Consider the following 55,529-nt stretch of genomic DNA (forward strand, 5'->3'; position numbering starts at 1 on the left):
TGGCCGTCGTCGGTCACGTCGATGCCCTCGACCGAGCGGGCGATGTCGACGGCCCGCTTGCCGAGCATCGTGCGCTGTGTCTCGATGAGGCGTTCGGCGAGGCGTTCGTAGCTACTCATCCTAGGCGGTCGCGTGGCCGCTCATCGTCTCCCACAGCATGTAAAAGCCCGCCAGCAACAGGGCCGTCGCGACGAGATACACCGCGCTCTCGACGCTGCCCGGCGGACGCTCCATCTGCAGTATCTGTGACGCCCCGTCGAGGAGTCGCCAGACGGCGAAGACGACCACGCCACCGCCGGCGACGTAGAGCGCCTTCCCGATCTCGCCGCCGTACGCGCGTGCCGCCTGCACGACGAACCCGACGGCCCCGATCGAGAGCATCACCTGCGCGATGAGACTCGTCGCGTGCCACAGCCCGGGTTCCTCCGCCCCGTTCGCCCCGGTCTGAGCGAGCGCCGGCATGGCAAAGGCGACGCTCCCGACAGAGACGAGACACACCAGTAGTCCGACCCCACGTACCAGTCCGCGAACAGTGCGTGTCATTCTCATGCGACTTTCAGGCGAACCGGTAATAACTGTTTGCCCACAGCGGCCAGTGGTCGAACCTTTCAGCGACGACCACAAATTATTCAAACTATAATTGTTCTAAATTAACGTGTCGTCCCCGTTCGGCCGTCGTTCTCGGTGGGGAGAACGACAGCGCCGAGACCCCTGCACGACCACACATGACGACCGACGCCCTGGACATCGACCGCCCGTCGAACGGACAGCCAACCACGAGCACCGGCCGACTCACTACCCTCCGAGTACGCCTCGTCGAACGCGAACGCGCCCTGTGGTGCCTCGTCGCCGTCGTCCTCTGTGCCGACGTGCTGTCGACCTACGTCGGACTCGCAGTCGGCGGAACCGAAGGGAACCCGATCGTCCGAACGGCCCTCGCCGACGGCGGGTTCGCAGCCTTTACGGCGTTGAAACTCGCCGCCGTCAGTTTCGGCGTCTCGGCCTGGGTCGTGCTGCCGCGACCGAACCGGCTCGTCGTCCCACTGGGGCTGGCGCTGCCCTGGACCGCGACGACGCTGGTCAACCTCGGCGTACTGCTCGGGTAGTCGGATTCGCCTTTGCTCACGGCTCACTTCGTTCACCGCTCGCTTCGAGGCGCTCTCTCCGGTCGCGCCTCGCCCTTCCTCACGGGTCGTGCCTCGCCGTTTGCCTTTCCGAGGCGCTCTCTCCGGTCGCGCCTCGCTCTTCCTCACGGGTCGTGCCTCCCCGTTCGGTTCGAGGCCTCCCTCCGGTCGGCCTCGCTCCCCAAAAACCTCGTCGCCGTCCGAGCGAAGACGTCCCGGCAGACCGACTCGGACAGGTCGCGTGCGAGCAGGCCCGCCCGCTCCTGTTCGTACTCGTAGGGGATGTTCGGGAAATCGGAGCCGTACATGACCGACTCGGAGAGTTCGGCGAGCGTCTCGTCCGCGATAGCAGCAGGGTCGAAATCGACGACCTCCGGCGAGCGCGGGGCCATCGCCATCGTGGTGTCGAGGAACACCTGTTCGTGGTCGCGGGCCATGTCGAGGAACCGGTCGACCTCGTAGGTTCCCATGTGGGCGGCACAGGCCCGCACGTCGGGATACGAGGCGACGAACTCCGCGAACCGGTCGGCCCCGACGTAGGGGCTGTCCTCGAACATCGGTGCCGTCCCGGCGTGGAACAGGATCGGCCGGTCGTACTCGGCGGCCAACTCGAAGGCCGGATCGAGCCGCGGGTCGGTCGGGCCACACTCCTGGACCGGGCACTGGAACTTCAACCCGCGCGCGCCGGCCTCGAAGGCATCGCGGACGACCGACTCGACGGGGTCGTCGCCGTGGACTGTGGCGAAGGGCACGGCCATCTCGGAGTCGGCCGCCCGGTCGAGCACCCAGTCGTTGAGGTCGGCGGCGATGCCGGGCTCGTGGGCGTAGGGAAGCGCGAAGTACCGGTCGACGCCGGCGTCCCGGAGGTGCGCTTCGATCGCCGCCCGGGACGTGGGGTGGTCGAACGACCACCCGGTTTCGGCCGAGAGGACCTCGCGGATGGCGTCGAGCAGTCGCTCGGGCATGAGGTGGACGTGGGCGTCGGTCGCGGGCGCGAACTGGCCCTCGGACATGTCCCAAGCCACGGCGACCCTGCCAATAAATCCGGAGGGCGATCGACCGGGAAACCTTCTTTGTGCGTGCGGTCGACCCCTCGTCCATGTCCGAGGACTGCATCTTCTGTCAGATCGTCGCCGGAGAGATCCCGAGCCACACCGTCTACGAAGACGAGGACGTGTTCGCCTTCCTCGACGTGAACCCGCTCGCGCCGGGCCACACGCTCGTCATCCCGAAGGGCCACCACGAGCGGCTGAACGACCTGCCCGACGACGTGGCCGACTCGCTGTACGAGACGCTCCACGACCTGATTCCGGCCGTCGAGGACGCCGTCGACGCGCCCGCGAGCAACGTCGGCTTCAACAACGGCGACGCGAGCGGCCAGGAAGTGCCCCACGTCCACGGCCACGTCATCCCGCGGTTCGAGGGCGACGGCGGCAACCCCATCCACGCCGTCGGCGGGTCCGCGCCGGATCTGGACGACGACGAACTCGCAGCCATCGCCGAGGACATCGAGGCCGACCAGTAGCGCCGACCTGTCACTCGAAGAACCGTAGGTTTTTATCGGAAAACGAGGGACCCTGAGCCGTGACCACCAGTAGTTCGCTCGCGCTCGTCGGGGTGACGGGGGGCGCGGGGACGACACGACTGACCGTCGAGTTCGGCGCGACGCTCGCGCGGGCGGGCCGGGACGTGGCGCTCGTCGACGCCGCGTTCGCGACCCAGGGGCTCGCGACGCACGTGCCCGGCCGCATCGACCCGGACGTGACCGCGCTCGTGACCGACGCCACCGATCTGGCGCTCGACGCCGGCCTGGCCGAGTACCCCGTCGACCTCCCGGGTCGACTGGCGGTCTGTCCCGCCAGAGCACCGTTCGAGCGGTTGGCCAGGGCGAAGACGCCCGAGGCCGCCCGACAGTTCGAGGACCGACTCGCGACGGCTGCCCGGCAGTTCGACCACGTGATCGTCGACGTGCCGCCGGTGGCCGACAACCAGGCGCTCGCCGCGGTGTCGGCCGCCGACCGCGTCGGCGCGGTGGTGCCGGCGACCGAACGCGGCTTCGACCGGGTACCGGCGATGCAGGACCGGCTCCACGACGTGAACGCGCCGGCCGACGCGGTCATCGCCAACCGGGTCGACGAGGGCGAGACCCTCGAGGGCGTCGACGCCACCGTCCCGGAAAGCGACGCGACCGCGGTCAGTGACCTGCCGGTCTGTGCGGACCCGGAGACGACCTTTGCCCCCGCCGTCGCCGCGGCGGTCGAGACGGCATTCGAGACGACGCTCGACCTGTCCTTCCCCGAGGAGGGGTTGTTCGATGGGTACCGCTGAGGCGATCAGACGGCGGCCGGGAAACCCCTTTACTCGGGGGACTCCAAGTGCAGCCATGGCAAAGGAGTCGTGCGACGGGTGTGGGCAGGGCGTCACGATCGCCGGGGGGATCAGCGATTTCTGGTCGCTCTCGCGGGACAAGACGGAGGGGCTGGCGCTCGAACTCGCCGACGGGTCGGAGTGGTTCCTCTGTAACGACTGCATCGAACAGCTCCCGGACGACCGCGACGTCACCGCGGCGGACGTGCGGGACCTGCCGGAGTGGACTGACGGGTGAAGCCGATGACTTTAGGCTGTCCGGGTCACTTTCCCGGAACGTGAACCCCGCCCGGATACACGATGGCTTCCCCGCGCCCTCCTACCGGGGTGCCCAGGAGCAGGCCCTGGACGACATCCGCGCCGCCTTCGAGCGGGGCAAGGACGTCGTGCTGGTGCGTGCCCCCACCGGGAGCGGGAAGTCCCTGCTCGCGCGGGCCATCGCCGGGTGTGCGCGCCGTGCCGGCGACGCCGAGGCCCACGAGCCCATCGGGGCGTACTACACCACCCCGCAGGTCTCCCAGCTCGACGACGTGGCCGCCGACGAACTGCTGGAGGACCTGAACGTCATCCGCGGGAAGAACAACTACTCCTGTATCCTCCCCGGGGAGACCGACACCCCCGTCGATCAGGCACCCTGCGCTCGCGAGCGGATGTTCGACTGCCAGGTCAAACACCGGTGTCCCTACTTCTCCGATCGGTCCATCGCCTCGAATCGCAACATCGCGGCGATGACGCTGGCCTACTTCATGCAGACGGCCGGGTCGGACGTGTTCGGCAAACGTGACGTGGTGGTCGTCGACGAGGCGCATGGACTCAGCGAATGGGCCGAAATGTACGCGACCATCGACCTCTCGCCGGGCCGGGTGCCGGTCTGGGACGACATCCAACCACCGAACATCGGTGGCGATCTGGACGCGGCGGCCGACTACGCCGACCGCGTGATGACGGTCTGCTCGCGCCGCCAGGAGGAACTCCGGGGCAACGCGGAGCTAACCCCCGACGAGGTGGCCGAACGCGACCGCCTCACGGAGTTGATCTCGGAGCTCCAGTGGTTCCTGGAGGACTACCGGGACACCGAGAGCGGGACGACGTGGGTCGTCGACCAGCCCGACGGCGAGGGCAGCGCCGTCACGGTCAAGCCCATGGCCCCCGAGCGCTATCTCAAACACACCGTCTGGGACCGGGGCAACAAGTTCGCGCTGCTGTCGGCCACGATTCTGAACAAGGACGCTTTCTGTGCCGGAGCCGGGCTCTCGCCCGACCGCGTGGCCCTGGTCGAGGTGCCCCACACGTTCCCCGTCGAGAACCGGCCGCTGTACGACGTGACCCAGGGGAAGATGACCTACGAGGACCGCGACGAGACCCTCCCCGCCATCGCCCGCACGCTCGTCCGGCTGATGCAAACCCACCCCGACGAGAAGGGGATCGTTCACTGTCACTCCTATGGAATACAGGAGCGGCTGGCCGACCAGCTCGCGGACCTCGGCGTCGAGAGTCGCGTCCGGTCCCACGACAGGGAGAACCGCGACGCCGTGCTTTCGACCTGGAAGCGAAGCGACGGCAACGAGGTGTTCCTCTCGGTCAAGATGGAGGAGGCGCTGGACCTGGAGGGTGACCTGGCGCGCTGGCAGCTCCTGTGTAAAGCGCCCTATCCCAACACCCGCGACTCGCGGGTGGCGCGTCGACTGGAAGAGGGCCAGTGGGGCTGGTACTACCGGGCGGCGCTGCGGACGGTCATCCAGGCCTGCGGGCGGGTGATCCGGGCCCCCGACGACTACGGGGCGACGTATCTGGGGGACTCCTCGCTCCTCGATCTCTTCGAGCGCGCGCGGACGGACATGCCCGACTGGTTCGCCGCGCAGGTCGACCGGATGACCGAACCGGACCTGCCGACGTTCGACCCGGCGGCCGCAGTCGGCGACGACGCTGGCGGGAGCAGTCGCTCCCGGTCCCGGTCGCGTCGGCGGTCGTCGGCCGGCGACGATTCCCACCCCCTGTCGGACGTCTGGGAGAGCTAGAAGGCCGAGACAGCCGCGTACGCGATGGGCGAGAGGACCATCAGCAACACGAAGACGAGCGCGATGATCTGTTGGCGGTCCATACTCGAACTCCTTCGTCCACTCAATTATGCCTTTCGAGCGGACAGCCCCATCGAGCGGCTGCTCACTCGATCCTGGCGTCGACGACGACGTGAGCGACGCCCTCGCTGTACCCCTTGACCCGGTGCCGGCCGACGACCTCGACCGTTCGGCCGGCGTCGGCGGCGGCCGCTTCCAGGCGCTCGATGGGACGGTCGAACACCAGTCCCTCGGGCGTCGCCTCGTGCATGTGGAGGATGCCGCCGGGTTCGAGCGCGTCGAACGCGCTGTCGAGGTACTCGTGGGCCTCGTAATACCCCATCACGACGCGGTCGGCCTCGACCTCGCCGGCCACGTCCCGGCAGTCCGCCCGGTAGATGTCCACCCGGTCGTGGACGTCGTTGAGTTTCGCGTTCTCCAGTAAGTACCGGAACGCCGTCGGGTTGTGTTCGGTGGCGGTCACGCGGGCACCGGCTCGGGCCATCGGGAGCGTGAAGTAGCCCACCCCGGCGAACATGTCGAAGACGCGCTCGCCGTTCTCGATGGTTTCGCCCATCCGTGCGCGTTCAGCCTTGTTCCCCGGCGAGAACATGACTTCCGCGAGGTCGAGTGCGTACTTCGTCCCGTGTTCGGTGTGGACGGTTTCGGTATCGCCGCTGCCCGCCAGGACCTCGACGTCGGGTTCGCGGTGCTGGCCGTCGATGCCGCCTCTGGCGAGGACGGTGTCGGCGTTGGCGTGGAGTTCGAGCAACGCTTCTCCGACCTCGCCCGGTCGCGGGGCGTCGCCCACGTCCACGAGGACGACGGTGCCGATGACGGCCCACGACCCGGGCGCGCGATCCAGCTCGTCGTCGGTCCAGCCCCGCTCACGGAGGTGGTCCTCGAGCGTGCGCAGACGCGGCTGTGGTTCCTGCCGGACGACCTCCCGAACCTGGGTACGCTGTGGGGGCTCGGTCACGGGCAGGGCCACCGCGTCGGCTCCGAACGACCGGACGCTCCGGTCGTCGTCGTAGACGCCCTCGGCCTGCAACTCGGCGATCGCGGACTCGGACTCGGGCTTCGGGACGACGGCCGCGAGCGGTTGCTCGGCGGTATCCAGCGGATCGGAGCGAGGGTCGTCGTCAGGCATCCTCAGTCCCGGCCGGCTCGTCGGTCTCGGGCAGGACGTGCAGTCCCGCGCGGCTCTTGAGGACGGGCACGGTGTCGGCGTCGGGGTCCATGTAGTCGGGTCGAGCGATCGTCTTGGCCTCGTAGGTCTCGGGGTCGAGGACCTGGACCGCCCGCTCGTCCTCGACGGTGACGAGCGTCGTCTCCTCGCCGTCCTCGCGGGTGCCCAGGCGGCGGGCCTCGGGGGCGTTCCCCACCTCGTGGGCGGCCTCGTAGTCCTCGCCGGTGGTGAGTCTGGTTCCCTTGAGGTTGCCCCGAACGCTCCGGACGAGGACCGGCCCCTCGTCGTCGTCCTCGGGGTCGATGATCTCGCCCTGCCGGTAGCGCGGGAGTCGGACGGCGAAGGTGACGCGGTAGACTTCGTTGCCGTCCTCGTCCTCGGTGACGAGCGTCTCGGCGCTGGAGAACGATCCCCCGTAGGCCTGGACGATCCGCTGGGCGACCTTCTTGCCGATCTTGTTGGTCGAGACCTTCATGTTCAGCCCCTCGTCGGTCTCGCTGGTCTCCGTGACGAAGGCGTTGCGGTCACCCGTCGCCTCCATCTCCTCGACGACCTCGGTGGCGATCTCCTCGGCCCCTTCGATCTCCGCGTCGGTGGGCGTCCGCTCGTCGGCGCGGACCTGGACGATGCTGGCGTAGTAGTCCCCGGCGATGCGGCCACAGCGGTTACAGGTCTGTTTGGCGATCTTGACGGGGACGACGACCTCCTCGGTGACGCCGGCACCGCGGACGACGCCGGTGAACTGGCAGTGCATCCGGATGGTCGTCTCGTCGACCTGTTCGGGCATCACCTGCCAGTCGACATCCTCGGCGTCCATGTGGATCCCCAGGGCCTCGCTGACCTCCTCGACGGCGATGTCGGTGTAGTCCCGTGCCCCCACGTCGACCCAGCGGTTGCCGCGATGGACGGCCCCGCAGCGCGAACAGGTGCGCACCTCGATGCGCTCGGGAGCGTCCACGAGGTCGAACTCCTCGAAGTAACAGTCGTTACAGAGCACGCGGTCGGGGTCCCGGGGCTCTCCGGGCCCCGGTTCCGGCCGCGCGGCCACGGCGTCCCCACACCGCGGACAGAACTCGCGTGATTCGGTCATTGGGCCACGATAGACCGCTGTCGCGGTTAAATGGCGCGTTCCGCGACAGGTGGCGTCCCACCGCCGACACTCCGCGCTAAAAGATAGCATGCACCAAGAACTATTGTGCCGGACGGCGTGGTACGACCGCTATGCGCGCCGCACGACTCCACGAGTTCACCGACGACATGAGTGAGGCGCTGTCCATCGACGAGATCGACCGGCCGGAGGTCACGCGGTCGGACGAGATCGTCGTCGAGATCGAGGGAGCGGGGTGGTGTCAGACGGACAACCACATCGTCGAGGGCATGTGGCAGGAGTACGCGCCGATCGACCTCCCGCAGACGCTCGGGCACGAGAACGCCGGGACCGTCGCGGACGTCGGCTCGGAAGTCACGGTCGTCGAGGAAGGCGACCAGGTGCTCTGTCACCCGGTGATGACCTGCGGGACGTGCCGGTCCTGTCGGCTTGGCGAAGACATGTACTGCGACGAACTGTCGTTCCCGGGGCTGACGACCGAGGGCGGGTTCGCGGAGTACCTCCTGACCAACGAGCGGGCGGTCGTCCCGCTGGAGGGCGTCGATCCGGTCGACATCGCACCGCACGCCGACGCCGGCATCACGGCCTACCACGCGGCCAAGAAGGCCGTCGAGGAACTCGTCCCGGGCGACTACGCGGTCCTGGTCGGCATCGGCGGCCTCGGACACATCGGCCTGCAGGCCGTCGACTCGATGAGCGCGGCACGGACTATCGCCGTCGACGTCAAGGACGAGGCGCTCTCGCTGGCCGAAGACCTGGGTGCCGACTACACGATCAACCCGACCGAGGAGGACGTGCCCGAGGTCGTCGACGATATCACCGACGGCGTGGGTGCCACCCAGACGCTGGACTTCGTCGGGAGCGACGAGACGACCGGGATGGGGCCGGACCTGCTGGCGGCGGGCGGCGACCACCACGTCGTCGGCTACGGCGGGCACGTCCACGAGCCCTCCCAGACGCTGGTCGACGGCGAGATGAGTTTCCGCGGGACGCTCGTCGGCGAGTACACCGAACTGCAGGAACTCGTTTCGCTGGTCGAGCAGGGCGAGATGCACCTCGAAACCAGCGAGTACGACCTCTCGGAGATCAACACGGTCGCAGAGCGGCTGGAACACCGGGAGATCGAGGGGCGAGCGGTCATCGTACCCTGACCGGCGAGCGCCGGCAGTCGGCAGTGTTCGCCGGCGAACTGGCCGACCGCGCCCTTAATTGACACCGTCACGTAGTGTCGAGCATGCAGTGGCAAGCGGACTGGGGCCTGCGGGCGCGTATGGGGATTACCATGTTCCTGCTCGCCGCCCTTTATCTCCTCTTCATCGGCGTGCTGGCGCTGTACTTCGATAGCCTCCTGCTCATCGTCGTCGTGATGGGGCTGTTCTCGCTGGGCCAGTTCTTCTTCAGCGACAAACTCGCACTCAGGAGCATGGGCGCGAGGGAGGTCAGCGAGCAGGAGTACCCCGACCTCCACCGGACGGTCGGCCGACTGGCCCAGCAGGCCGACCTCCCCAAGCCGACGATCGCCGTCGCGGACACGAGCGTGCCCAACGCCTTCGCTGCCGGCCGCTCCCAGGAGAACGCGACCGTCGCCGTGACCGAGGGGATCCTGGACACCCTCGACCGGGAGGAACTGGAAGGCGTGCTCGCCCACGAACTCGCCCACGTCAAGAACCGGGACGTGATGGTGATGACCATCGCCTCCTTCCTCTCGACGATCGCCTTCCTCATCGTCCGGTGGGGGTGGCTGTTCGGGGGCGGCCGCAACCGACGCGGCGGCGGTGGCGTCGTCGTCGCCATCGTCGTCTCGCTCGTGGTGTGGGTGCTCTCCTTTCTCCTCATCCGGGCGCTCAGCCGGTACCGCGAGTTCGCGGCCGACCGCGGCGGCGCGCTCATCACCGGCCGCCCCTCGGCGCTGGCCTCGGCGCTCATGAAGATCGACGGGCGGATGGACAAGGTACCGACAGAAGACCTCCGCCAGCAGGCCGAGATGAACGCGTTCTTCATCATCCCGATCAAGAGCGGGTTCATCGGGAAGATCGCCCGAACGCACCCTTCGACGGAGAAACGGATCGAACGACTGCGGGAGATGGAACGCGAACTGGAGCAGTTCTGAGGGGACGGCCCCGTCGCAGACGGCGGTCGATGCACTTGCCAGCAGAAGGGACAGTTGGATCGGTACCGATCCCCACAGTATGGGCGACGACACTGACGACTCCGGTCTCACCGACATCGGCGAGCGGATCAGCGGCGACGTCGACAGCGCCACGTCGCTGCTGGGCCACTACTACCGCGGCGAGCTGGATCGGATGAACACCGAACAGACCAGGATGGACAAGACGACCAACTGGGCGATCACGATCATGGCCGCGATACTCGCGTACGTGTTTTCGAGCGGCACCCGACCGCACTACATCCTCCTCGTCGGTATCCTGACGCTGGAGATGCTTCACGTCGCGGAAACCCGGCGGTACAGGTCGTACGACACCTGGCGGTCCCGGGTCCGCCTCGTCGAGGAGGACCTGTTCGCGCCGCTCCTGGACCCGGAACCCGGGGTCACCCACGAGAACTGGCGGCAGGAACTCGGCAACGACCTGCGGAACCCGGCGCTGAAGATGCCGTTCGTCGAAGCGTACTCGCGTCGGCTCCGGCGCATCTACCTCCCGCTGTACCTCATCCTGCTCGCCGCCTGGACCGCCCAGATCCTCGTGATTTCGCCCGGTGGCGGGCCGCTCGATGCCGCCGCGATCCTCGACATCCCCGGCTGGATCGTCATCGGAGCGGTCACGACGTTTACGGCCGTCGTCCTCGCGGTCGCGTTCTGGCCGCGAAAGCGACAGGCAAAGGGGGAACTCAACGAGAAACAGAAAGAGGGCGACTGGAAGGGCGACGAGGTCGATCAGTAGCGCCCGCTTCACAGGTTGTTTCTACGCGCGTCACGTCCGTCGGGACATGGGACTGCTCGACGGCATCAAGTCCGTCCTCGGACTCAGGGCCGAAGCCGACGCGACGCGGGACGCCGACCCCGAGGACCTCTTCGGGATGAGCACGGCATACGTGACGATGGAGGCGGACCTGGGCTACGCGCCGGCCGGCGAGGCCGCCCTCTGTTTCTCCGCGGTCGACAGCACCGACTTCGAGGACGCCGTCGCCGACGTCGAGGCCATTCTCGAAGCCGGCGAGGTCGAAACCGGCACGCAGGCCCGATTCCGGCGGGACGACCACGGCTACGACTGGGTGGTCCTGGAAGACGACGACGTCGAGGACCTCGTGACGAGCGTTCACTTCGCCGCCGACACGCTCGTCGAAACCGGCTTTGGCTCGCGGTTGCTCGCGGCGCTCTTTGCCTTCGAGAAGCGCGATGGCCCGGAGGGACATCGAAACCGAGGCGACGACGCCGCCAAGGACAGTCACCCGGTGTACTGGGTGTACTCGTTCCGCCGCGGGGCGTACTACCCGTTCGCGCCCGCGGGCGACCACGAGCGCGACAGCAGCACGGAGTTCAAACTCCAGAGCGTCCTCGACGGCGAACTCGACGTGGAAGCCGACACGGAGTACTGGTACCCGCTCTGGCCGGACAGCCCCGGACGCCATCCCTGGGAATAGTACCTAAAGCTTCGGATACGTCTCGAATCAGCCACCGCTGTGTCCCACAGTTTCACTTTCACTACGCTGTTAACGAGGCTTTATGTGATAGGGGGGAGAAGCCGGAAGTATGGCAGCAAGCGAAAACCTAGAGGACCTGCCGGGCGTCGGTCCGGCGACAGCGGAGAAGTTAGAGGAAAACGGGTTCGACTCCTATCAGGGCATCGCGGTCGCGAGCCCCGGGGAGCTCTCGAACACGGCGGACATCGGCGAGTCGAGCGCCTCCGACATCATCCAGGCCGCCCGCGAGGCCGCCGACATCGGCGGGTTCGAGTCGGGTGCACAGGTCCTGGAACGGCGCGAGCAGATCGGCAAGCTCACCTGGGGCGTCGACGAGGTCGACGAACTGCTCGGCGGCGGCGTCGAGACCCAGTCCATCACCGAGGTGTACGGCGAGTTCGGGGCCGGGAAGTCCCAGGTCACCCACCAGCTGGCCGTCAACGTCCAGCTCCCGAAGGAACACGGCGGCCTCGAGGGCAGCGCCATCTTCGTCGACAGCGAGGACACGTTCCGCCCCGAGCGGATCGACCAGATGGTCCGGGGCCACGACGACGAGGTCCTGGCCGCCGCGATGGAGCTCCACGGACTCGTCGGCGAGGACGAGGAGGCCGACCCCACCGACGAGGGCCTGCTGGAGGACCTCGTCGAGGTCATGCTCGACAACATCCACGTCGCGAAGGCCTTCAACTCCAACCACCAGATCCTGCTGGCCGAGAAGGCCAAGGAACTCGCCAGCGAGAGCCAGGACGACGAGTTCCCCGTTCGCCTGCTCGCGGTCGACTCCCTCACTGCGCACTTCCGCGCCGAGTACGTCGGCCGTGGCGAACTCGCCGAGCGCCAGCAGAAACTCAACAAACACCTCCACGACCTGATGCGCGTCGGCGACCTCAACAACACGGCCGTCGTCGTCACCAACCAGGTCGCCTCGAACCCCGATTCCTTCTTCGGGGACCCTACCCAGCCCATCGGCGGGAACATCCTGGGCCACACCTCCACGTTCCGCATCTACCTCCGCAAATCCAAGGGGAACAAGCGCATCGTCAAGCTCGTCGACGCGCCGAACCTCCCCGACGGCGAGGGCGTCATGCGCGTCGAGGAAGGCGGCCTCATGAACGAATAGTACCTTTTTTCGCTTCGGGTGCGCGAAGCGCACCTCTCAGCGAAAAAATCTACGCTAAAAAAGCCGGACGCGCCTGCGGCGCGTCCGGTGTCTTCGCGAGTAGCGTGGCGGCGAAGCCGCCACGAGCGATCGGCTCGGAAGACGCTAAGCGTCTTCCGGTGTCTGCATGAGTGCACCGCACGAACGCAGGGCCCTCAGAGCTTTACTCTGACAGTGAACCACGGCGCTTCGAGCCGCGGATGCTAACACAGCCGAATTAACCCGTTTTCTGCAACCGATGTAGCCCGCAGGCACTCGCTACGAACCCGAGACGAGGCCGCAACCGACCAATAGCGTCGGCGCTGAACGGTTTTGGGGCTCGCTCCCGTAGCGTGACGAATGGGCGGAGATGCCTGGCCTGACGAACCCGAGGAACCGTTCGCGGAGTACCGGGATCCGTTTCCGGAGTACCGGAACCCGTTCCCACAGTACACCGAGCCAATCCGACCGCGGCGACGAGCGGAGGGCAGCAAGACCGACGAGTCGGTCCCGCCGGCGCTCCAGAGCGGCCTGCTCGCGCTGCTGGGCGTGGTCCGCATCGGCCTGTTCGCGCTCGCACTCGGCCCAATGCTCGTGTTTCTGGGCGGCGACCGGTACTACGGCACGATCATCACCGCCATCGGCGTCGTGACCTGTACGTACGCCGCCCACCGGTATCTCGTCTATCGGGACCTCCGTCAGAAGCTGTGAGTCAGCCGTTCGTTCCATTTCCCCAGGAGTGAAATCTAAGTCCGTGGAGAGCCAACGGAAGGGCATGGCATTCGAGAAGAACGTCGGCGGCATCGATCGCATCGGTCGCGCAGCACTGGCAGTCGTTCTGACCGTCGTCGCGGTTGGCGCACTACGGTCGGGAAAGCGGTCGACCGGCCTCCTCGCGGGCGTCGCCGCGCTCGGGCTCGGCTTCAACGCGACGACGTGCTTCTGTGGCGCAAACGAGGTGCTGGGCATCGACACGACCAGCGACGAATAGAACGAGAAAAACGCGGCCCGCAGTTTACAGCCGGCGGCCTGCGAGCAGTGCGAGTCCGAGCAGTGCTGTAAGCGCAGCAATCACGCCGAAGCCAGGGCCGTCCCCGGAGGAATCATCGGCGTCAGTGCCGTCCGTCGAGTCCGCCGTCTCGGTCCCGTCCGTCGAGCTCTCGGAGTCGTCGCTTTCAGTCGTCTCTGCCCCATCGTCCGTGGTTTCATCCTCGGACTGCAGCGAGACTGCACGTGTCGAGAAGTGATTGATGCCGACGACGACGTCCGCTGTCGCTTCGGCACTGGTCGATTGCTGGACGAGGAACGCAGAGGAGTTCCCGTTCTCGGTAGCGCTCTGGACCTCGCTGTAGGAGTCGGCCTGCACGGCCGCCTCACCATCGACGAACACCTCGGCGTTCTCGGCGTTCTCGAAGGCCTCGTCAGCAACCGTTATGATGACGGCGCGACCCTCACTCTGGGAGCGGTCGACTGTCGCGTTGACCCTGTTCGCGGTCTGCTGGGTCACGTCGACTGTGGTGTCCGCACCGTACTGGACGACGTTCGCACTCCGCTCCGTACCGTCCTCGGCCGAGTCGGCGGCCTGCTGGAGGTACACTTCGGCGGTCGCAGTCCCGTTGGTGATCATCTGTTCCTGAGATTTGTCGCCATCTGACCGCTCACCCTCGTACTGGCGGTAGACGACCTCACCGTTCGAGCCAGTTCGGGCGCTCACGTTCCCGTCCTCGGACACGTTGACCGCCCCGTCACCGGTCGCGAGGACTGTCGCCTGGGACCCGTTGTCATTCGTGACGACGACCCGCTTGTCACCCTCGCTCTGGGCGCTCGAAGATTTCGAGATGCCCATCTGGACGGCCTGACTGTCGCCGCCAGACCGAACCACCATCACACCACGCTGGTTGTCGTGGGCCTCGATGGTCGCACCACTGTCAGTTGTGATCTCGGCGTTCCCACCGGCCTGCAGCGACGAGGCGAGGCTCAGTGCAGACGCCGAAAAGCCGACGTCAACACCGACGTCGAGACCACCGTCGTTCGAGTTCTCACTCGCGGACTGGACCGTGAGGTTCTCGACCACTGTCTGGCCGTTCACGCTGTAGTTGACGACGGCGTTACTCTTGGTTTCAAAATCGACGTGTGCGCCTGCCTCTGCACTCGCGTTGTTCTCTTGTGTTGTAGCCGCAGTTGCAGGTGTGACCGCAGCCCCCATCGAAACGACAAGCAATACTGCCATCACTGATACTTTCAGTTTCATTATATACAGACTGACAAATCCCATACATATATCGTTTCTGGCCATTCGCGCCCGAGAGAAACACTCATGCATCCAGCTATCGTCAGCTATGAGTCGCCATTACAGTCAAATTATTGTTAATAATACAGAATGGATTCAATACCGATATATTCGAATCCCACTATCGCAAAGAGAACACGAGCATCCGCCGCCGGAGGCGGCGGTTCACTCGACGCTCACCCACAGGGTTCGCGTCGAGCAGTTTTTAGCCCAGGTTTTTGCGATGGGGGATACCCGCAGGCAGCTTCGCTGCCGAGGACATCCCCCGACGTAAAAAAGTGGGTTAGAACGGCCCGGGGCCGCCGGGACCGCCGCCCATGCCGCCCATACCGCCGCCGCCCTGGCCGCCGCCCATCTGTTTCATCATCCGTTCCATGTCGGCGTCGCCCATGCCCTGGAACTGGTTGAGCGTCTTGGACATCATCTTGTGCTGTTCGAGCAGTTCCTGGACCCGTTCTTCGGAGGTCCCCGACCCGCGGGCGATCCGCCGGACCTGGCTCGACCCGATGGAGCGTGGCTGTTCGAGTTCCGTCTCGGTCATCGAGTCCATGATGATGTCGAACTCGCGCATGCGGTCCTTGGTGACGTCCATGGCGTCGTCGGGCAACTGGTCCATCATCCCGCCACCCATGCCGGGGATCATGTCCATCACCTGGTCTAGGGGCCCCATCTTGTCCATCGCGGACATCTGGTGGCGCATGTCCTTGAGGGTGAACTCCCCCTCCAGCATGTCCTCGGGGTCCCACTCGCCCTCTTCGGCCTGGGTCTCCTCCATCGCGCGCTCGACGCGCTCGGTCAACTGCTTGAGGTCGCCCATCCCGAGCAGTCGGGAGATGAACCCGGAGGGCTCGAAGCGCTCGATGTCCTGGACCGTCTCGCCGGTCCCGAGGAAGGCGATCGACGAGTCGGTCTCGTTGACTGCCGCGAGGGCACCGCCACCTTTCGCCGTCCCGTCGAGTTTGGTGATGGCGACGCCGTCGATGCCGATCGACTCCTCGAACTCCTGGGCCTGGTCTTTCGCCGACTGGCCCATCGCCGCGTCGATCACGAGCAGGTTCCGGTCGGGGTTGACCGCCCCGTCGATCCGCTCGATCTGGTCGATGAGTTCCTGGTTCAGCCCGTCCCGACCCGCCGTGTCGACGATGCGAACGTCGGCATCGCTCGTCGCTTCCAGGCCGTCCTCGGCGATCTCGACGGGATCGTCCGCGTCGGGGTCGCCGTAGAAGTCCACCTCGGCGTTCTCGGCCATCTGCTTGGACTGGTCGTAGGCACCGGGGCGGTCGGTGTCAGTCTGGATGATCGCGGGGCGCAGCCCCTTCTTCGAGAACCACCACGCCATCTTGGCGGCGGTCGTCGTCTTCCCCGACCCGTAGAGGCCGGCGAGCATGATCGTCTGGGGTTCCAGCGGGAGTTCGGTCGACTCGCCGATGAGTCCGACCATCTCCTCGTAGACCACGCGGAGTACCCAGTCGCGCGCGGACGTGCTGCTGGGCGGTTCCTCTTCCAGAGCGCGGGTCTTGATCGAGTCCGAGAGGTCCATCACCAGACTCGTGTCCACGTCGGCCTGGAGCAGGGATCGCTGGATCTCCTTGACGACGTCGTCGATGTCGTCCTCGCTGATGCGGGATTTCCCACGGAGGTCGTCGAGCGTCCCCCGAAGCGAACTCCCTAGATTATCGAGTACCATAGTTAGTTACACGGAAGAAGCCCCTCAGGAGATAAAGACCTTTTCCAGTCCATCTTTTTCTTCGTCGGGTTCGCCTCCGGCGAACCACTCCTCGAAAAACATGGGTGAAAAAGGCGCGACTTCGCTTCGCTCGTCGCGTGAACCGCGCTCGCAGCGCTCGCGCGGATGCTGGTGGTCAGTACAAGGCGCGTATGCAGCACGTCGCACACCGAGAATCGGAGCCATCTGATTCGGTCAGTACAGTGTCTCAGCCACACGATGGTGACATCCGTTCAGCAACTGTGTACCGTGAGTCGCATAATCAGGACGTTCTCTCATGAAGATAGAGCAGAGAGACGAAAAGTGAGAGACCGCCTGTGATTCCCGTAATTCCCATTGTCGTGAAATGATTCGGAATAACTACGTTCAGCACAAAGAGGTCGAAAAAGAAATGGATCGATACCCAAATAAGAGCCACTGCTGCTGCATCGCGGAGTGGATGCTGTAATAGGGAACTAGCCATTTGATTGACTTGAATTCGCCACTTGCAAATGCTTTCTCACTGTGGCACATCCGACGCTGCTGGTCGTCTCGGGATAATCGACTTGGAGCGAGAATGATATCATTCGGCGTTCTGGGTCGTCATCACTTCTTGCTAAGTTCGCACACACAGTGAGTGCACAAGCATCCGGCGCGCTTGCGCGCCGGTTCACCGGACGCGAGTGCAACGAGCGTCCGGCGGTTTTAGTCCAGGTTTTGCGACGGAGTGGTTCCGCAACGAGCGCCGACGGCGCGAGTGAGGAAACCCGAGGGAGTAAAAAGTGGGGGTGCTACTCCTCGTCGAAGCCCAGCAGTCGGTCGACGATTACTTCCGGGTCGAACGGTTCGAGGTCGTCGTAGTCCTGGCCGGTCCCGAGAAAGAGAATCGGCTTGCCGGTTACCTGGGCGATGGAGATGGCCGCACCGCCCTGGGGATCGGCGTCCGCTTTCGTCAACACTGCGCCGTCGATCTCGGCGGCATCGTTGAACTCCCTGGCGCGATTGACGGCGTCCTGGCCGGCGACCGCCTCGTCGACGAACAGCGTCATGTCCGGGTCGATGACGCGGTCGATCTTCTCCAGTTGGTCCATCAGGTCGTTGCTGGTGTGGAGGCGTCCCGCCGTGTCCCCGAGGACCACGTCCACGTCGTTGGCCCGGGCGTACTCGACGCCGTCGTAGATGACCGCTGCCGGGTCCGACCCCTGCTCGTGGGAGATGATCTTCCGGTCCAGGTTCTCGGCGTGTTGCTGGAGCTGTTCGTTCGCGCCGGCGCGGTAGGTGTCGCCGTTTGCCAGCACCGTCGAGAACCCGCGCTCTTCGAAGTACTGCGAGAGTTTCGCGATGGTGGTCGTCTTCCCGACGCCGTTGACGCCGGTGAAGATGATCGTGACGGGTTTGTCCGCCGCCGCAATGTGCTCGTCGAAGTCGAACTGGCCGACGCTGATGACGTCGACCAGCGCGTCGTGAAGCGCCTCCTCGACGACGTGGCCCGTCGTCTTGACCTGCGCTCGGGTCTCCCCGACGAGGTTCTCGCGAATGCCCTCCAGGATGTCCTGGGCGACGTTCATCTCCACGTCCGAGGACAGCAAAGCGAGTTCGAGGTCCTCGAGCGGCCCCTCCAGATCTTCGGGTTCGATGACTTTCTTCCCGGTCGCGGCCAGTTTCGCCCGCTGCATCAGGCCGCGGTCGCTCGATCCGTCGTCATCGGACTCGCCGTCCGGAGTCTCCTCGTCGCTATCGGACGGTTCCGCGCCCTCGGCGTCGACGGCCGCGTCGGCCTCGGACTCAGCCGGGGCGTCCGGGTCAGCTTCGCTCGCCGTCGGCTCGGCGTCCTCGTCGAGGTCTTCCTCCTCGACCTCGGCTTCCTCCTCGACGTCTTTCTTGAAGCTGCTGAGCTTGTCTTTCAGTCCGTCGAACATGTCGCCTTATTCGTCGCCGCCTTCTTCCTGTCCCTGCATCTGGGCCATCTGCTGTTGCATCTGCTGTTGTTGCATCTGCTGGGCCTGCTGTTCGAGTTCCTCGCTCTCGGACTCGATCTCGGCGATCTCGGAGCGGATGTCCTCGATGCGGTCGTCCAGCGTGTCCTTCTTGTTCTCCAGCGTGGTGGCTGCGTCGTCCTGGCCGCGTTCGGCCGCGTAGCCGCCACCGAGGCTGACGATGACCTCGTCGATGTCCTGGATCTCCGCGCGGAGATACGCGCCGCCGCCGAGCGGGACCTGCACCGTCTCGCCCGTGTCCAGCGTCTCGATGGCCTCGATGGCCTCGTCGACCGCCAGTTTCTCGTCCTGCAGGTCGTCGATTTCGCCTTCGAGCGTCTCGATCTCCTCTTCGAGCGCCTGGATCTCTTCTGCGAGCTGCTGAAGCTGGCCGCCGCCACCGCCGCCACCGAGGCTCATTGGGCGACCTCCTCGATTTCTACCTGCGTGCGCTTGAGGCCGTGTTTCGACCCGAACTCCGTGTAGGTGTGCTCGGTGGCTACGTCCTCGTTTTCGGCCTCGATGTCCTTCTCGAACGTCTCCCAGCCGTCGCGGGCTTGCCAGCGACCACTGACAGTAAACTCGGTCATACCCATGGATGCGGCATCGACGGGGAAGAACCTTGTCGTTCTCGGCTCCCACCCCACCGACGCCGAGCACTCGACCGGGGACCGGACGTGAACCGAGCGGCTCGCTGGCTCGCACCGCAGCGAGCGGAATCGCCAGCGATTTGATCACCCGGTGGAACCCACGAACGTGTCACGAACGCTCGACGCGTCGCTTTTCGTCCTCCTGGCGGTACTGTGGGGACTGTCCTTCCCCGCGATCACGGTCGGACTGGAGTACCTCCCGCCGCTTTTGTTCGCGGCCTTCCGCTACGACGTGGCAGCGGTCCTGTTGCTCGCCTACGCCGTCGTTCGGACCGACGGGTGGTGGCCCACCGGCCACGAGAACCTGGCGGCCATCGCGGGCGGCGGCCTCTTCCTGGTGGCCGGCAACGGGCTCCTGTTCATCGGCCAGCAGACCGTCCCGAGCGGCGTCGCCGCCATCCTCCAGGCGCTCGTCCCCATCATCACCGCGCTGTGGGCGCTCCTGTTGCTCGGCGAACGACTTTCGACCGTCGGTTCGCTCGGCGTCCTCGTCGGATTCCTCGGCATCGGCTTCGTGGTCCAGCCCGACCCATCGAACCTGCTGGCCGGCAACACCGTCGGCCGACTGATCATCGTCGGGCAGGTGGCCAGCGTCGCGCTCGGCGGCGTCCTGGTCCAGCGAGCGGGACCGACCATCGACCGACTCCCGCTGACGGGGTGGTCGATGTTCGTCGGTGCCGTCGTCCTGCACCTCGTCAGCCTGGGTACCGGGGAAGTCCCCGGCGCCGAGGTCACCGCCCCGACCGTGATCGGGGTCGTACTCTACCTCGGGGTCTTCTCGACCGCCATCGCCTTCCTGATCTACTTCACGATCCTCGAAGAACACGGCGCCTTCGAGGTGGCGCTGGTCGCGTATCTGGTCCCCGTCGTCGCGACCGTCGTCAGCGTGTTCGTCCTCAACGAGACCATCGGCGCGCTGACGCTCGTCGGCTTCGGCCTGGTGGCCGTCGGCTTCGTCATGGTGAAACGCCGGGCGATCCGCAACGCGGTCACCACCACCGGCGTCGGCAGTCCGTAGTCACGTCCTCGCGGCAAAAGCGCAACCGCGCCACATCTCGCGGGTCACTCCGTTCCCCGCTCGCATCTCCGTGGTTCTCGCTACCGCTCGAACCGCGCCACGTCTCGCGGGTCGTGCCTCCCCGCTCGCATCTCCGTGGTTCTCGCTATCGCTCGAACCGCGCCACATCTCGCGAGTCGTGCCTCCCCGCTCGCATCTCCGTGGTTCTCGCTATCGCTCGAACCGCGCCACATCTCGCGAGTCGTGCCTCCCCGCTCGCATCTCCGTGGTTCTCGCTACCGCTCGAACCACGCTATCCTTCGAACCCGTCCTCGCGGTTCCCGTCGGTCACCGCTCGGTATCCGAGGTCTTCGCTCCGCTCAGACCTCGCCTTCCTCCACGGTTCGCTTCGCTCACCGCTCCAGTACGAGGGCTCGTTTCACTCGCCCTCGCCGTCCTCGAACCGGAACACACCGTCGCGCTGGACGACCTCGCCGTCCACTTCGATGCGCGAATCCTCGCTCATGTCGACGATCATGTCGACGTGCTGGGCACTCTGGTTCTGCTCGTTGTCCTCGCCGACGTTGGCCTCGTAGGCCCGGCCGACGGCCATGTGGACGGTGTCGCCCATCTTCTCGTCGAACAGCATGTTGTAGGTGAACCGGTCGATGTCGCGGTTCATCCCGATACCGAGTTCGCCCAGGCGACGCGCGCCGGGGTCAGTCTCCAGAATGGACGTGAGGGTGTCCTCGTTCTTCGAGGCGCTGTGCTCGACCACTTCGCCGTCCTCGAAGACGAGCCGGGCGTCGATGACCTCCTTGCCGTTCTGGTACACCGGCTTGTCGAAGAGGACTTCGCCCTCGACGGACTCGGGAACGGGCGCGGTGAACACCTCGCCGCCGGGGATGTTGTGGGTGTTCGTGTCGTTGAGCGCGACGTTGCCCGCGATGGACATGGTCACGTCCGTCGTCTCCCCGGAGACGATGCGGACCTGCTGGCCGTCGTTTAAGATGTCGACCATGTGTTCCTGAAAGGCCTCCTGTTCGTCCCAGTCTTTGAGGACCGCGTCGTAGACGAAGTTCTCGTAGGCCTCGGTGCTCATCTCGGCCAGTTGGGCGTTCGATGGCGTCGGGTGCTGGGTGAGCGTCCAGCGATCGGAGAGGCGCTCGTCCAAGATGGGGCTGTGGGCCTTGTCGTACTCGGAGGTGACCTCGCTGTCGACGTCCGAGGTCTCGGTGACGTTCTCGTTGGCGCGGATGACGACGTGACAGTCGGCGGCTTCGACCAGCGCCTGCTCGTGGGCGGGCGTCTCGAACTCGACGCCGGCCCCGTCGGCGGCCCGGAGGTACCCCCGGATGGCGCGGCCGCTCCGGTTCGTCCGGATCGCCAGCGGGTTGGCTCCGCGGTCGCCCGCGAGTTCGTACAGCGCGACCACGAGGTCGTCCGCGGCGGGTTCGGACTTGATGACGAGGTCGTCGCCGGCATCCAAGTCGATGGCGTCGGCGAGCACCTGCGCGTGCTCGCGGATACGTGGATCCATACCGAAGCCCTGGGGCGGTGTGTGAAAACCGTTTACGGATGTGACACCGCGGCCGCTCGCGGGGTCGCCGGCTCTCACCGCCTGCCGTCGCGACTCTGCTCGACGCCCTCTTTGAACCCGGTCGCGATCCGCCGGAGAAACAGATAGACGGCGAAGACGAACGCGAGCATCAGACCGACCATCCCCACCAGGATCGGGTCAACCATACCGGCCGGTTCCCGTCCTGAGGGCAAAGACGTTTCGACGTCCGGTAGGGTCGTCCCCCGAGACGATGGTTCCCACGAGGGCGAAGAAAGGAACAAAGTTGATGCCCTTTGACAGCAAACGGGCCGACGATGTCGCTCCTGCCCTCCGAGCCGGACACGTCGGCGGTCGAGGAGACCGAACCCCGTGTCATCGACGTCAACTCCGACGACGCCGACGACGTCCTCTCCGCGCTCACCTCCGATACCGCCCGGGAAGTGCTCTCGGCGCTCCACGAGGACCCCGCACCGCCCGCCGAACTGGCCGACCGCGTCGACACCTCCCTCCAGAACGCCCAGTATCACCTGAACAAACTCGAAGACGCCGGCGCAATCGAGGTGATCGACCAGATCTACTCCGAGAAGGGCCGCGAGATGAACGTCTACGCCCCCGCCGACCAGCCCCTGGTCATCTTCGCCGGCGACGAGAACCAGTCCTCGGGCCTGCGCGCCGCCCTCTCGCGCTTTCTCGGCAGCCTCGGGATCATCGCGCTCGCCAGCGTCGCCATCCAGGAAGTGTTCGGCGACGGCATCGTGAACCTCTTCGGCGGTGGCGGAGGCGGCGGTCCCGGCGACCGAAGCGGCGCTCCCGGCCCCGCACCCGGCGGAAACGGTACCGAGACGCCGACGAGCGAACCCGAGTCCACCGGGGCCAACGGCACCGAGGACGGCGGTATCGGGATCGCCAGCGAGCCGACCTCGACCGACTCCCCCCCGGACACGAGAGAGGCTGCCGAAGAGACCGCACGCACGGCGACCGAGGCGGCCAACGAGACCGTCCAGAACGTCACCGACACCGCCGGGTCGAGCGGGCCGGACGCCGCGGCCGCCGCCATGGCGCTCGAACCGGGCGTGCTCTTCTTCCTCGGCGGCGTCACCGCCCTGGCCGTCGTCGCCGGTGTCTGGTACGTCGCGAACTGACGGCCCGGCCCGCGGACGATTTCCTCTCGGCACACTGTCCTTAAACAGTCTAGTGGGAACCAATCGCATCCGAAGAATAGATAGAGAAAGTTTATGAACGATCCTGAACGATCCTGTAGCATGCGACTCCTGAGTGCCCTGGACGAGACGGTGGGAGCCCACAGCTATCCGGCGACGACCGAGGAAGTCATCGACGAGTACGGTGACCTGGAACTCGAACTGCCCAACGGCAACGAGACGCTCGAAACCGTGCTGAGCCGACTCGACTCCGAGACGTTCGAGCGGTACGAGGAGCTCCAGATGGCCACGATGAACGCCATGAGCAACAACGCCATCGGCCGGAAAGGGTACAGCGACCGGGACCCGTCCTGTATCGGCGAGGACGGCCACGAGCAGATCTCCTTCTGAGCGCCCGTTTCCGCTAGAACGGCTGGTTCCACCGTCCGTACGGGACTCGATAGCGTCCGACTCAGCGATCTGATCGTCGGCGAGCCCAGCTGAAACGGGACCAGCGTCGTCTCACTCGACGTCGTGATTTATAGCCACGCACCAGTCTGGTTGTCGTTGCCACGACCCCCTCACGTCGGCACGCTCCCGACCGCTCTCCGGGATTCAGGGATCCGAATACAGACCACCGTTACATTCATAGGTGGCTGCCGATTAGTATGAGTGTGAGTACCAATGTCGATGGGAGCCTACGACGACGAAGAACACGAACGGCGTGAGCGGAAAAACAGCGAGGTCGACGCGGACTTCGACGACGAGCGGACGAACTATCACGGATCCATCGAGTACGACAGCGGCGAGTCGACCGAGGAGTTGCTCGACCAGTTCGAGCAGATCAAATCCGAGTAGCGGTTCCGGGAGTTGTTCTGTCCGTTACCGTCGGAGGAGGAGAATCGACACGCCAGTCACCAGCGTGACGGCCACCACGTGACCGACCACCGCAGTCGCCAGCACCGGAAAGTCCGCGAGGAACGGGACTAACACGAGTTGTAACAGTCCGAACCCCATTGTCTCGGCGTCCGCTCGCTGGAGCGCCGCGGCGGTCTCGCGGTCGAACTCGAAGCGGACCGACCGCCACAGCGCCGCGACGCTCGCCCACCAGCCAGTCCCGATGCGATAGCAGACGTCCCACAGGACAAGGAGCGTGAGATAGACCACGAGCACCGGCGGCTCCGACCCCAGGAGCCCCTCCAGCAGCGACGCCTCGGCGTACCGCGGCGCGAACACGAACAGGTGCGTGACCAGGGCGACGTAGGCCAGGACTGAGAGCACCATCTCGATGCTCGACCCGAACAGCAGTCGTCGATAGGGCTCGGGAACGGCCTCCCCGCGCACGAGGCGGCCGATGCGAACCATCTCGACGCTGCCGGCCGTCGCCACGACCACGGCGGCCGTGGCCGCAGGGACGGCCATCCAGACGTCGTAGACCGCCGCCAGCACCAACACTGCGCCCTCGAAGAGGACGAACTGGATGGCCACGGCGAGCCGGGTCGAGAGGGAGAGTCCCGGAAGCGCGCCGATGATGCTCTCGTAGGCCCAGGTGTCGCCGTACTCCGGCTCGGTCACTCCCCGTCACCCGCCGTGGCCGCCGGCTCGTCCGTCGACGCTGGATCGATCGCCGGGTCTGCGACCGCCTTCGCGACCGCGGTCTCGAACGGTGTCAGCTCCACGGGCAGGTACTCGCGAATGCTATCGTCGTGTACCACCACGGCGTTTTTCAGCCCGAGGATGAGCGGATAGGCGACGGACTTGGGCACGTCAGTCACGAGGTTCACCCAGTACGCCGAGAGCTTCGGCGTCAGCACCGGCACCGGCAGGATGACCGGTTTCCGCCCCGTGACGACCCTGGCCGTCCGCGCCATTACTTCCTGATAGGTCAACACCTCGGGCCCACCGATCTCGAAGGTCCGCCCCGCGGTTTCGGGTTCGTCCAGCGCGCCGACGAGATACGCGATCACGTCGTCGATAGCGATGGGCTGGCAGCGCGTGGCGACCCAGCGCGGCGTCACCATCACCGGCAGCCGCACCGCGAGCTGGCGCACCATCTCGAAACTGGCGCTCCCCTGACCGATGATGATCGCCGCCCGGAGGCTCGTCAGTTCGAACTCGCCTTCCTGCAGGACGCTCTCGACCTCCCGTCGGGACTGGAGGTGCTGGGAGAGGTGGTCCCGTTCCTCCCCGAGACCACCCAGGTAAAAGGCCCGCTCTATCCCCGCGTCGTCGGCGGCCTCGACGAAGTTCCGGGCGGCCACGCGGTCGCGTTCGGCGTAGTCCGCCCCCGTCCGCATCGAGTGGACGAGGTAGTAGGCCGCCTCGACGTCCCGAAGCGCGGCGTCGAAGCTCCCCGGCTCCAGCAGGTCGCCCTCGAATACCTCGACGTCCTCGGGACCGTCGTATCCGGTTCGGTCCCGGGCCAGAATACAGACCTCGTGCCCTGCAGCCAGCAGTTCGGGAACGAGTCGACCACCGACGAAGCCCGTCGCACCCGTCACCAACACGCGCATACCAGCTAGCAGGACCGACGCGACTTAACTGTGGGTCCACACGCAACGTCGGCCACTCGGCTACGACTCGCGCAGGTCACTGACGCTACTCACTCGTGGTGTTTCCCACAGAGCGCTCGTCTACGACTCGCGCAGGTCGGAAACACCACTCATCGTCTCCGCCAGTGGATCGTCCCCCTCACCGAGTCCCGACGACAACTCCGCGGCCACGGCCTCCCGAGCGTCGGGAATCGGGTCGTGCGTCTCGACGTACGCGGCGAGCGCGAACTCGCGTTCGGTCGCGCCGGTCAGTTCCAGCGCCTCAGTGCGGGCGAGGTCCCCGTGCAACCAGTCGCGAATAACGTCTCTGGCCGTCGGACCGAGCGGCGTGACCTGCTCGCCCAGCAGGTGCAGCGTCTTGGCGGCGGTCGTCGGCGCGATACCCGCTACGCGAGCGGCCGCCCCGATCGCCCGACCCTCGGCGTAGACGTCGACGACCGTCGCCGCCGCCTCGGCGTCGCAGGGCAGCACCGACTCGTACTCGGCCAGCCGCTCGGACAGCGGCGCGTCCGTCTCGTCGACGGTCGCGACACCACAGTCGCGCTGCTCGGCAGTCACTTCGACCCCCGCCGCGATGTCCGACAGCCCCATACTCGGAGCTTTCTCCATCTCCCTGAAAAATGTTCGTGATCTGGACCGATCCAGCACCCGGTCCACGAGGGGCACCGTCAGTCGGTGCCCTCAAGCCGCCGACGTGCGAGCGTCCGAACGTGGCCACACAGGTACCGCACATCGAGCCGACGCACGTCCTCGTCCTCGGGGGGCTGGACGACCCAGAGCGCGACGCGCTCGTGAGTTGTCACACCGCCGTGCTCGCGGCCCTCGATCACGCCACGTCGGTCGACGTGTACCTGGACGCCGACCACATCGCTGGCGTGTCGCTGGGATCGCTCGCTGACATCGGCGAGGCGTTCGACCTCGTGGCCGACGGCCAGTACCGGGGAGAGATCCCCGAGGGTGCCGCCCACCTCGCACAACTGCTCGACGTGCGACAGTTCGAGGAGATCGCTGCCGTCGAAGGCATCGTCCTGCGTCGGGCCGACATCCCGTTCCTGGTGTATCGGCCGGACGACCGACTCGTCGAACTCGACGCGAGCAGAACGGACGATGCAGTCGAGGACATCCAGCGGGAGACCGGGGACTATCCGGTCGGACTCTTCGAGGCGACCCCGATAGTGCAGTGGCGAGCCGACGGCCGCGAGTACGCGCTCGACCCGCCGGCAGTGACAGTCGACGACGCCGCCTTCTCCCTCTCGAACCTCGCGTCCGTGACCCTCGACCGCGAACGCCGTCGGATTCACCTGGCCTGGGACGCGACCGAACGGGGTTTTCTCAGCCGACTGGCCGCGAGGTTCCGACCGTCGCGACCGACGACGCTCGCCTTCGAGGACGATCCTGCCTTCGAACGCATCGCCCAGGAGTTCGAGTCCGTCGGGGAGACGCTCGGCGTGCTGTCCGGCGACGGGATCGACCGTTTCTGACTCCCGAGGAGACTCCGAGACGATTGACCACCCGACGGCACGGCCCATGGTCGGCAGGAAGGTACCGGTTACCGGTACGTTCGGATGCCGAGTTCGACCCGAAATCCGGGGTTTCGTCGTCTCTTTAAATACTACTCGGCGAGAAGTTCCGAATGTACGATGGAAACGATTTCACAGTGCTGTCCGGAATGCGACGGACAGCTCCGTGAGGGGGATAGAGAGACTGTCTGTGTCAGCTGTGGGCTCGTCGTCGACGAGGACAACATCGACCGCGGGCCCGAGTGGCGGTCGTTCGCGGACGACGAGACGAACCGCGAGCGGACGGGCGCACCGCTGACCCGGAGCCGACACGACCGGGGGTTGTCGACCGAGATCGGGCGGGAAACGCGGTTGAAAGGCCGAAAGCGTCGGCAGATCGCCCGGATGCGCCGCCAGCACAACCGCGCTCAGATCTCCTCGAAGCGGGACCGCAACCAGGTGTACGCCTTCGGGGAGATCCGGCGGCTCGTCAGCGAACTTGACCTCACCGAACACGTCCGCGACCAGGCCTGTGTCCTGTTCGAGTCGGCCCAGTCCGAGGACCTGCTTCGGGGGCGTTCGCTCGAAGGATTCGCCGCCGCGGCCGTCTACGCCACCTGCCGGACGGCCTCGATCTCCCGGACGCTCGACGAGATAACCGCCGTCGCCCGCGCGAGCGAGGCCGAACTCACGGCGGCCTACGACGCACTGAACCGGGAACTCGGACTCCCGACGGGTCCCATCGACCCCTCGGAGTACCTGCCGCGGTTCGCCAGCGAACTCGACCTCCCCCAGGCAGTCGAGCGCCGCGCCCGGGAACTCGTCGCCGAGGCCACCGAGCGCAACCTCGTCAGCGGCCGGAATCCCTCGGGGGTCGCCGCAGGCTGTCTGTACACCGCCGCGCTCGACCGCGGGCACGACCTCACGCAGGCTGCCGCCGCCGAGGTCGCCGACGTCACGCCCGTCACGCTCCGGGCGACCTACAAGGACGTAAGCGAGGACTGAACCGACGCCGCGACTGACCGAAGCCGTTCTGCAGCCGTACTCTCCGGTGCCGCCTGCGTCACTGGCATCCCATCAGCCTGTGCGCGCTCCAGCGACGGCGACGGCGGCACGGGCGTCACGGGCGCACCGAGTTCGAGCGCGATGCGGTCTCGACAGCCAGTCCCGTCGGCCCGGTTCAGGACGACGCCGACCAGTCCGGCGTCGAGTTCGCGAGCGAGTGCGCGCGCCCGAACCGCGTCCGAGAGCGCGGCCGCCGTGGGAGTCGTCACGAGCACGCAGGCCTCGGCCACACAGAGTGCGAGTCCCACATCACCGCCCATACCCGCCGGGCAGTCGACGACGACCGCGCCGTACGCCGCTTCGACGGCTTCGACGGCCGAGACGAGTTCTCGGGGGTCGGTCGCTCGTGCCCCAGCCAGCGACCGGCCACAGGGGAGCAGTGCCACCGGCGTCCCCTCCCGGACCGCCTCGACCGGACTGGCACGACCGGCCAGCACGTCGTGGAGGTCCGGCCCGCGCTCCGCGGGGAGGTCCGCCATCCCGAGGTCCGCGTCGACGACTACGGCGTCAAGGGCCGCACCCAGGTTGTACGCGACGGTCGATTTCCCGACGCCACCTTTCCCGCCGATGACGGCGACGATCATTGGAGGCGCTCGATGGGTTCGACCGGAACGGTGGCCGTCTCCGCACGGTCCGCGAGCGCGCTGGCCCGCTCGGCGACGCGACGCAGGTCCTCGGCGTCGGCGTCGAGCCGGTCGGCAGTGTCGCGAACGCCGTCGAGCCCACCGGCCCGGGCGAGTGCGTCCGCGACCGCCGACAGCCGCGTCGTGCCCGACAGCGCGTCTGCCAGATCGAGACGCGCCTCGACGGCCGCGAACCAGTCCTCCACCGCTTCGGGACCGGAGTCGGTCAGCCGCGTCTCGACGTCGTCGCCACGATCCGTCGTCCCTGCCCCCGAATCGGCCGACGGGTCTTCCGACAGTTCCGACGGAGTTCCCCTCGTAGTTCCGGACGGCTCCCCCGCCGTCTCCGGGACGGTGTCCTCGGCAGCCTCAGACGTCCCGTCGGCGTTCGCTTCCGAGTCGGTGGTCGACAGTTCTTCCTCGGCGTCGGGGACCGGAACCGCGTCCCGCGGCGGCCGCGGCGAGCCGAGTTCGCGAACGACACCGTTTGGCGTCTCGTCGACCGACGGCACCGCCGACTTCGGTTCGAAGGTATCGTCGACCGACTCGGGATCGACCGGTTCCGCCTCGACGACGGCAAGCGGCGGGTCCGCCGGCGGGGCTGGACTGGCGTAGCCCAGCGCCCGCGTCTCCCCGGCGGCCAGTACGCACTCGAAACACGCGTCGGACCAGCCCGCGGCCGGGACGCCCCGTCGTCGCGGCGGCCAGACCGGGCCGTCCAGTCGGTTCTCCACGCGGACGCGTCGCGGCCGGTCCGGGTTCTCGATCCGGCCGGTCACGAGCGTGATTCCCTGCTCCTGTGACGCCGTACAGGTGAGCGAAACCATACGCCGTCTGGCCGCGGTTTCGGACTTAAATTACAGCCGGACGACCGGCGCGTCGAGCCACGACGCCGCCGCCCCCTCGCTCTCGAACCGGTCACATTCGAGCACGACCGGGGCAGCCAGGTCCGCCACGCGCCCGATCGCGAGCGCCGCCGTCACCGGGTCGGCCTTGAATGGGTCGGCCGGCGTCGGACCGGGGACCGCCGTAACCGCGTCGGCGTACGCTCCGTCGACCCGTTCGACGAGCTGTGCGCGGGCCGCCCGTTCGAGGTTCGCGCGTCGGTCCTCCAGTCGCATGCGCCGCTCACGGGCGTCCCGTGCCTCGCGAGCGTCCTCGCGTGCGGCCACGAGCGTCTCGCGTGCCGCGGCCGCCGCCGTTTCGACCTCCGAGAGTTCCCGGACGGCCGTCGCGAGTTCGGCTTCCAGTTCCGCCGGCTCCTCGCCCCGCTCGCGCGCGGCCTGGACGCGCCCGCGCAGTTCCGCGACGCGCTCGCGTACCCGTTCGGTCTCGGTCCCCCGGTCACTCGCCGCCTTTCTCGCTGCCCGCGTCGAGACTGACGGACACGATAGCGCCGAGAGTTTCACCTCGACGGCGGCGATCTCGTCGTCCTGCGGGGCCGAGTGCCCCAGGGAGCGTGCCGCGACTGCCAGCGCCGTCCGTGTCGAGAGCCCCATCCCCGGCCGGACGTACCCGACCCGCTCGTGGATCGCCCCCGGTGTCGGCGCGTCGATGGCCACCGGCGACGCCGCCCCGCGGACGGCCGCAACCACGTCTCGGCCCGACACGTCGAGGTCCCGGACATCCAGCGCACGACCACGGAGAACAGTTCCGTCGTGAGTGATTTTCATAGGTCCCGCGCTTTCATCGATTCGGGGTCGGGGTGATCGGTGCCGACCGCGAACTTCGCGTAGGGCGTGCTGGGATGATCGCGGTCGGCGTAGGCGTCGGCCGCCTCGCGGACGGGTTCGGGGACCGCCTCGAACTCGTTTAAGGGTCGCGTCCGCTCGATCTGAACGTCGCTACCGTGTACGGCCCGGAGTCGCAACGCGAGGAAAGCCCCGAACTCCGTGTCGGCCAGCAGCGCCGCGCGGCCGAAACGCCGCACGACCGTCTCCTCGTGGGTCTTGCAGGCGTTCCGAAGTGTCCGGCGGGCGGCGCGCGAGTACGTGACGACCAGCAGCACACGTTAGCCCGCCCCTGGACACGTCAAAAATCTATCCAAACGGTGGAGAACGCGCTCGCCGTGGTTCACTCCAGAGGATAGCGCGACCGTACCGACGGCTCGCCGTCGCGGAGGTCGACGCTGGCGTCGAACAGGGAGAGCACAGTGTCGATCGTCGCCTGGTCGTGTGCCGTCGGGTCGATGTGGAAATGCGAGACCGCCCCGGCGCTGTAGAGTTGCCCCGTCAAGGCGTGCAGGAACTCGTAGGCCGTCTCCAGGTCGACGTACTGGAGCAGCGAGGTCAGCGAGTCGACGCAGACGGCGATCTGTTCGCTGCGGCCGGAGACGAACTCCCCGACCTTGATACCGATCCCGGTGAGGTCGCTCGGGTTCGAGACGTGCTTGATCGCCCGTGAGTCGATATCACCCGCCTCCCCCGACCCGACTGTGTCGCCAACGACGATGGCTCCGAAGCTGGCGGGGTCGGCGTCGTGGTGGGCCCGCCACTGTTCGAGACACTGGCTGGCCGGTTTCGTGAACGACACCCACAGGACACTGACCTCGTCGGGCGACCCCTGGCTCAGCAGGTCGACACAGACCTCGTCAGTCCCCCCACTCATCGACGGTGCACCCAGCAACACGTTCGTCGCATCCCCCAGTTGATCGTGCAGGTCTTGCATCTCGCGTTGCTCCGAATCCGTTGGCTGTATGTTAGCTGTCGTCGCTAAAATCCTTCGGGTGATTTCAGGCTCACCGCTTTTCGCCGGTGCCAGCCGCCGTGATCTCTTCGACGTCGAACTCGACGTCCTCACCAGCCGCGTCGAGTAACGACCGGACGCGCTCGCGTGCCTGTCCCTCGCCCGTCGCCATCACCACCATCCCGTCGACACGGGATTCACCGCTCGCCCGATAGGCCGACAGCTCACCCTCGAACTCCGTCGCGTAGGTCCGCAGAACGCCGCGAACGCGGCGTTCGGCCTCCGAGAGGTCCGCCTCGCCGCTCTCGAAGGCCGCCAGCGCCTCCTCGACGTTCCGCAGGGCAGAGATCCGGTCCATCACGTGGTCCGCAGGTGGTCGTGGCTCGGCTCGTACACCTCACCCTGTTGTTTGAGTTTCTCGATCTCGTGTTCCGCCTTCGACGGTTCTACCCCCGCCTCCTCGGCACGCTCGAGGACCCGTTCGATCGGTGCCCCCTCGTCGTACTCCTCTTCGATCTCGCCGATCAGCGTCTTCAGGTTCTTGATCCGGTCGCGCTGGGATTTGGAGGTCCCCGTCTCGATGACGTCGGCGTCGAGTTCGCCCGTCTCGGGGTCCATCCCGATCGACTCCAGCGTCGTCTGGACGATCTCGATGACCCGCTCGGCGTCCCCGACCTCGACCGTGTCGGACAGTCGGATGCGAGCACTCGCCTCGGCCAGTCGAACCAGCGCCTCCAGCTTTCGGGCTGTTACCGGCACCGGCGCGTCCTCCTCGGTCCCCCGCGAGCGCAGGTCGACGTAGAACTCCCGAATCGTCTCCTTTGCCTCCTGGGTCATCGTGGGGTAGACGTTCCGTTTCGCGTACGCGATGTACTTCCGCAGGAGTTCGGCGTCGATCGTCGGCGCGACCTCGTCGGTGACCCGCGCGACCTCCTCCTCGGTGTAATCGGAGGCGCTCGTCTCCTCGCGGTGCGTGTTGAGTTCGCCCGCGTAGTTGGTCGTCAGGATGTGTTCCGCGAGGTTCCGGTCGTCCTCCTCGTCGGGCTTGTCCGTCACCGTGAAGATGAGGTCGAAGCGCGAGATCAACGCCGGTTCGAGGTCGATCTGCTCGGCAATGGGTTCGTACTGGTCGAAGCGCCCGTACTTTGGGTTGGCCGCTCCGAGGAGTGAGCATCGACTTTTCAGCGTGGCGTTGATACCAGCCTTAGAGACACTAATAGATTGCTGTTCCAATGCTTCGTGCATAGCAGACCTGTCCTCGGAGTTATGGACGACCATGCAATTGGCAACGAAATTATGATTTCCGTCAACAGTCAGGTCGTATACACTCTCAAACTCGTGGTCGTCGGTAGTCTGTACGTCCGCTACCCGAACGAGTTCGACATCCTCGCCGCCGGCCCGCACTGACAACTGCACAGAGCCCCCATCAGTCGAAGTCAGAGTCCCGCCCTTGGGCACGTATACCAAGTCGTCTGCATCGAGAGCCGACGCCGGTTTCTCGACGCGTTCGCCGTCCTCGAATACGAAGAATGGGTGATCGTGTGTCGCAGTCAGTGTCTCACCACTCTGGAGACGGACACGAGTGAGTTCTGCTGGCGAATCGTACTCGTGGATCGCCGTCACTGGCCGACGGACGAGTTGCCCGTCCTCGGTCATCGTCCACGCTTCGTAGTCGAGATCTCGGATCGTCCGACCGTTTGATAGTTCTTCGATAGTCCCGTCCGCTGCCGCCTCGTGGGCAAGGTCACGGATACGTGAAATGCGACCGTTCCCCAGATGAACCAGTGTGTCTCCGGTTACACACCGCATCTTGTCGAGCTCGTCGACCGCAGCGATGCCCTGATCGGCCAGTACAAGCGCTCCAGCCTCCAGTGTCCACTGCTGGCCGTCACCGAAATCGTCGCGAACGGCTGCGGCCGTCAACCCTGCAGAGGAGGAGCCTTTCCCTGACGTATAGACAGAACGTGGCGCAATATTCCGAATGTACTGAAGCATGGCCGAATTGTGCGAGACGACACCGTTCGAGAGGTAGTTGTGCGTCCCGGCCACTTCGAGGTCGTAGACCCAGTCGTAGTCCGGTTCGACGGGTTCTATCGCCTCGATGCGGTCCCATCTGACATCGCTCATTACGAGGTTACGGAGGGCGCGGACATCATCTTCGACGGAGAGGGCAGAGTCAATGCGGTTAAGAACGACGTCCGCCGCATCTTCGACATGTCCTCCATCCGGGACTGCCTCGTTGCGCTCGTAGTAACTGATAGCGCCCTGAGAGATTTCCATCCCTTCGGCGAGAGCCTGTTGCGAGATGGATAGCTCACGACGAATCGTCTCGATCGCGTCCCAGTCTCGCTCGATAACCCGTTCTCTCGCCTCGTGGAGCCACGCGAGACGATCTTCGAAAGCCGAGACGGCGGTCCGAAGGCTGTCACGACTCGGATTTCGGTCGCCGCGTTCGTAGTGCTGGTACGTGGTTCGGGGAAGCCCGCAGTCCGATTGGGAAAGGGCCAATCGTCGACGGATTCGGCGTAGCTCCTCGCCTACGTCCGGCACGATATCTGTATTCGTGTTCCGGGGGACCCCCTCGAACGCTTCACTGGCGGTGCGTTTCCTGTCAGTGACGAATCCAACCGACGTAACGTACTCGGAGAAGTCGTCACCGCTAATCCTGAGTCGGTAGCTATCGTTGTGTCGAGGTTCGATGGTACAGGAGATACCAAGCGAGAGCAGGAGCGAACGGACACCTTCGAGTAATTCTCGACTCATCGAAGCAACGGTAAGTTCACGCTGTTTTGTCGAAACGTGACCTTCCCCCTCGATGAAGGCGCGCAGGAACGCCGTCTTGATTTCAGTACTCGCTCGGAACAACGGCTCGGGGATTCGCTGTTGGGCAGACCCGTCTAGAATCGCGGGTTCGAGATTCGAGAGGAAACTTGCGAACTCGCCAGACCCACAGCGGACGACCTTTGCGCTCTTCTCGGGCCGTGATGCGGTAACCGAGTAGTTCAGTCCGAGGCGGTCGAGGGATTCGGCCGTATCGTCGAGTACCTCCTGGTCCTCGTTCGTAACCCGAACGTCCCCTCGGCCGTCCTCGTACGTGACGTGCCCCTCTGCGATGATGTAGCCGACGAGGCGAGCCAACCAAGGAGTCCACTCGTCGGGTAAGTCAAGTCTGACGGCGTTTGGTGACTCGGAAGCGGTGTACTCAGTTATCAATGTGTCATCAGCGGACGTCTGGATGGATCGAGGAGTCGCAATGAATGTCCCCTCCTCGAGATCTTCTGCCGGAAGTGAAGCAAACTGACCGTCAGACTGGACGAAGAGTGGATGTGACGGCGTCACTTCAAGTTCGCGTCCGCTCGCCGTCTCGACACGATACATCCGCTCCGGGGACTCCCGCTTCCAGACTTTCGTTGCCCGTTTCTGCTCGATTCGTCCGTCGGCAGTCAACGACGGGACTTCGATATCGATCTCATCGTAAACGCCATCATCAATCGGCTTCGAATCGTCGAGATTCTCCTCTACGAGTTCGCGAATCGGTACTCGTTCTCCGTTTGAAAGCGTCACTTTCGCATCGCCTTTCAGACACTTCCCGGTACCAGGGTCCCCGATGAGCAGCATATGCAGGTCGCCCCGAATCCGGGAACCGTCGGGGAGGTGCTTCGTGACGCCGGAGAAGAGCTGGAGGATCATCGCCATCTTGGGCTGTTCGTAGCCGTAGATCGAAGGGGCGATGGACTCGACCATCTGCTCGTAGATGTCTTCTTGCTCCGAGAGGGCGACGATCTCCTTTTTGTCCTCGTCGGTGATGTCCATGTCCTCGAACTGCTCGTCCTCGATCTCGACGGCGTGGCCCTCCATGTACACGTCGAACATCGGGGACTTCTCGTTGCCCTGGCCGCGCTGGTCGAGCTGGAGGACGCCCGAAACGCGGACGTGATCGCCGGCCGTGACCTCGCCGGTGATGTCGTCCTCGATGTTCACGTCGATGCTCTGCGGGGTTTCCCCGCCGCGAAGCCCCTCGGGACTCTCCTGGACCCGGAGCTTCTGGGCGTCGACGAACTCGGACTGGTCGTAGTTGATGCGGAACGGCCCCTGCCGTTCACAGCCCTGGCACTCGTGGGGTTCCTGGAAGTCGCCGGCGGCCTGGGGGATCCGTGTCAGGGTGCCACAGCGCTGACACTCGAAGGCGGCGGTGGTGACCTTGGGTCGGACGTCCGTGGCCTTCCGGACGATGCCCTGGACGCTGATCAGCATGCCGCGGTGGTCGGCGCGGATCTGGCGGATCTCCGTCGTTTCGGGCAGGTTCGTGACCCGGACGTGCGCCTGCCCGAGTTTCACGTCGACGGGCAGGTCGTACAGGCGCAGGGCCTCCTCCGCGTAGTCCTGAAACTGATCGGGATGGTTGCGAACGTCGTCGGCCAGGTCCGGGTCGAACCGGTACAGTTCCTGCCAGTCGACGTAGAGGGATTTCTTCTCGTTGGGGTATTTCTGGGCGAGGTCACCGATCTCGTTGCGGCAGTAGTTGCGATAGAACTCCTCGAAGAGATCGATTACCTCGGTGTCCTCCGCACGTGCCATTGCAGTGATGCAGGGGTTGTGCGCACTCGGGTAAGAAGTTTCGCAAGGCGCACTGGAGGTGAAACGGAGGGGGCTGGCGACGTGAGCTGTCGGTGAAGATACATCCGATAGTCAGAATTAACATCGTGGTCGAGATATCTCCGAGGTGATGCGCCGCCGAACGATCCTCGCTACTGTCGGAGCCCTGTTCTCGGCCGGTTGCTCGGAGATCGTCCCGCCGCCACAGACGACGGTCACGGACGGGGCGCCGGGCAGTGCGACCGACGAGACCGCCACGGGAACTGTGCCGACCGACACCCTCCAGACGACCGACGGATCGGAACCGACGACCGACCAGCACACCGACACGGCGACCGACACGCCGTCGGAGAGCGAACGGGAAGTCGCCGGCGCGATCGAGACCGCACGCGGACATCTGGCGGAGTCGCTGTCCGGGTATCTGGCCTTCGCCGAGACGAGCGAGCCGACGCTGCTCGACGTGACCGCCGCGACGGACGTCAGCGTCTCGAACGTAACGAGTCCGGCCAGCGACGCCCGCCAGGTCCTGAACGGAGCGCCGAGCTACGTCGACGAGGACGTCGAACGCCTCTCGGGCGTCGCGGACTTCCTCACGACCGCCATCCGGTGTCAGTCGAACCTTGAGGGAACCTACTCGAAGTTCGAGTTCGTCCACGGCCGCCTCTACGCCGAGCAGTTCGCAACCCTTCCCGACCAGCTCAGCCAGTTGCGCGACCGCCGCGACACCGCCGAGAGCCACCTCGAAACCCTCCGGTCGGAGACCGACCGGGCCGACATGCAGGCGTTCGATGCCCTCTCCGAGGACGACTACGACCGGAAGGTCGAACAACTGCAGCGGGAGGTGACTGCCTTCGGCACGCTCGCGAACACCGTGGAAACGATCGCCGACGGTCTCGAAGCCTTCATCGACGGGAACGACGAGTTCACCGACGAGGACTACGACAGCGCCGCCGAGTTGTACTCGACCGCGACCCGGACGTTCGGCACGGCCAACGACACGCTGAACGCGCTCGACACGCCGGAATCGCTCGCGTCAGCAGTGTCCGAACTCCGTTCGGTCACGAACGCGCTCGCGACGGGGGCACACGACCTCGCTGACGCCGCCAGCGCGGCCGACGAGTACGAATGGGACACACACGACCAGGAGTTCGAGAGCGCGGTCTCGCAACTGCGGACCTCCGAGGTCGCCGTCGAGCGGATCGACAGCGTCGGCGAGATCATCGCACACTACGAGCAGGAGTTCTGAAAGCAGCGGACGGGTCCGAATCCTCTTCGAGCACCGGTCGACCCCGAGTTCTCGTCCGTTTTCCGCCCACCTACAGCGCCAGGAGTTCCTGAATCGTCTCGATCTGGTCGTCGGTGTTCAGCGACGGCGCGTGGCCGCAGTCGACTTCGAGCGTCTCCGCGCCGGGCTGGACCTCCTGCATCCGTTCGTAGGGCTCCTGTGGGAGGATTTCAGAATTCTGCCCTCGAAGGATCAAAATCTCGGACTCGATGCGCTCCCAGACCGCCCACGGGTCGGGGCCGTCTTCGTCGTCCTCGTCCTCGACCAGGATGTCGGGGTCGTAGGCGGGCGCAACCGCTCCGTCGCTTGTCCGTCGCGCCGACGTGACTGTGAGTCGCCGCCACTCGTCGTCGCTCATGGCACCGAACCGGCCCTGGTAGAGGTCCCTGTAGTACGCCTCCAGTTCCGTCACGCGGTCGAAGGTCGGGGGGTCCGGGACGTACTCCATGATCCGTCCGAGCGCTTCCGGCGAGGAGTCGGTCTCCGGGTTCGGTGGCATGTCGTTGACGACCAGATGCGTGATGCGGTCGGCAAGCGGGCCGGCGGCCAGCGCCATCCCGAGCCCGGCACCCATCGAGGTACCGACGTAGCCCAGGGAGTCGAAGCCCAGTTGGTCACACAGTCCGACGAGTACCTCGACCATGGCCCCGTTCGTGTACCGCTCGGACGGCTCTTCGGCCCACTGGCTCAGTCCCCGGCCGGGCATGTCCGGACAGACGACGTGATAGTCGTCTTCGAGCGCGGCCGCCAGGGGATCGAAGTCCCGACCCACGCGCGAGAGACCGTGAACACAGAGGACGGGCGGGTTTTCGGGGTCGCCCCAGGCGGAGTAGTGGAGTTCGAAGTCGTCGACGGTGATAAACTGGTCGCTGCGAGCCATGCCCGTCGGTTCACCGGGCTCCCTCAAAAGTCCCGGTCCAGGCACGCGTGAGAGAACCATCACCACAGTGCCGCCGGACCACGACCGTTTAGTACCAGTAGCCACCTGTACTCTACACCATGGGATTTGGAAGCTACGATGAATCCGAGCAGAAGGACCAGAGTGTCGACGAGGACGACGAGACCGAGGCCATCAACGTCCACGAGAACGACACCGACGGCGAGGTGTCCTTCGAGACCGAGAAATCCACCGACGAGCTGGTCGACCAGCTCCAGCACATGAAGACCGACGACGACGAAGACGAGTAAGACGCTCTCCGAATTCCTCAGTTTTCTGCGCTTGGCCCGTTCAGGAACAATGCCACGATTCCGCAGCGAGAACGGTCAGTCTACGCGACCGGCGTCCGCTCCACCACTTGACCATCGTAGGTCGGGTACTGCTCGACGATCTCGCCCTCGTCGAGGTCGCCCTCCTCGATCATCTCCTCTAAGAGCCACCACGCGACCTCGACGTGGTCGGACTTGACGGTGTAGAACTCCTCGGGGACGCCCAGGGACTCGAACCGGTCGCCGTCGACCATCGCCTTCCCGTAGACGAGGGTCCCGTCGTCGGTCACCTCGTCGAACGGCCGGCGAATCGTCCGGGCCATCCGCTTGAGCCGCCGGCGGTGCTGGGCGGCGTCCTTGAACACGGACGTACAGAAGTACACCTTCTCGTGGTCGCCCATCACGTCGAGGATCTCTTCGCGTGATCCCTCGACGGCGCTCATGTGGCCGTCTTTCAGTTCGTAGCCCTGCTCTTTCATCCGGCGGAAGTTGCCGTCGGACATCTCGAACTCGTTGATGTTACAGAACTCCGCCGCGCCCTCGTCGATGAGTTCGAGGAACTCCTCCTCGGGCCGGATGCCCGGGATCTCGAAGGCAGGCGTCAGCCCCTCCTCGCGAGCGATGTAGAGGATGTCCTCCCACTCGGTTTCGTGGAGGTCGCCCCACAGCTCGAATGGCGGGTGGAAGCGAATCTCGTCCAGGCCCGCTTCCGAGAGCTTTCGCATGTTCTCCCGACCGCCGGTGATACCGGTGTAGAGGTGCGTGTGGTGGTCCTCGCCGAACTCGTCTTTCAAAAGCGAGAGATACCGGGTGGTCTTGGCCATCGCTTCCTGTGGCTCACCACCCGTGATAGATGTTCCCAGGGCGTCCATCCGCTTCGCTTCGGTGATGACGTCCTCGTCGTCCTCGACCAGGCGCTCGTTGGCGTAGACGTCCGTGACGTTCTTGCGGTTCTCGCCGAGCGGACAGTAAAAGCAATCGCGCTGGTCACAGTAGCCGTAGACGAACAGCACCATCTTGCCGCCTTTGGCGCACTGTTCACAGCCCTTGGAGTGCATCGGTTACTCTCCCTTCCCGACCGAGCGGCAAAAAGCGTGCGACTTGGGGCCGCCGGCCGCAACTGGCGCGACCCGGAGCGTGCGGACAGCTGAAACGGAAGAAAGTGGGGTGGGGAACGAGAGGGGATGGGAAACGGGTAAGGGGAACGACGGAGCGTGTGGCGTCGCCTCAGGCGTGCTGGGCGATGAGCTGGGCCAGCGAGTCCTCGTCGCGGACGCCGACGACCTGCTCGACGGCCTCCCCGTCGGCAAAGAGGATCATGGTCGGCACGCCCTGTACCTGGAACTGGCTGGCGAGCCCCTGGTGCTGGTCGACGTCAACCTTCGCGATGGCCGCCTCGGTCTCGGCCGCGAGCGCCTCGACGGTCGGCTCGAGCATCTTGCAGGGCCCACACCAGTCGGCGTAAAAGTCGACGAACACCACGTCGTACTCCGAGAGGAGGTCCTCGAAGTGGTCCGCCCCCTCGACGTGGATCGGCTCGTCCGGCGCGACCGCAACGCCCCCGTCCGCCTGTTCGCGTAACTCCTCGGCTTTCTGTTCGCGGATCTCGTCGAGTTCGTCGGCTTCTGACATCTCGTCCCTACCTACGGACCGGGGCAATAAATAGTTTTTCGTTAGCCCCACAATACCACAAGACAGTACTACCGGCAGACCCCAACAATACGAGCGATTCTAGCGCCCTTGGCCGAAAAATCGGAGGTGGAGATTGTCGAACCAGTACAATATTGTCTAATTTAAGCAATGCAGTACGAGGGACGAAGCGGACAGTCAGTCGGGAGTCGCCGCGAGGACGACGAACGATCCGTTTCCCCAGCCCGATTCGACGGGTTCGGGGTCTTCGAGCGCGGTCGGGTCGGCAAACAACGTCTGGACGGCCGAGAGTTCGCCGAAGCCGGCGTCGGCGAGCGCCTCGCGGAGTTCCGCGACGCCGCGGAAGGTCGCGTCCCGGTAGAACGGGTTCGAGTCCTGCGTTTCCTGGTAGGTCTCACCCAGAGGACTGTCACGGTCGACGAAGCCGATGACGAGCCGTCCACCCGGACGGAGCACGCGGCGGGCCTCGGCCAGCGCGGCGTCGAGGTCGTCGACGAAACAGATCGTCGTCACCATGAGCGCGGCGTCCACGCTCTCGCTCCGGAGCGGCATGGCTTCGGCCACGCCACGCACGGGGACGACGCCGCGGTCACGCGCTCGCGCGAGCATCGCCGGGGACGGGTCGACGCCGAGTTCCACGTCGAGCGGCGCGGCGAACTGCCCGCTCCCGACCCCGATTTCGACGGCCTCGCCGTCCGGCAGGAGCGACCGGACGGCCGCCAGTTCGGACTCGAAAGCGAGGTCGTTGGCCTCGAACCACTGGTCGTAGCGGTCGGTGTGACGTTCGAAGGGGTCGATGATGGGCATGGGCCTCGTATCAGCGTTCGGTCGCCCGGCTTACGAGAGTTTGCCGTCGAGGACCTTCGCGGCCGTCAGCACCGGGTCCCAGACCGGACTGAACGGCGGCGCGTACGCCAGGTCGAGATACGAGAGCTGGCCGACGGTCAGCTCGGCGTGCAGCGCCGTCGCGACGGTGTCGATGCGCTTGGCGACGCCCTCGCGGCCGACCATGCTGGCACCGAGGACGCGCTCGCTCTCGCGATCCCCGACCAGTTTGATCTCGATCTCCTCGCCGCCCGGGTAGTAGTGCGCGCGGGACGGCGCCGTGATCGTCACCGAGACGGGGTCGAAGCCGGCCGCTTCGGCCCGCTCCTCGTCGATGATGCCCGTGCGTGCGACCTCGAGTTCGAACGCTTTCACGGCGGCGGTCCCCGCGATCTCGCCGACCGGCGTCGGGTCGCCCGCGAGCGTCGCCCCGATGGCCCGGCCGGCGCGGTTGGCCGTCAGCGCGAGGGGCACGTGATCGGGTTCGCCCGTGACGACGTGGGTCGCCTCGGCGCAGTCGCCGGCCGCGTAGACGTGCTCGTCGTTCGTCTGCCCGTACTCGTCGGTCGCGATGGCCCCGGTGGGACCCAGTTCGATCCCCGCGTCCTCGGCGAGTTCGGCGTTCGGGGCGACGCCGACGCCGACCAGCGCCAGGTCCACCGGCACCTCGTCGTCACCAGCCACGATGCGCTCGACGCTGTCGTCCCCCACCATCCCGTCGACGGCCGTATCGAGGTGGAGATCGACCCCCTGCTCGCGGAGGTGGTCCTCGACGGTCGCGGCGGCTTCGGGGCCGAAGGGCTGGAGCGTGTGGGGCAACATCTCGAACATGTGCACGTCCAGCCCGTGTGCGGCGAACGCCTCGGCCATCTCGATGCCGACGTAGCCGCCGCCGATGATACCGACGGCCTCGGGGTCTTCGGCGTCGGCGTACTCGGCAGCGACCTCACCGTAGCCTATCGCGGGCAGGTCCAGCGCAGGCGTGTCGAGGCCGAGGTACTGGCGGATCTCCGCCCCCTCGTTCATGTCGTGAAGGGTGAACACGCCCGCCAGGTCCATCCCGTCGAGCGGGGGCTCGACCGCACGCGCCCCCGTCGAGACGAGGAGGTCGCTGTAGGCCTGCTCGAACTCCCCGTCCGGTCCCTCGACGGTCACCGTCCGCTCGTCCCGGTCGATGGCCGTCACCTCGTGGTTCGTCCGGAGGTCGACCCCCCGCTCCTCGACGAACGCCTCGGGCGTCACCGACACCAGGTCCTCCAGCGTCTCCACCTCGCCTTTCACGTAGTAGGGGAGGCCACAGGCCCCGTAGGACACCCACTCGCCCTTCTCGAAGACGACGACCGCCTGGTCCTCGGCGTCCCGCTTGAACTTGCTCGCGGCACTCATCCCCGCGGCGTCGCCACCGACGATTACGACTGGATCGCTCATACCTGATCGTTCGACCGGGGACCTAATAAAGTATTGCCCATCAGAGACAATTCTGTCGGCGGCGCACCGAATCGCCGGGCGCCGCAGAGGAGCCCCCACGACCAATCGTGCGAACGAAAGAGCACACTTGTATCGTACCGCCGACAGCCCGTCGAGGCCAGGATCGGCTGCCAGGTCGGTCACGCCGACAACGTTTTTGTGTGAAGAGTACAATACTACAACAGTGGCAGCGAGTCGCTCACCACCCGGCTATGAACGGCAGACCTCGGAGCGCAGTCGGTCACGCTCGGCACGGAGCACGACGCCGGCTGCCACCGCGGCACCGACGGGTAATCGAACGGACATCGTCATCATGAAATCCAACTGGCAAGCCGACATCGAGACCCAGCGGCGACAGAAAGACGACTTCTTCGCCGACGCGCACCGCTCGCCCCTTCCTCCGGCCGAACAGGAGGCCTTCGAGGGACTGAACTACTATCCGATCGACCCCGACTACCGGTACGAACTCCCCCTCGAGGAGTACGCGGACAAGGCAGTCGTCACCGTCGGGACCAGCAGCGAGGGCGAGCGGGAGTACCTCGCCTGGGGGGAGTTCACCTTCAGCGTCGACGACGAGCAGGTGACGCTGGTCGCCTACAAGTCCGACCCGGACGAGGACCGTCTCTGGGTCCCGTTCCGGGACGCGACCAGCGGCGCGGAGACCTACGGAGCGGGCCGGTATCTCGACCTGGAGGCGGCGGAGCACCGAACCGACGACGGCACGTGGATCCTCGATTTCAACCAGGCGTACAATCCCACGTGCGCGTACGCCGACCAGTACGAGTGTCCGCTCCCGCCGACCGACAACTGGCTCGACGTCCCGATCGAAGCCGGCGAGAAAGACTACGAGGGAGGACACACGTCGTGAGCAGGCCCGACACGACCGCGGACCCTAATCTCAATATGTTGGATCGGTTCTCCAGTTTTAATTACGGGCTACCAATAAGTGTGCGGTAGATGCCCCCTGTCAGCACCGACGACGAGGCAGATACGTGGGCAGACACGCTGGACGGCGGGTTCTGTCGCGCGGTCGCCGAACACGTTCCGGCAGCCGTCATTACCGTCGACCGGGAGCTGACGGTCCTGTTCGCCAATCCGGCCGTCGAACGGGTGCTCGGATACGAACCGGAGACGCTGGTCGGCCGCCAACTGGAGGCCGTCATCCCCGAGCGACGCCGGCGTGACGAGCTCGAACGGCTGGAAGAGGCCGTCTGTGAACCGGACACGGCCGGGAGCGAGCTCCAGCTCAGGGTGGAGACCGACAGCGGTCGTGAGCGGTCGCTTTCGCTCTCTGTGACCGAACACGAGTACGACGGGGAGACGGTGTTCACCGGCGTCGTCCGCGACGTCTCCGAACGGCAGCAGACGACGGAACTCGAACAGCAACGCGAGCTGTTCGAGCGGGTACAGGACCTCGCCGACGTTGGAATCTGGGAGTACGACCCGACGACCGAGGAGTTGACGTGGTCGGCCGGCGTCCGCGAGATACACGGCGTCGACGAGTCTTTCGAGCCGACGATGGCGGACGCCATCGAGTTCTATCACCCGGCGGACCGGGACGAAATCGAGCGGCTCATCGCACGCGCACTCGAGGACGGCGAGTTCTACGACACCGATCTGCGCATCGTCCGAGCCGACGGCGACGTTCGGGACGTGCGATCGCGGGGCGAGGTCGTGACCGACGCCGAGGGCAACGTCGAGTTGCTCCGCGGCGTGTTCCAGGACATCACCGAGCGCAAGGAGCGCGAACGCGAACTCGAGCGCTACGAGGCACTCGCGGAGAACATGGACGAGATGGCGTTCGTCGTCGGCGCGGACCGGCAACTCGAGTACGCGAACCGGTCGGCCACCGCCTACACCGGCCGCTCGACCGAGGACCTCGTCGGCCGGTCGGTCACGTCGCTGGTCAGCGAGTTCGTCGTGGACGAGGGGGCTCCGGAACGCTTCGAGCGCGCGCTCCGGGACGTGTTCGACCACGAGAACGGCGCCGAGCCGGACCGACTGGAGGGGCGACTGAAACTGCCGAGCGGCGAGGTCGTCGTCGAGTATCAGTTCTCGTCGTTCGTCTCGGACGGCGAGCGGAAAGCCATCGTCGTCGCTCGCGACGTGACCGAGCGGCGGGAGCGCGAACGCGAGTTGCTGGAGAGCCAGAAGCGACAGCGCGCGCTGTTCGAGCAGTCCCCCGACGCGATAATCGTCCACGACGGCGACGGGGCCATCCTCGACGTCAACGACCAGACCGTCGCCGACCTCGGCTACGGCCGCGAGGAGTTGCTGTCGATGAACGCCGCCGACATCGAGACGGGGATCGACGCCGAAGAGCTGACGAGCAAGTGGGCACGGCTCGACGTCGGGGACAAGTGGAAACTCGAGAGCAGACACCGACGGAAGGACGGCTCGACGTTCCCGGTCGAACTCTGGATAAACAAAGTCGAAATCGGCGGGGAGCCACGGTTCATCGCGCTCAGTCGCGACATCACGGACCGGAAAGCGAGCGAGCGAGACAGCCGCCGGTTCAGAAAAGCCGTCGAGCAGGCGGCCCACGCCGTCTACATCACCGACACCGACGGCACCATCGAGTACGTCAACTCGGCCTTCGAGGAGCAAACCGGCTACGCGGCCGAGGCGGCCGTCGGCGAGACGCCCCACATCCTCAATTCGGGGCGACACGACGAGGCGTACTTCGAGGAGATGTGGGACACGATTCTGTCCGGGGAGGTGTGGAAACGCGAAGTCGTCAACGAGCGGGCCGACGGCACCGAGTATTACGCCGACCAGACGGTGGCCCCGATCGAGGGCCACGACGGGGAGATCGAAGCGTTCGTCGCAGTCAACCGCGACATCACGGCGCGCAAGGAGATGGAGAGCAAACTGCGCCGCCGCGAGGCGCGGTTCCGCATGATGTTCCAGCGCCACAGCGCCCCGATGTTGCTCATCGAGCCGGATTCGGGCAGGATCGAGGACGCCAACGACGCGGCCACCGAGTTCTACGGCTACTCGTGGGACGAATTGACCGGGATGGACATCGACGAGATCAACTGCCAGTGCGCCGAGGAAGTGGCGACCGAGCGAAAACGCGCCGAACGCGAAGAGCGGAATCACTTCGTCTTCGAGCACGAGCTCGCCTCGGGCGAAACCCGGACCGTCGAGGTCCACTCCTCGCCGATCCCGGACGGTGACGAGGAGTTGCTGTTCTCGGTCATCCACGACATCACCGAACGCAGGGAGTACGAGCGGGAACTCGAGAGCTACAAGGAACTCGTCGACAACGTCCCGGTCGGCATCTACCGGAACACGCCGGGCGAGGACGGCGAGTTCGTCGAAGTGAACCCCGCGATGGTCGAGATGTTCGACGCCGAATCGGCGACACAGCTGTGTGAGACGGCCGTGAGCGAACTCTACGCCGACCCCAACCAGCGCGAGGCGTTCTCCGACCGCGTCGACGAGGAGGGCATCGTCACGGAAGCGGAACTCCGGCTGGAGACCCTCGCCGGCGACCCCTTCTGGGCGTCAGTGACCGCAATCACCAACGAGACGGGCGCTCGGACGTACTTCGACGGCGTCATCCTCGACATCACCGAGCGCAAGGAGTACGAACAGCGGCTGAAACAGCAGCGTGACAACCTCGAGATACTCAACCAGATGGTCCGCCACGACATCAGGAACGACCTCCAGCTGGTGTTGGCCTACGCGGAACTGCTGGAAGACCGGGTCGACGACACCGGCGCGGAGTATCTCGAGACGGTGATCGAGAGCACCGAGAACGCGGTCGAACTCACCAAGTCGGCGCGAGACCTCGCCGACGTCATGCTCCAGACCGACGCCGAGCACGACCGAACCGACCTGGCGCTGGTCCTCGAACAGCAGGTCGACGAGATCCGCTCCGAACACACGGACGCCGTCGTGGCCGTCGAGGGCCAGTTGCCCGACGTGGAGGTCCGTGCGAACGAGATGTTGCAGTCTGTCTTCCGCAATCTACTGAAAAACGCGATCGAACACAACGACAAGGCGGTCCCCGAAGTGGTGGTCTCGGCCACCCAGCGCGAGGACAGCGTCGTCGTCGACGTCGCCGACAACGGCCCGGGCATCCCCGAAGCCCAGCGAAGCGAGATCTTCGGCAAAGGCGAAAAGGGCCTGGAGAGCGACGGGACCGGCATCGGTCTCTATCTCGTGGCCACGCTCGTCGAGCAGTACGGCGGCGGCGTGTGGATCAGCGACAGAGCGGAGCGGAGCTCCGCAGGCAACCGGACGCAGTCCGGTGACAACGACCCCGACGGCGCGGTGTTCCACGTCGAACTCCCGAAAGCCGAATGAAAACGACGATCAGGCGACCAGCGGGGACGAACGCCGGCGACATCGGCGTGCCCAAAAGCAAATAAGCCACAGTGGCGAACCATCGGGTGATGCTGCTGGTCCTGTGTGTGGACCTGGACGACGACCTCGGCCGGAAGACGGGGCTGGAGACGCCGGTCATCGGCAGGGACGCCGTCGAGGACGCCGCCGTCGCGCTCGCGACCGAAGACCCCGAGGACAGCGACGTCAACGTCCTGTTCGAGGGAATCCACCTCCACGACGACCTCGCCGACGAGCCCGTCGAAGTCGCCGCCGTCACGGGGTTAGACGGGAGCGACGTCGCCGCCAACCGCAAGGTCGGCGAGGAAGTCGACACCGTCCTGGCGAGCATCTCCGCCAGCGACGACGTGCGCGCCATCGTCGTCACCGACGGCGCACAGGACGAATCGGTCCTCCCGGTCATCCGCTCACGGGTCACCATCGACAGCGTCCGTCGAGTCGTCGTTCGCCAGGCCCAGGACCTGGAATCGATGTACTACACCATCAAGCAGGTCCTCGACGACCCCGAGACGCGCGGGACCATCCTCGTCCCCCTGGGCATCCTGTTGCTCATCTACCCGCTCGCGATCATCGCCGACCACCTCGGCCTGCCGGGAGCCGTCTTCGGCTTTACGTCGGGATTGCTCGGCCTGTACGTCCTGGGACGGGGCCTCGGCGCGGAGCGCGCGCTCGACGCCGCCGTCGAACGCGGTCGCTCCGTGCTCTATGCCGGTCGCGTGACGCTCATCACCTACGTCGTCGCCGCCGCCCTGCTCGTCATCGGCGGCGTCGAGGGCGTCCAGACGCTCGAATCGCTGCAAAACGCCGGGGAGAACCTCTCCGCGCTGGAGGTGCTGGCCGCACTCCTGTTCGGAGCTATCCGGTGGTTCGCCGCCGCCGGCATCACCTCCAGCCTCGGCCGCGTGACCGACGAGTACCTCGACGGCGCCTTCGAGTGGCGCTACCTCAACGCACCCTTCTACGTGCTCGCCATCGCCGCCGTCCTCCACGGCGTGAGCGCCTACTTCCTCGGGAACGTCTCGCTGTCGTACCTGGCCGCCGTCCTCACGGGCGGGACCATCCTCGGCCTCTTCAGCACCCTGGCCTTTGCCGTCGCCGAATCGCGCTTCCCGAACAAGGCCTCGGCGTGATTGCCGACAACTGAAAACAGTTCGCGAACTGGGCTCACGAAACACTCCACGGCTCCCCCCGGTCGCCGTTCCGTTTCGAGGTCTCGCTTCGTCGCCGGGCGACCCGTGAGTCGCCCGGCTGTCACCGGACTACGTCCGGTGGCCCGCGGGACTGCGTCCCGCCCTGCAAGCGAGAGCGAAGCTCTCGCCCTGCTCGACCTCGCCCTCACCGTCGCCAGCCTACGGCCGGCTGTCATCGGCCTCTGGCCGATTGCCCGAGGGACTCCGTCCCTCCCTGCTAGAGGGACCTCCGGTCCCTCACCGCTCACGTACTGCGCTCACGGTTCACTCCACGGCTCCCCCCGTCGCTGTTCCGTTTCGAGGTTTCGCTCCGCTCAACCTCGCCCTCACCGTTCCCGAACAACCACGAACTCCGCGAGATCCTGCAGATACGCCAGCGCCTGCGAGTCCGTCACGTCGACCGCCGAGATGGCGGCCAGCGCGTCGTCCGACAGGTCCCGCGCCCGCTCGTTGGCTTCTGCCGGCGTCAGATCGGTCACCTGCACGAGCGAGGGGCGGTCCATCGTCTCGTCGTGTCCCGTCGGTTTCCCCAGGTCGTCGGCGTCCGCCGTCGCGTCGAGGACGTCGTCGCGCATCTGGAACGCGATCCCGACGCGCTCGGCGTACTGCCCGAACGCTTCGACGGTGTAGGCGTCGGCGTCCGCGGCGATCGCACCGAGTTCAGCCGCCGCTCGGAACAGCGCCCCGGTCTTCCGTCGGGCCAGTTCCATGTACTCGTCTTCGGTCTCGGGCTGGGCGACCAGTTCCGTGGCCTCTCCCTCGCCGAGTTCGACCATCGCCTCCGAGACGGCCTGCATCGCCCGCTCGTCGGCCGAGAACAGTGCGAAGGCCTCGCCGAGCAGTCCGTCCGAGGCGATGATGGCCGGGCCAAACCCGAACTCCGCCCACGCGCTCGGGACGCCCCGGCGAACGTCCGAGTCGTCGATGATGTCGTCGATCACCAGCGAGGCGTTGTGGACGAGCTCGATGCCGACGGCGAGATCGACCGCGTCCCCGGGGTCGCCGCCGAGGGCCTCACAGACGAGCACGGTGACCGTCGGTCGGACGCGTTTCCCGCCCGAGAGCGTGACGTGTCGGACCTCGTCAGCCAACTCCGACGGTTCGACGCCGTCGAGAACCTCCTCGAGACGCTCCTCGACGCGCGCCCGTCGGCTCTCAAGGTACTCCATTACCCGACCCTCAGGATTGTGGCGGCTTGAGAGTGACGGAACGACCGTTCCCGCTCGAACAGCGCTCAGAACTGGTCGACGACCGGAATCCCCTCGGTCCCGTAGTCGGTCATCGCCGCCAGTTTCGCCGAGACGTCTTCGAGCCCGACCGTCTCGGAGACGACGGCGCTCGGGTCGATCTTGTCCGTCGCGACCATCCGGAAGATCTCGTCGTACCCCGACACCGGCATCCCGTAGGAGCCGAGGAACTCGATCTCCTGCATCACCATCGCGTCGCTCGGGATCTCGATCGAGCCCTCCTCCTCGGCGGTCGTCAACCCGATCTGGAGGTGCTGTCCCCGGTTCCCAAGGCTCAGTATCGAGTTCCGACTCGTCTCGGGGATGCCCAGCGCGTCGACGCTGACCGCGGCCCCGCCGTCGGTGATCCCCTTGATCTCGCTCGGCACGCGCTCGGTCTCGTCGGCGTTGACCGTCTCGACCGCGCCGAGTTCGGCCGCCTGGTCGAGTTTCTCCTCGGTCAGGTCGACGGCGACGACGTTCGCGCCGAGCGCGTCGGCGATGTGGACCGCCGACAGCCCGACCCCGCCACAGCCGTGGACGGCCACCCAGTCACCCGCATCCACGTCCGCGCGGTGTGCCAGCCCGTGGAAGGACGTCATGAACCGACAGCCCAGCCCCGCCATGTCGACGGAGGAGACACCGTCGGGCAGTTCGACCGCGTTGTGGTCCGCGGATGGGACGTGAACCTGCTCGGCGAACGCCCCGGGTGCCTGTTCGACGAACCCCAGCGGGATGCCGTTGTCACACGTGTTCGAGTGGCCCGTCCGACACTCCGGACAGGCCCCATCGCCGAGGTTGAACGGAACGGCGACGTGGTCGCCCTCCCGTACCGACTCGACTTCGTCGCCCACCGCGACGACGTGCCCGGCCGGCTCGTGGCCGAGGATCTGCCCCGGCTTGGCCTTCACGCCGAGCCACTCCCAGTCGCCCTGCCAGACGTGCCAGTCGCTCCGACAGATCCCACAGGCCTCCGTCTCGACGACGACGCCGTCTGGCTCCGGCTCCGGCGCTTCGACGTCCTCGACCGACAGTGGTTCGCCGTGTTCCTCTAAAACTGCTGCGCGCATATTGTTACGATTGTTCGCCGGTACCGGGATAAGCGTTAACGATAGTGTCTATATTCAGGACGGAGTTGCCAGTAAAAGAGACGAAGCGTCGTCTTCACGAACGAATTGGCTCAAAAAGCGAGAGGTTCCGAGCGAAAAAGCCGCCCGCAGCCGTTTAGCCGATTATACGTCGGGGACTTCGCCGCCGAACTCCTCAAATCCACCTTTTTCTGCGTCGGGTGGCCTCGCTCGCGTGGCTCGCTACGGCCACCACTCCTTGAAAAATCTGGACCAAAAAAGCGGCTGCTCGCTGACTCACGGGCGCCGCCCGTTCGTCTCTCCGAGGCGCTCCCGTTGGTCGCGCCTCGCGCCGCTCGCAGCCGTCCAACCGATTATACGTCAGGAACTTCGCCGCCGAACTCCTCGATGAGCGCGGGGACGACGTCGAAGAGGTCGTCTTCGATCCCGTAGTCGGCGAGGTCGTAGATCGGCGCGTTCGGGTCCGTGTTGATCGCGACGATCGTGTCGGCACCCTTCATCCCGGCGACGTGCTGGACAGCGCCGGAGATACCGATGGCGATGTAGACGTCGGGGGTGACGACCTTCCCGGACTGGCCGACCTGCCGGTTGGCCGGCAGCCAGCCGTTGTCGACGATCGGTCGGGACGACGACAGCGTCGCGTCGGTCGCCTCGACGAGCGCCTCGATGAGCGGGAGGTTCTCCTCCTCTTCGATCCCGCGACCGATAGAGACGAGGAACTCCGCCTCGCTGATGTCGACGTCGCCGCCAGCGACTTCCTCGAAGCCGGTGACCGTCGACTGGATCTGGCTCTCGTCGATGTCGGCGTCGAACGCCGAGACCTCGGCGTCGCCCTGGCCTTCGGCCTGGGGCCACTCGGCCGGACGAGTGGTGATGGCGGCGCGGTCTTCGGAGACCTCGATGGTGGTCTCGACCTTGCCACCGTACTGTTCGCGGGTGACTTCCAGTTCGCCGTCGGCCGAGAAGTCGACCACGTCGGTCACCAGCGGCAGCGAGAGGCCCTCGGCGACCGCCGGGGCGTAGTCCAGCCCGTTGACCGAGTTGGGCATGAGGACGTACTCGGCGTCGAGGTCGTCGGCGAGCTGTTCGACGGCCTGCGCGTAGACGTCGTGGTTGAACTCCTCACCGTACTCGACGGTGTGGATGGCGTCGACGCCCTCGCGGTTGACCTGGTCGGCGTACGCGTCGACGTCACCGCTGATGACGGCCAGGTGGAGGTCGCCCCCCATCTCGTCGGCCAGGTCGCGGCCGGCCGACACCATCTCCAGGCTCACGTCGCGCAGTTCGCCGCGGCGGTGTTCGGTGACAGCGAGTACGTCACTCATGCGTCAACGACCCCCTTGTCCCGCAGGAACTCTGCAAGCTGTTCGGCTTCCTCCTCCGGGCCGCCCGACCAGATGGTCGCGTCGCCCTCGGATTCGGGCTCGTACATCGACGTCTGAGCCAGCGGACTGTCGACGACGCTCTCGTCGAGGCCGACGTCGTCGATGGTCTTGACGTCGAGCGGTTTCTGCTGGGCCTGGCGGATGCCGCGCAGGCTGGCGTACCGGGGCTCGTTGATCCCGGACTGGATGGTCAGCACAGCTGGGGACTCGACGTCGGTGAGTTCCTCGACGCCGCCTTCGAGTTCGCGGTGGACGCTCGCGACGCCGCCCTCGATGTCCAGATCGAGGTCGTTGACGACCGCCGCCCACTGGAAGCCGATCTTCTCGGCGAGCGTGACGCCCGTCGCGCCGTTGGCCTCGTCGGCCGACTGGACGCCCGACAGCACGAGATCGGGGTCTTCCTCCTCGACAACCGCGGCCAGCAGGTCGGCCTTCGAGTCGGTGTCGAGGTAGTCGGCGCTCTCGATGGCGTCGTCCCAGACACGCACGGCGCGGTCGGCGCCCTTCGCCAGCGCCATCCGGATGGTCTCCTCGGAGCGCTCCGGGCCGATCGTGGCGGTGACGACTTCGACGTCGTCGTTTTCCTCGCTGATTTGAACGGCTTCCTCGATGGCGTAGTCGTCCCACTCGTTGAGATCGTATTCGAGATACTGCTCGGCGATGTCATCGCCAGCGACCTCGAACTCGTCTTCGACTTCCGCCACCTCCGTTACCGTGACAAGAATCTTCATGCTCATCAGAGACTCTCGATTCGTGCCGGATAAACGTTTCCGAACGGCTGAAACACTGCTAACTGTTCATTCGTTTATCGGAACATTATTTCGCCGGTTCGGCTTCCATCGAAACGATTCCGCGGCAGAAATTCTACCAATCGTAACAACTTGTCGAAACAGGCTTCCAGTCAGGGTTCGTCGCCGTTCGTGTCGGTGATGTCCTCGTCGGGGAACGAGATGAGGTTCTCGCGCCCGATTCGGAGCTTGTCGATCCGGTCGTCCTCGTCCATCGCCGAAAGCAGTTGCGAGACTTTCGCGTTCGACCAGCCCGTCTCGGTGACGATGTTGGCCTGTTTCATCCGCCCGCCGTTCTGGTCGAGCAGTCGCTCGATACGTTCCTCGTCGGAGAGGAGTTCCTCGTCGACCCCATCGTCCGCAGCGTCAGGTTGCCCGTCACCGTCCGGTGGCGTCGACACCGTCCCGGGTGCCGGGTTTCCCGTCGCCGCGCCGCCGTCGTCCCGGTCGTCGTCCGACCCGTCACCGTCAGTTCGCGCCGCCAGCGGGGTCGGCACGGCGAGTTCACTGTTCGAGAACAGGTACGCGAGCACCGCGACGACGCCGAACCCGGCCAGGACGAGCGCCGCAGCCAGCAGCGGCGGTGCCGGGGGCGACGCCCCGTTGTCAACCTCTTCGTAGGTCACCGAGATGTCCCCGGGCGCGAACGTCCGTTCGCCGTCCCACCGGAGCGACCCGTTCGACACCGCATACCCCGGCGGGGCGGCGTCGACGAGCGAGTACCCCGTCGGCGGCACGATGACCAGCGACTGGTCCGAATCTAGCTCACGGAACCAGGTGCCGCTCGTCGTGTTGAACACGTCGTCGACGTGGAGCGAGGCGTCCGTTTGCCGGCTGAAGTTCGTCCAGGTGAACCGGAGGACGAGCTGTCCGGTCCCGTTCGTGGTCCGAGTGGTCCGTTCCACGTCGGTGATCGACATCTGGCGGCCGGTCGCGTTGCTGGCCTGCCGGCTCGCCTGCCGGAAGGCGCGCTCGGTTCGTGAGTCGGTCCGTGCCTCGAACTGTGCAGCGAAGGTCTCGAAGGCGTCCCTGCGAACGTCCGTCCCCAGCGAGAAGTTCATCAGCACGGTCCACCGGGCGCTCCCGTTGGGCTGTAACTGAACCCGGAAGGTCGTCTCGCTCGGCTGGGGCGTAGCCGCGTCACTGGTCTGTGCTGGTCGGTCCGCGACCGGCGATTGACCAGCGACGGCTACACCGCCGGCCTGTCCAGCTGTCACGAGGACCAAGAGGAGGGCTAACAGGGCGACACGTGCCCGCGACAACATAGTGACCCACTCGTTGCGCCTCGGGGAAAATACTTTCTATCCGAAAATAAAACGTCAGCGGTCGTTTTGAAACGTCTAAGCGCCGCTAAACCCACCATTTACTGGTTGGTACGACAACAAAAAGCGGTCGGTGCGGGCGGAGAAACCGGCAGTGAAGTCGGACGGGTTTTTGTACCGGCGTGTCAATGGGGAAGGTGATGCGTCCCACGCTCCCCGCACTGGTGGCACTACTCGTCGCGACGGCGACCGTCGCGGCCGGGGCCCCAGTTCCGCTTCCGGCCGACGCGGACGCCGGACCGGCCACCGGCACGGACACCGCCGGCCAGCAGCCGTCCACCGCCCCCATCGACACGGTACAGAACTCGTCTGACTACCTCTCGCTGTCCGGCCAGACGAGATCGTCCGCCGAGTTCGGGAACGCCACGCTCGACGTGGCCGGCACGGTCGCCATGGACAACGGCCGACTCCGGACGTCGTTCAACGAGACCGCGACCCTCCAGGCGTTCCGGTCGGCCGACAACTCGACGGCTCGAACGGCGATCGTCGAGCGAACGGCGAATCGTATCGACAACCGAACGGCGGCCCTCCAGGACCGACAGCAGCGCGCAGTCTCGGCGTACAACCGCGGGGAACTGTCCGCGGAAGCGTTCCTCCAGCGACTCGCCGTCATCGACGCCGAGGCCCAACGCTTCGATACGTATATCGGAACCGTGCTCCGGACGACCAGTCGCACGCCCGGCTACTCACTGCCCAACTCCCTGCGGACGCGCCTGGAGAGCCTCAGAGTCGAACCGATCATCCTGCAGGGGCCGGTCAGAACGAACGTCCGTCGCTCCGTGTCCGGTGAAGACGACGCGTTCGGCGTCTACATCGAAACGACCAACGACGGGATCATCCTCGCCCGACTCGCGGGGAACCGGTACGTCCGCGAGGCGTTGCTCGCCGACGAGTACCAGCAACCGGGCCCCGACCAGTTCAAACAGGGCGAACAAGCACCGATCAGTACCGCGTACGAGCGCGCACAAACCCTCTACCCCTGGACGTTCGAGAACGCCATCACGACGCCCTCGGCCACGGGCTACGGAAGTACCCCCATCTACCAGATCAGCGTCGACCACACCCAGGGACAACTGGTCAGCTACATCGACGGCACGACGACCAACGTGTTCCGGGAAACCCAGGAAAAGCGCCTCTCTCGGCTCCCGCTTACGGGCAACGCGACCAACAGCACCGACGCCCTCGGCGTCCGGGCCCGATTGAGCCACGAGAGCGGCCCGATGAACGTCAGCGTCGTCGACGAAACGGGCGAACCCGTCGACGCTCGCGTCACCCTCAACGGGCAGTTCGTGGGACAGACGGGTTCGGACGGCGCACTCTGGGCCATTCAGCCACACGGCCCCGTGACGCTCAACGCAACCACCAGTGCCGGCGAGCGAGTCACGCTCCAACTCGACGGAAACTGAGCCGGAACGACCGAACGTTCATATATCGGAACGCGACCAGACCGACTCGTGTCGACGCGCGCAACGAGTTCGGTCGTCGGGGTCGCGCTACTGGTGGGGATCACCGTCCTCTCGACGGCTGCCGTCGGAACCGCCGTCCTCGATATCGTTCCGTCAGAGAGCGGCCCGCCCCGCGTCAGTTTCACCGCTAGCGCCGACGCCGCAGACGACAGGATCGCCCTCACGCATCGCAGCGGGGAGTCACTCACGGTGAGCGACCTCCGCATCGAGGTGCGTATCGACGGCGAACCGCTCGCGAAGCAGCCCCCGGTCCCGTTTTTCGCGGCCGCGGGATTCGAGTCCGGACCCACCGGGCCGTTCAACGCCGCGGCCGACGGG

General features: G+C 66.0%; 57 protein-coding genes (2 of these 57 cut by a window edge). 25 read left to right on the top strand and 32 right to left on the bottom strand.

What is annotated here, in order from left to right:
* On the bottom strand, positions 1-119 hold the start of the coding sequence (locus tag E2481_RS12195; RefSeq protein ID WP_136717428.1) for a hypothetical protein. It extends 553 nt beyond the left edge of the window; the window shows 119 of its 672 coding nt (coding positions 1-119); the start codon lies at positions 117-119; its stop codon lies off the left edge, out of view.
* 1 nt (position 120) lies between these two features.
* Positions 121-543 (bottom strand): hypothetical protein, encoded by a 423-nt coding sequence (locus E2481_RS12200; protein WP_136717429.1) that lies wholly within the window; start codon positions 541-543, stop codon positions 121-123.
* A 182-nt stretch (positions 544-725) separates the two neighbouring features.
* On the opposite strand from E2481_RS12200, the gene E2481_RS12205 reads away from it, so the two are divergent.
* Positions 726-1,106, top strand: coding sequence for a DUF5658 family protein (locus E2481_RS12205; RefSeq protein ID WP_136717430.1), 381 nt, complete (start codon positions 726-728; stop codon positions 1,104-1,106).
* Between the two features lie 143 nt (positions 1,107-1,249).
* On the opposite strand, the gene E2481_RS12210 is transcribed toward E2481_RS12205, so the two are convergent.
* The gene (locus tag E2481_RS12210; RefSeq protein WP_136717431.1) at positions 1,250-2,137 is read right to left on the bottom strand and encodes an amidohydrolase family protein; all 888 of its coding nucleotides are present in this window, start codon (positions 2,135-2,137) and stop codon (positions 1,250-1,252) included.
* Positions 2,138-2,223: 86 nt separating this feature from the next.
* Here E2481_RS12210 and E2481_RS12215 point away from each other — a divergent pair, with 86 nt between their 5' ends.
* The 4 genes from E2481_RS12215 to E2481_RS12230 are packed head-to-tail and all read left to right on the top strand — an operon-like array spanning position 2,224 to position 5,509.
* The gene (locus E2481_RS12215; protein WP_136717432.1) at positions 2,224-2,649 is read left to right on the top strand and encodes an HIT family protein; all 426 of its coding nucleotides are present in this window, start codon (positions 2,224-2,226) and stop codon (positions 2,647-2,649) included.
* A gap of 59 nt (positions 2,650-2,708) precedes the next feature.
* Positions 2,709-3,452 carry an AAA family ATPase gene (locus E2481_RS12220; RefSeq protein ID WP_136717433.1) on the top strand — a complete coding sequence of 248 codons (744 nt, stop codon included), beginning with the start codon at positions 2,709-2,711 and terminating at the stop codon, positions 3,450-3,452.
* 55 nt (positions 3,453-3,507) lie between these two features.
* The gene (locus E2481_RS12225; protein WP_136717434.1) at positions 3,508-3,729 is read left to right on the top strand and encodes a DUF7561 family protein; all 222 of its coding nucleotides are present in this window, start codon (positions 3,508-3,510) and stop codon (positions 3,727-3,729) included.
* 40 nt (positions 3,730-3,769) lie between these two features.
* Positions 3,770-5,509 carry an ATP-dependent DNA helicase gene (locus E2481_RS12230; protein WP_136717435.1) on the top strand — a complete coding sequence of 580 codons (1,740 nt, stop codon included), beginning with the start codon at positions 3,770-3,772 and terminating at the stop codon, positions 5,507-5,509.
* Positions 5,510-5,654: 145 nt separating this feature from the next.
* On the opposite strand, the gene E2481_RS12235 is transcribed toward E2481_RS12230, so the two are convergent.
* Together E2481_RS12235 and E2481_RS12240 are read right to left on the bottom strand one after the other, a co-directional pair.
* Entirely contained in the window at positions 5,655-6,698 is a 1,044-nt protein-coding gene (locus E2481_RS12235) for a class I SAM-dependent methyltransferase (protein WP_136717436.1), read from the bottom strand.
* On the bottom strand, positions 6,691-7,827 hold the full coding sequence (locus tag E2481_RS12240; RefSeq protein ID WP_136717437.1) for a 60S ribosomal export protein NMD3: 1,137 nt from the start codon (positions 7,825-7,827) through the stop codon (positions 6,691-6,693). Before E2481_RS12240 ends, E2481_RS12235 begins: the two co-directional genes overlap by 8 nt.
* A 131-nt stretch (positions 7,828-7,958) precedes the next feature.
* Between E2481_RS12240 and E2481_RS12245 the strand changes: the two genes are divergently transcribed.
* The 7 genes from E2481_RS12245 (at position 7,959) to E2481_RS12275 (ending at position 13,613) form a co-directional block, all read left to right on the top strand.
* The gene (locus tag E2481_RS12245; protein WP_136717438.1) at positions 7,959-8,996 is read left to right on the top strand and encodes an NAD(P)-dependent alcohol dehydrogenase; all 1,038 of its coding nucleotides are present in this window, start codon (positions 7,959-7,961) and stop codon (positions 8,994-8,996) included.
* Positions 8,997-9,079: 83 nt separating this feature from the next.
* Entirely contained in the window at positions 9,080-9,955 is an 876-nt protein-coding gene (htpX, locus tag E2481_RS12250) for a zinc metalloprotease HtpX (RefSeq protein ID WP_136717439.1), read from the top strand.
* A gap of 79 nt (positions 9,956-10,034) precedes the next feature.
* Complete coding sequence (locus E2481_RS12255) at positions 10,035-10,745, top strand: DUF2270 domain-containing protein (RefSeq protein ID WP_136717440.1); 711 nt, start codon at positions 10,035-10,037, stop codon at positions 10,743-10,745.
* 46 nt (positions 10,746-10,791) lie between these two features.
* The gene (pspAB, locus tag E2481_RS12260) at positions 10,792-11,445 is read left to right on the top strand and encodes a PspA-associated protein PspAB (RefSeq protein ID WP_136717441.1); all 654 of its coding nucleotides are present in this window, start codon (positions 10,792-10,794) and stop codon (positions 11,443-11,445) included.
* 109 nt (positions 11,446-11,554) lie between these two features.
* Positions 11,555-12,604: a DNA repair and recombination protein RadA gene (radA, locus tag E2481_RS12265; RefSeq protein ID WP_136717442.1), complete on the top strand. Its 1,050-nt coding sequence runs from the start codon at positions 11,555-11,557 to the stop codon at positions 12,602-12,604.
* Between the two features lie 378 nt (positions 12,605-12,982).
* The gene (locus E2481_RS12270) at positions 12,983-13,333 is read left to right on the top strand and encodes a DUF7322 domain-containing protein (RefSeq protein ID WP_136717443.1); all 351 of its coding nucleotides are present in this window, start codon (positions 12,983-12,985) and stop codon (positions 13,331-13,333) included.
* Positions 13,334-13,397: 64 nt separating this feature from the next.
* Entirely contained in the window at positions 13,398-13,613 is a 216-nt protein-coding gene (locus E2481_RS12275; protein WP_136717444.1) for a YgaP family membrane protein, read from the top strand.
* Between the two features lie 24 nt (positions 13,614-13,637).
* Here the strand turns inward: E2481_RS12275 and E2481_RS12280 are convergent, their stop codons facing one another.
* From E2481_RS12280 to rpl18a, 5 genes are all read right to left on the bottom strand, one after another.
* Positions 13,638-14,852 carry a PGF-CTERM sorting domain-containing protein gene (locus E2481_RS12280; RefSeq protein ID WP_169302434.1) on the bottom strand — a complete coding sequence of 405 codons (1,215 nt, stop codon included), beginning with the start codon at positions 14,850-14,852 and terminating at the stop codon, positions 13,638-13,640.
* A gap of 343 nt (positions 14,853-15,195) precedes the next feature.
* Positions 15,196-16,599, bottom strand: coding sequence for a signal recognition particle protein Srp54 (locus E2481_RS12285; RefSeq protein WP_136717446.1), 1,404 nt, complete (start codon positions 16,597-16,599; stop codon positions 15,196-15,198).
* Positions 16,600-17,408: 809 nt separating this feature from the next.
* Positions 17,409-18,536 carry a signal recognition particle-docking protein FtsY gene (gene ftsY, locus E2481_RS12290; protein WP_136717447.1) on the bottom strand — a complete coding sequence of 376 codons (1,128 nt, stop codon included), beginning with the start codon at positions 18,534-18,536 and terminating at the stop codon, positions 17,409-17,411.
* Positions 18,537-18,542: 6 nt separating this feature from the next.
* Entirely contained in the window at positions 18,543-19,013 is a 471-nt protein-coding gene (gene pfdA, locus E2481_RS12295; RefSeq protein ID WP_136717448.1) for a prefoldin subunit alpha, read from the bottom strand.
* On the bottom strand, positions 19,010-19,183 hold the full coding sequence (gene rpl18a / locus E2481_RS12300) for a 50S ribosomal protein L18Ae (RefSeq protein ID WP_136717449.1): 174 nt from the start codon (positions 19,181-19,183) through the stop codon (positions 19,010-19,012). The genes pfdA and rpl18a overlap by 4 nt, the downstream gene beginning before the upstream one ends.
* A 166-nt stretch (positions 19,184-19,349) precedes the next feature.
* On the opposite strand from rpl18a, the gene E2481_RS12305 reads away from it, so the two are divergent.
* Complete coding sequence (locus tag E2481_RS12305) at positions 19,350-20,261, top strand: DMT family transporter (RefSeq protein ID WP_136717450.1); 912 nt, start codon at positions 19,350-19,352, stop codon at positions 20,259-20,261.
* A 418-nt stretch (positions 20,262-20,679) separates the two neighbouring features.
* On the opposite strand, the gene E2481_RS12310 is transcribed toward E2481_RS12305, so the two are convergent.
* A complete protein-coding gene (locus E2481_RS12310; protein WP_136717451.1) occupies positions 20,680-21,780 on the bottom strand; it encodes an aminopeptidase in 1,101 nt (366 codons plus the stop codon).
* Between the two features lie 74 nt (positions 21,781-21,854).
* Complete coding sequence (locus E2481_RS19015) at positions 21,855-21,986, bottom strand: DUF7859 family protein (protein ID WP_256867899.1); 132 nt, start codon at positions 21,984-21,986, stop codon at positions 21,855-21,857.
* 129 nt (positions 21,987-22,115) lie between these two features.
* On the opposite strand from E2481_RS19015, the gene E2481_RS12315 reads away from it, so the two are divergent.
* The 3 genes from E2481_RS12315 to E2481_RS18725 all read left to right on the top strand — a co-directional run bounded on the left by E2481_RS12315 (position 22,116) and on the right by E2481_RS18725 (position 23,798).
* Positions 22,116-22,943 carry an ArsR/SmtB family transcription factor gene (locus E2481_RS12315; RefSeq protein ID WP_136717452.1) on the top strand — a complete coding sequence of 276 codons (828 nt, stop codon included), beginning with the start codon at positions 22,116-22,118 and terminating at the stop codon, positions 22,941-22,943.
* Positions 22,944-23,063: 120 nt separating this feature from the next.
* On the top strand, positions 23,064-23,351 hold the full coding sequence (locus tag E2481_RS12320) for a DUF5789 family protein (protein WP_136717453.1): 288 nt from the start codon (positions 23,064-23,066) through the stop codon (positions 23,349-23,351).
* A gap of 273 nt (positions 23,352-23,624) precedes the next feature.
* A complete protein-coding gene (locus E2481_RS18725) occupies positions 23,625-23,798 on the top strand; it encodes a DUF5786 family protein (protein ID WP_250137812.1) in 174 nt (57 codons plus the stop codon).
* A gap of 24 nt (positions 23,799-23,822) precedes the next feature.
* On the opposite strand, the gene E2481_RS12325 is transcribed toward E2481_RS18725, so the two are convergent.
* The 3 genes from E2481_RS12325 to E2481_RS12335 form a co-directional block, all read right to left on the bottom strand.
* Positions 23,823-24,515 carry a DUF7530 family protein gene (locus E2481_RS12325; RefSeq protein ID WP_136717454.1) on the bottom strand — a complete coding sequence of 231 codons (693 nt, stop codon included), beginning with the start codon at positions 24,513-24,515 and terminating at the stop codon, positions 23,823-23,825.
* A complete protein-coding gene (locus E2481_RS12330; RefSeq protein WP_136717455.1) occupies positions 24,512-25,453 on the bottom strand; it encodes an NAD(P)H-binding protein in 942 nt (313 codons plus the stop codon). The genes E2481_RS12325 and E2481_RS12330 overlap by 4 nt, the downstream gene beginning before the upstream one ends.
* A 120-nt stretch (positions 25,454-25,573) precedes the next feature.
* A complete protein-coding gene (locus E2481_RS12335; protein WP_136717456.1) occupies positions 25,574-26,083 on the bottom strand; it encodes a DUF7858 family protein in 510 nt (169 codons plus the stop codon).
* Positions 26,084-26,202: 119 nt separating this feature from the next.
* Here E2481_RS12335 and E2481_RS12340 point away from each other — a divergent pair, with 119 nt between their 5' ends.
* Positions 26,203-26,973, top strand: a complete 771-nt coding sequence (locus E2481_RS12340) for a hypothetical protein (protein WP_136717457.1) — start codon at positions 26,203-26,205, stop codon at positions 26,971-26,973.
* Between the two features lie 159 nt (positions 26,974-27,132).
* Positions 27,133-27,996, top strand: a complete 864-nt coding sequence (locus E2481_RS12345) for a transcription initiation factor IIB (protein ID WP_136717458.1) — start codon at positions 27,133-27,135, stop codon at positions 27,994-27,996.
* On the opposite strand, the gene E2481_RS12350 is transcribed toward E2481_RS12345, so the two are convergent.
* The 7 genes from E2481_RS12350 to E2481_RS12380 form a co-directional block, all read right to left on the bottom strand.
* Entirely contained in the window at positions 27,972-28,640 is a 669-nt protein-coding gene (locus tag E2481_RS12350) for a MinD/ParA family ATP-binding protein (RefSeq protein WP_136717459.1), read from the bottom strand. The two genes, E2481_RS12345 and E2481_RS12350, sit on opposite strands and share 25 nt — an antisense overlap.
* Positions 28,637-29,506: a DUF7857 domain-containing protein gene (locus E2481_RS12355; protein ID WP_136717460.1), complete on the bottom strand. Its 870-nt coding sequence runs from the start codon at positions 29,504-29,506 to the stop codon at positions 28,637-28,639. Before E2481_RS12355 ends, E2481_RS12350 begins: the two co-directional genes overlap by 4 nt.
* Before the next feature lie 30 nt (positions 29,507-29,536).
* Positions 29,537-30,352, bottom strand: coding sequence for a DUF7856 family protein (locus E2481_RS12360; protein ID WP_250137813.1), 816 nt, complete (start codon positions 30,350-30,352; stop codon positions 29,537-29,539).
* A complete protein-coding gene (locus E2481_RS12365) occupies positions 30,349-30,687 on the bottom strand; it encodes a DUF7855 family protein (RefSeq protein WP_136717461.1) in 339 nt (112 codons plus the stop codon). The genes E2481_RS12360 and E2481_RS12365 overlap by 4 nt, the downstream gene beginning before the upstream one ends.
* A gap of 65 nt (positions 30,688-30,752) precedes the next feature.
* Positions 30,753-31,346 (bottom strand): DUF7504 family protein, encoded by a 594-nt coding sequence (locus tag E2481_RS12370; RefSeq protein WP_136717462.1) that lies wholly within the window; start codon positions 31,344-31,346, stop codon positions 30,753-30,755.
* Between the two features lie 70 nt (positions 31,347-31,416).
* Positions 31,417-31,722: a DUF7854 family protein gene (locus E2481_RS12375; RefSeq protein ID WP_136717463.1), complete on the bottom strand. Its 306-nt coding sequence runs from the start codon at positions 31,720-31,722 to the stop codon at positions 31,417-31,419.
* Entirely contained in the window at positions 31,722-35,942 is a 4,221-nt protein-coding gene (locus E2481_RS12380) for an LAGLIDADG family homing endonuclease (protein WP_136717464.1), read from the bottom strand. Before E2481_RS12380 ends, E2481_RS12375 begins: the two co-directional genes overlap by 1 nt.
* A 148-nt stretch (positions 35,943-36,090) precedes the next feature.
* Here E2481_RS12380 and E2481_RS12385 point away from each other — a divergent pair, with 148 nt between their 5' ends.
* Complete coding sequence (locus tag E2481_RS12385; protein ID WP_136717465.1) at positions 36,091-37,206, top strand: hypothetical protein; 1,116 nt, start codon at positions 36,091-36,093, stop codon at positions 37,204-37,206.
* 70 nt (positions 37,207-37,276) lie between these two features.
* Here E2481_RS12385 and E2481_RS12390 read toward each other — a convergent pair whose 3' ends face one another.
* A complete protein-coding gene (locus E2481_RS12390) occupies positions 37,277-38,125 on the bottom strand; it encodes an alpha/beta fold hydrolase (protein WP_169302435.1) in 849 nt (282 codons plus the stop codon).
* A gap of 119 nt (positions 38,126-38,244) precedes the next feature.
* On the opposite strand from E2481_RS12390, the gene E2481_RS12395 reads away from it, so the two are divergent.
* Complete coding sequence (locus E2481_RS12395) at positions 38,245-38,433, top strand: DUF5786 family protein (protein WP_136717467.1); 189 nt, start codon at positions 38,245-38,247, stop codon at positions 38,431-38,433.
* A gap of 80 nt (positions 38,434-38,513) precedes the next feature.
* Here the strand turns inward: E2481_RS12395 and E2481_RS12400 are convergent, their stop codons facing one another.
* The 4 genes from E2481_RS12400 to E2481_RS12415 form a co-directional block, all read right to left on the bottom strand.
* A complete protein-coding gene (locus E2481_RS12400; protein ID WP_136717468.1) occupies positions 38,514-39,509 on the bottom strand; it encodes a radical SAM protein in 996 nt (331 codons plus the stop codon).
* Between the two features lie 169 nt (positions 39,510-39,678).
* Positions 39,679-40,083 (bottom strand): thioredoxin, encoded by a 405-nt coding sequence (trxA, locus tag E2481_RS12405; RefSeq protein WP_136717469.1) that lies wholly within the window; start codon positions 40,081-40,083, stop codon positions 39,679-39,681.
* Positions 40,084-40,278: 195 nt separating this feature from the next.
* Positions 40,279-40,908 carry a class I SAM-dependent methyltransferase gene (locus E2481_RS12410; RefSeq protein ID WP_136717470.1) on the bottom strand — a complete coding sequence of 210 codons (630 nt, stop codon included), beginning with the start codon at positions 40,906-40,908 and terminating at the stop codon, positions 40,279-40,281.
* Positions 40,909-40,938: 30 nt separating this feature from the next.
* The gene (locus tag E2481_RS12415) at positions 40,939-42,354 is read right to left on the bottom strand and encodes an FAD-dependent oxidoreductase (protein ID WP_136717471.1); all 1,416 of its coding nucleotides are present in this window, start codon (positions 42,352-42,354) and stop codon (positions 40,939-40,941) included.
* 352 nt (positions 42,355-42,706) lie between these two features.
* Between E2481_RS12415 and E2481_RS12420 the strand changes: the two genes are divergently transcribed.
* From E2481_RS12420 to E2481_RS12430, 3 genes are all read left to right on the top strand, one after another.
* Positions 42,707-43,261, top strand: coding sequence for a DUF1684 domain-containing protein (locus E2481_RS12420; RefSeq protein ID WP_136717558.1), 555 nt, complete (start codon positions 42,707-42,709; stop codon positions 43,259-43,261).
* A gap of 89 nt (positions 43,262-43,350) precedes the next feature.
* On the top strand, positions 43,351-46,707 hold the full coding sequence (locus E2481_RS12425) for a PAS domain-containing protein (RefSeq protein ID WP_136717472.1): 3,357 nt from the start codon (positions 43,351-43,353) through the stop codon (positions 46,705-46,707).
* Between the two features lie 89 nt (positions 46,708-46,796).
* Complete coding sequence (locus tag E2481_RS12430; RefSeq protein ID WP_136717473.1) at positions 46,797-47,876, top strand: DUF373 family protein; 1,080 nt, start codon at positions 46,797-46,799, stop codon at positions 47,874-47,876.
* Between the two features lie 386 nt (positions 47,877-48,262).
* On the opposite strand, the gene E2481_RS12435 is transcribed toward E2481_RS12430, so the two are convergent.
* From E2481_RS12435 to E2481_RS19020, 5 genes are all read right to left on the bottom strand, one after another.
* Positions 48,263-49,105 carry a polyprenyl synthetase family protein gene (locus E2481_RS12435; RefSeq protein WP_136717474.1) on the bottom strand — a complete coding sequence of 281 codons (843 nt, stop codon included), beginning with the start codon at positions 49,103-49,105 and terminating at the stop codon, positions 48,263-48,265.
* A 65-nt stretch (positions 49,106-49,170) separates the two neighbouring features.
* A complete protein-coding gene (locus E2481_RS12440) occupies positions 49,171-50,232 on the bottom strand; it encodes a zinc-dependent alcohol dehydrogenase family protein (protein ID WP_136717475.1) in 1,062 nt (353 codons plus the stop codon).
* Positions 50,233-50,603: 371 nt separating this feature from the next.
* Positions 50,604-51,575, bottom strand: coding sequence for an electron transfer flavoprotein subunit alpha/FixB family protein (locus E2481_RS12445; protein WP_136717476.1), 972 nt, complete (start codon positions 51,573-51,575; stop codon positions 50,604-50,606).
* A complete protein-coding gene (locus E2481_RS12450) occupies positions 51,572-52,366 on the bottom strand; it encodes an electron transfer flavoprotein subunit beta/FixA family protein (RefSeq protein ID WP_136717477.1) in 795 nt (264 codons plus the stop codon). Before E2481_RS12450 ends, E2481_RS12445 begins: the two co-directional genes overlap by 4 nt.
* A gap of 170 nt (positions 52,367-52,536) precedes the next feature.
* Positions 52,537-53,688, bottom strand: coding sequence for a helix-turn-helix transcriptional regulator (locus E2481_RS19020; protein ID WP_136717478.1), 1,152 nt, complete (start codon positions 53,686-53,688; stop codon positions 52,537-52,539).
* 197 nt (positions 53,689-53,885) lie between these two features.
* Between E2481_RS19020 and E2481_RS12460 the strand changes: the two genes are divergently transcribed.
* Both E2481_RS12460 and E2481_RS12465 read left to right on the top strand, forming a co-directional pair.
* Positions 53,886-55,151: a DUF7096 domain-containing protein gene (locus tag E2481_RS12460; protein ID WP_136717479.1), complete on the top strand. Its 1,266-nt coding sequence runs from the start codon at positions 53,886-53,888 to the stop codon at positions 55,149-55,151.
* Between the two features lie 48 nt (positions 55,152-55,199).
* A protein-coding gene (locus E2481_RS12465) for a type IV pilin N-terminal domain-containing protein (RefSeq protein WP_136717480.1) crosses the window boundary here: on the top strand, positions 55,200-55,529 show its 5' portion. Its footprint extends 135 nt past the window's final position; the window shows 330 of its 465 coding nt (coding positions 1-330); it begins with the start codon at positions 55,200-55,202; its stop codon lies beyond the right edge, outside the window.

Source organism: Halorientalis salina (assembly GCF_005049285.1).
GTDB lineage: Archaea > Halobacteriota > Halobacteria > Halobacteriales > Haloarculaceae > Halorientalis > Halorientalis salina.

Coding starts and splice junctions, on each gene's coding strand:
- E2481_RS12200 (WP_136717429.1), bottom strand. CDS start 543: ATGACACGCACTGTTCGCGGACTGGTACGTGGGGTCGGACTACTGGTG.
- E2481_RS12205 (WP_136717430.1), top strand. CDS start 726: ATGACGACCGACGCCCTGGACATCGACCGCCCGTCGAACGGACAGCCA.
- E2481_RS12210 (WP_136717431.1), bottom strand. CDS start 2,137: ATGTCCGAGGGCCAGTTCGCGCCCGCGACCGACGCCCACGTCCACCTC.
- E2481_RS12215 (WP_136717432.1), top strand. CDS start 2,224: ATGTCCGAGGACTGCATCTTCTGTCAGATCGTCGCCGGAGAGATCCCG.
- E2481_RS12225 (WP_136717434.1), top strand. CDS start 3,508: ATGGCAAAGGAGTCGTGCGACGGGTGTGGGCAGGGCGTCACGATCGCC.
- E2481_RS12235 (WP_136717436.1), bottom strand. CDS start 6,698: ATGCCTGACGACGACCCTCGCTCCGATCCGCTGGATACCGCCGAGCAA.
- E2481_RS12240 (WP_136717437.1), bottom strand. CDS start 7,827: ATGACCGAATCACGCGAGTTCTGTCCGCGGTGTGGGGACGCCGTGGCC.
- E2481_RS12245 (WP_136717438.1), top strand. CDS start 7,959: ATGCGCGCCGCACGACTCCACGAGTTCACCGACGACATGAGTGAGGCG.
- htpX (WP_136717439.1), top strand. CDS start 9,080: ATGCAGTGGCAAGCGGACTGGGGCCTGCGGGCGCGTATGGGGATTACC.
- E2481_RS12255 (WP_136717440.1), top strand. CDS start 10,035: ATGGGCGACGACACTGACGACTCCGGTCTCACCGACATCGGCGAGCGG.
- pspAB (WP_136717441.1), top strand. CDS start 10,792: ATGGGACTGCTCGACGGCATCAAGTCCGTCCTCGGACTCAGGGCCGAA.
- radA (WP_136717442.1), top strand. CDS start 11,555: ATGGCAGCAAGCGAAAACCTAGAGGACCTGCCGGGCGTCGGTCCGGCG.
- E2481_RS12270 (WP_136717443.1), top strand. CDS start 12,983: ATGGGCGGAGATGCCTGGCCTGACGAACCCGAGGAACCGTTCGCGGAG.
- E2481_RS12275 (WP_136717444.1), top strand. CDS start 13,398: ATGGCATTCGAGAAGAACGTCGGCGGCATCGATCGCATCGGTCGCGCA.
- E2481_RS12280 (WP_169302434.1), bottom strand. CDS start 14,852: ATGGCAGTATTGCTTGTCGTTTCGATGGGGGCTGCGGTCACACCTGCA.
- E2481_RS12285 (WP_136717446.1), bottom strand. CDS start 16,599: ATGGTACTCGATAATCTAGGGAGTTCGCTTCGGGGGACGCTCGACGAC.
- ftsY (WP_136717447.1), bottom strand. CDS start 18,536: ATGTTCGACGGACTGAAAGACAAGCTCAGCAGCTTCAAGAAAGACGTC.
- pfdA (WP_136717448.1), bottom strand. CDS start 19,013: ATGAGCCTCGGTGGCGGCGGTGGCGGCGGCCAGCTTCAGCAGCTCGCA.
- rpl18a (WP_136717449.1), bottom strand. CDS start 19,183: ATGACCGAGTTTACTGTCAGTGGTCGCTGGCAAGCCCGCGACGGCTGG.
- E2481_RS12310 (WP_136717451.1), bottom strand. CDS start 21,780: ATGGATCCACGTATCCGCGAGCACGCGCAGGTGCTCGCCGACGCCATC.
- E2481_RS19015 (WP_256867899.1), bottom strand. CDS start 21,986: ATGGTTGACCCGATCCTGGTGGGGATGGTCGGTCTGATGCTCGCGTTC.
- E2481_RS12315 (WP_136717452.1), top strand. CDS start 22,116: ATGTCGCTCCTGCCCTCCGAGCCGGACACGTCGGCGGTCGAGGAGACC.
- E2481_RS12320 (WP_136717453.1), top strand. CDS start 23,064: ATGCGACTCCTGAGTGCCCTGGACGAGACGGTGGGAGCCCACAGCTAT.
- E2481_RS18725 (WP_250137812.1), top strand. CDS start 23,625: ATGTCGATGGGAGCCTACGACGACGAAGAACACGAACGGCGTGAGCGG.
- E2481_RS12330 (WP_136717455.1), bottom strand. CDS start 25,453: ATGCGCGTGTTGGTGACGGGTGCGACGGGCTTCGTCGGTGGTCGACTC.
- E2481_RS12335 (WP_136717456.1), bottom strand. CDS start 26,083: ATGGGGCTGTCGGACATCGCGGCGGGGGTCGAAGTGACTGCCGAGCAG.
- E2481_RS12345 (WP_136717458.1), top strand. CDS start 27,133: ATGGAAACGATTTCACAGTGCTGTCCGGAATGCGACGGACAGCTCCGT.
- E2481_RS12350 (WP_136717459.1), bottom strand. CDS start 28,640: ATGATCGTCGCCGTCATCGGCGGGAAAGGTGGCGTCGGGAAATCGACC.
- E2481_RS12355 (WP_136717460.1), bottom strand. CDS start 29,506: ATGGTTTCGCTCACCTGTACGGCGTCACAGGAGCAGGGAATCACGCTC.
- E2481_RS12360 (WP_250137813.1), bottom strand. CDS start 30,352: ATGAAAATCACTCACGACGGAACTGTTCTCCGTGGTCGTGCGCTGGAT.
- E2481_RS12370 (WP_136717462.1), bottom strand. CDS start 31,346: ATGCAAGACCTGCACGATCAACTGGGGGATGCGACGAACGTGTTGCTG.
- E2481_RS12375 (WP_136717463.1), bottom strand. CDS start 31,722: ATGGACCGGATCTCTGCCCTGCGGAACGTCGAGGAGGCGCTGGCGGCC.
- E2481_RS12380 (WP_136717464.1), bottom strand. CDS start 35,942: ATGGCACGTGCGGAGGACACCGAGGTAATCGATCTCTTCGAGGAGTTC.
- E2481_RS12385 (WP_136717465.1), top strand. CDS start 36,091: ATGCGCCGCCGAACGATCCTCGCTACTGTCGGAGCCCTGTTCTCGGCC.
- E2481_RS12390 (WP_169302435.1), bottom strand. CDS start 38,125: ATGGCTCGCAGCGACCAGTTTATCACCGTCGACGACTTCGAACTCCAC.
- E2481_RS12395 (WP_136717467.1), top strand. CDS start 38,245: ATGGGATTTGGAAGCTACGATGAATCCGAGCAGAAGGACCAGAGTGTC.
- E2481_RS12400 (WP_136717468.1), bottom strand. CDS start 39,509: ATGCACTCCAAGGGCTGTGAACAGTGCGCCAAAGGCGGCAAGATGGTG.
- trxA (WP_136717469.1), bottom strand. CDS start 40,083: ATGTCAGAAGCCGACGAACTCGACGAGATCCGCGAACAGAAAGCCGAG.
- E2481_RS12410 (WP_136717470.1), bottom strand. CDS start 40,908: ATGCCCATCATCGACCCCTTCGAACGTCACACCGACCGCTACGACCAG.
- E2481_RS12415 (WP_136717471.1), bottom strand. CDS start 42,354: ATGAGCGATCCAGTCGTAATCGTCGGTGGCGACGCCGCGGGGATGAGT.
- E2481_RS12420 (WP_136717558.1), top strand. CDS start 42,707: ATGAAATCCAACTGGCAAGCCGACATCGAGACCCAGCGGCGACAGAAA.
- E2481_RS12425 (WP_136717472.1), top strand. CDS start 43,351: ATGCCCCCTGTCAGCACCGACGACGAGGCAGATACGTGGGCAGACACG.
- E2481_RS12430 (WP_136717473.1), top strand. CDS start 46,797: ATGCTGCTGGTCCTGTGTGTGGACCTGGACGACGACCTCGGCCGGAAG.
- E2481_RS12435 (WP_136717474.1), bottom strand. CDS start 49,105: ATGGAGTACCTTGAGAGCCGACGGGCGCGCGTCGAGGAGCGTCTCGAG.
- E2481_RS12440 (WP_136717475.1), bottom strand. CDS start 50,232: ATGCGCGCAGCAGTTTTAGAGGAACACGGCGAACCACTGTCGGTCGAG.
- E2481_RS12445 (WP_136717476.1), bottom strand. CDS start 51,575: ATGAGTGACGTACTCGCTGTCACCGAACACCGCCGCGGCGAACTGCGC.
- E2481_RS12450 (WP_136717477.1), bottom strand. CDS start 52,366: ATGAAGATTCTTGTCACGGTAACGGAGGTGGCGGAAGTCGAAGACGAG.
- E2481_RS19020 (WP_136717478.1), bottom strand. CDS start 53,688: ATGTTGTCGCGGGCACGTGTCGCCCTGTTAGCCCTCCTCTTGGTCCTC.
- E2481_RS12460 (WP_136717479.1), top strand. CDS start 53,886: ATGCGTCCCACGCTCCCCGCACTGGTGGCACTACTCGTCGCGACGGCG.